This window comes from Klebsiella sp. MPUS7, assembly GCF_009905335.1.
GTDB classification, from domain to species: domain Bacteria; phylum Pseudomonadota; class Gammaproteobacteria; order Enterobacterales; family Enterobacteriaceae; genus Klebsiella; species Klebsiella grimontii.
In genome coordinates, this window is record NZ_CP047604.1 from 1663782 (window position 1) to 1721452 (window position 57671).

The following is a 57671-nucleotide window of genomic DNA, read 5'->3' on the forward strand; positions in this document are numbered from 1 at the left end:
GGCCATCAGGCTATGAATGGCCAGGTTAATCGCGCCGCCGCCGACAATCAGCCAGACGAAGAGCATCAGCGCCATCAGCAGCGGTTTGGCGCCGGCTTTTTTCAGCGCGCTGACGTGGGTGGTCAGGCCGAGGGCGGCCATCGCCATCGCCAGCAGTACGGTATCCAGCGTGACCAGCATTTCGACAACCGCTTTCGGCAGCAGGTGGAAGGAGTTAAACACCGCCACCAGAATAAACAGGATCGCAAACCATGGAATGGTGATTTTACTTTTTTCCCCGCCGTTGGCCGGGGATAATTGCTTCACGCGCGCGGCGAGGAACAGCAGGAACGGCGCCAGCATCATCACGCGCAGCATTTTTGCAATCACCGCCGCGTTTTCCGCGTCCGGACCCACCGCGTGGCCTGCCGCGACAACCTGAGCAACCTCATGCATCGTCGACCCCATATAAATGCCGTAGGCTTCCGGCGTAAACCAGTGCGCCAGGAAGGGGTAAATCGCCGGGTACAGGAAGATGGCAATGGTGCCGAAAATGACCACCGTGGCGACGGCGACCGTCACTTTGCTGGCTTCCGCTTTGACGACCGGTTCGGTCGCCAGTACCGCTGCCGCGCCGCAGATGCTGCTGCCGGCGCCAATCAGCCAACTGGTATGTTTATCCAGGCCGAAAACCTTTTGCCCAAGAAAGCAGGCGATAAAAAAGGTGCTGGAAAGCGTCAGCACGTCAATGACGATACCGCCTACGCCGACGTCGGCAATCTGGGCGAACGTCAGGCGAAAGCCGTATAAAATGATGCCGAGACGCAGCAGGTGCTGCTTGGCAAAAATCACGCCGCCGTCGCAGGGCTGCCAGATTTTCGGGTAAACCGTGTTCCCGATAACCATGCCGAATAAAATGGCCAGCGTGAGGGCGCTGAAGCCCGCGCCGGCGATAGCCGGAAAACTACCGGCCCACAGCGCTGCGCCGGTGAGCACGGCGGTCAGCGCCAGTCCAGGTGCAAAGTGCCGCAATGGGCGATGTTTAGTCGGTAAAGTGAGTGCTGTCATAACCTTCTCCTTTGTCTGGGAAAAGCATACGACCCGCTGGCTTAAATATAAAATTGATTATATATTTATAATTAATCGAAATAAGTGGTAAATACGCGGTTTCGCGGTTTGACAACGACGGGCATCAGTCTTACGCCGCGGATCGCGAGTCGTCTATAAAGGCAGGAAAAATCATGCATATCACGCTACGGCAGCTGGAAGTGTTTGCTGAAGTATTAAAAAGCGGTTCGACGACGCAGGCATCGCAAATGCTGGCGCTTTCCCAATCGGCGGTCAGCGCGGCGCTGACCGATCTCGAAGGGCAGCTGGGCGTGCAGCTATTTGACCGCGTAGGGAAAAGGCTGGTGGTCAACGAGCACGGCAGGCTGCTTTATCCGCGGGCGCTGGCGCTGCTGGAGCGGGCGCTGGAGATAGAACAGCTGTTTCGCGGCGACAACGGCGCGATCCGCGTCTACGCCAGCAGCACCATCGGCAACTATATTCTGCCGGAAATTATTGCGCGCTATCGACGCGATCTGCCGGATTTACCGCTGGAGCTGAGCGTAGGCAATAGCCAGGACGTGATCAATGCGGTGGCCGATCTGCGCGTGGATATCGGGCTGATTGAAGGCCCCTGTCACGCCGCGGATATTATTGCCGAACCCTGGCTGGAAGATGAACTGGTTGTCTTTGCCGCGCCGGATTCGCCGCTCCTCGAAGGGGAGGTGACGCTGCAACGGCTGGCGGAAGCGCCGTGGATTTTACGCGAGCACGGCTCCGGGACCCGGGAAATCGTCGACTATTTATTACTCTCACATTTACCGGCGTTTCATCTGGGGATGGAGCTGGGCAACTCGGAAGCCATTAAGCACGCGGTGCGCCATGGTTTAGGCATTAGCTGCCTGTCGCGACGCGTGGTGGCGGAGCAGCTTGACGTGGGGTCGCTGGTAGAGCTGACGATTCCGCTGCCGCGTTTAACTCGCACCTTGTGGCGCATTCATCACCGGCAGAAGCATATTTCCAAGGCATTACAGCGATTTCTGCATTATTGCGACGTGTAAAAGCGACGCAATGCGCGCTGGCGTTTCCGGGATTTCATGCTTTACTAATAATCCATGCTCGATCATGAAGCTCTCTTATAACTTTGCAATTGTATCGGATGGATCACAGACACTCTGGTACAATCTCGCCTCGTTTTTTGGATGGATAGCATTTTCACATGGTTTCGGATACTAAAACCACAGAAGCACCCGGTTTACGTCGTGAACTGAAGGCGCGCCACTTGACCATGATCGCGATTGGCGGTTCCATAGGTACAGGTCTTTTTGTTGCCTCTGGCGCAACAATTTCTCAGGCGGGCCCTGGCGGGGCCCTGCTCTCTTATATTCTCATCGGCCTGATGGTTTATTTCCTGATGACCAGCCTCGGCGAGCTGGCGGCGTTTATGCCGGTATCCGGCTCTTTTGCAACCTATGGGCAAAATTACGTTGAGGAAGGCTTTGGTTTCGCGCTGGGCTGGAACTACTGGTACAACTGGGCGGTAACCATCGCCGTTGACCTCGTTGCCGCTCAGCTGGTGATGACCTACTGGTTCCCCGATGCGCCCGGTTGGGTCTGGAGCGCGCTGTTCCTCGGCATCATGTTCCTGCTGAACTGGATCTCGGTAAAAGGCTTTGGCGAAGCGGAGTACTGGTTCTCGCTGATCAAAGTTGCCACCGTCATCATCTTTATTATTGTCGGCGTGATGATGATCTTCGGTATCTTTAAAGGCGCGCAGCCTGCGGGCTGGAGCAACTGGGTTATCGACGATGCGCCGTTTGCCGGCGGTTTTGCGGCAATGATTGGCGTAGCGATGATTGTCGGCTTCTCGTTCCAGGGAACCGAGCTTATCGGCATCGCGGCCGGCGAGTCGGAAAACCCGGAAAAGAATATTCCGCGCGCCGTACGGCAGGTGTTCTGGCGTATCCTGCTGTTCTATGTGTTCGCGATTCTGATTATCAGCCTGATCATTCCGTATACCGATCCGAGCCTGCTGCGTAACGACGTAAAAGATATTTCCGTTAGCCCGTTCACGCTGGTCTTCCAGCACGCGGGGCTGCTGTCGGCGGCGGCGATTATGAACGCGGTTATCCTGACCGCGGTGCTGTCGGCGGGTAACTCCGGGATGTACGCGTCCACCCGCATGCTCTACACCCTGGCCTGCGATGGCAAAGCGCCGCGTATTTTCTCTAAGCTGTCCAAAGGCGGCGTGCCGCGGAATGCGCTGTATGCCACCACGGTGATTGCAGGGCTGTGCTTCCTGAGCTCGATGTTCGGTAATCAGACCGTTTACCTGTGGCTGCTGAACACCTCCGGCATGACCGGCTTTATCGCCTGGCTGGGGATTGCCATCAGCCACTATCGCTTCCGTCGCGGCTACGTGCTGCAAGGGAACGATCTCAACGACCTGCCGTATCGTTCAGGCTTCTTCCCGCTGGGGCCGATCTTCGCTTTCGTGCTGTGCCTGATCATTACCCTGGGCCAGAACTACGAAGCGTTCCTCAAAGATACCATCGACTGGGGCGGCGTGGCGGCAACCTATATCGGTATTCCGCTATTCCTGGTTATCTGGTTTGGTTACAAGCTGGCGAAAGGGACGCGTTTTGTACGCTACAGCGAAATGAAGTTCCCGGAGCGCTTTAAAGGCTAAACCGCGCTGGCGCAGTCAGATAAAACCCTCTCACGCAGAGGGTTTTTTTATGCCCCCAGCCCTTACAAATTGACACATTTCTCCACAATTTTATTGATAATTGTAATCATTATCTTTATCATTTCCATCAAATTCAGGATGAAGCCAATCCCCATATCTTGCAGAGGGTCAGACTGACAAGGGGTGACCAGCCACATCTACTGTAAAAAATTGCGTGCATACGCCGTTAGAGCGCTATGCCGACAGTACCTGTGAGCAGGACCTTTTTTGTTTGTTTTGTTGTACACCTCATGGAGATATGGAATGTTCAGGCTAAACCCTTTTGTCCGGGCCGGATTATGCGCGTCCGTCGTATCCCTGGCGTTTCCGGCGCTCGCCGACGTTAACGAAGAAACGCTGGTCGTCACCGCGGCGGCAACTGAACAGAGCGTCAAAGATGCGCCCGCCAGTATTAGCGTTATCACCCAGCAGGATCTGCAGCGTAGACCGGTACAAAACCTGAAGGATGTCCTGCGGGAAGTGCCGGGCGTGCAGCTCACCAACGAAGGGGATAACCGCAAAGGGGTGAGCATTCGCGGCCTCAGCAGCGGCTATACGCTGATCCTCGTTGACGGTAAACGCGTTAACTCGCGCAACGCCGTTTTTCGCCACAACGATTTTGACCTTAACTGGATCCCGGTTGATGCCATTGAGCGTATCGAAGTCGTGCGCGGGCCGATGTCCTCACTCTATGGTTCCGACGCCCTCGGCGGCGTGGTGAATATCATCACCAAAAAAGTCGGCCAGCAGTGGACCGGCACCCTCAGCGCGGACACCACCATTCAGGAACATCGCGATCGCGGCGATACGTACAACGGTCAGTTCTTTACCAGCGGCCCGCTGATTGACGGCGTGCTGGGGATGAAGGCCTACGGTAGCCTGGCAAAGCGCGCCAAGGACGATCAGCAGGCTTCCAGCAACGCAGCGGGCGAAACGCCGCGTATTGAAGGTTTCACCAGCCGCGACGGCAACGTCGAATTCGCCTGGACGCCAACCGATAATCAGGACATGACCGCAGGCTACGGGTTTGATCGCCAGGATCGGGATTCCGACTCGCTTGATCGCAACCGCCTCGAGCGCCAGAACTACTCCCTGAGCCACAACGGCCGCTGGGATGTCGGCAATAGCGAGCTGAAATTCTACGGCGAGAAAGTGGATAATAAAAATCCGGGTCAGGCCGGGACCATCACTTCTGAGAGTAACTCGGTGGACGGCAAATACGTTCTGCCGTTGGGAATGATTAACCAGTTGCTGACCTTCGGCGGCGAATGGCGTCACGATAAGCTGAAAGACCCGGTCAATCTGAGCAGCGGCAGTCAATCCACCTCCGCCAGCCAGTACGCGCTGTTCCTTGAAGATGAATGGCGGATCATCGAACCTCTGGCCTTGACCACCGGCATTCGCATGGACGATCACCAGACCTATGGCGATCACTGGAGCCCGCGCGCTTATCTGGTGTATAACGCCACCGATACCGTGACCGTGAAGGGCGGCTGGGCGACGGCATTTAAAGCGCCATCCCTGCTGCAGCTGAACCCAGACTGGACCACCAACTCCTGCCGCGGCTCGTGCAGCATTATCGGTAACCCGGATCTGAAACCGGAAACCAGCGAAAGCTTCGAGCTGGGCCTTTACTACCGCGGCGAAGAAGGCTGGCTTGAAGGCGTGGAAGGAAGCGTCACCACCTTCCAGAACAACGTTGACGATATGATTGATATCCTGCGTACCTCCAGCGCCAGCGAAGCGCCGGGCTACCCGAACTTTGTCGGCTGGAAAACGGTGAACGGGAAACGCGTGCCGATCTTCCGCTACTTCAACGTCAATAAGGCGCGTATCAAAGGGGTAGAAACGGAATTGAAAGTGCCGTTCGGCGACGAATGGAAGCTGACGGTTAATTACACCTATAACGATGGCCGTGACCTGAGCAACGGCGGCGATAAACCGCTGCAAACGCTGCCGTTCCATACCGCTAACGGTACCCTCGACTGGAAACCGCTGGACGACTGGTCCTTCTACGTCACCGCCAACTATACCGGCGAACAGCGATCGGTCAGCGCGACGGGCAAAACGCCCGGCGGCTACACCATGTTTGATATCGGCGCGGCCTGGAACGTCACCAAAAATGTCAAGCTGCGCTCCGGAGTGCTTAACGTCGGCGATAAGGATCTAAGCCGCGACGACTATAGCTATACAGAAGAAGGTCGCCGCTACTTTATGGCCGTCGATTACCGCTTCTAACCGGGCAATAAAAGAGGGCTGGCGGGGAAACCTGCCAGCCCTCTTCTTTCTGCCTCAGCACAACGGTAAAACTCAATCCTGCCCTGAGACGAAAGCCTCAAGCGCCGCCAAAATCATACCCCCCGATGACGGAAATACACTATCTCGCTGTATGTATTAGTTTTTATGACGATTTGTTGGTGAGGTGTTTTGCGTATCAATGCGCCGGGAAGGGGCTTCACGACGCATTGAGATGATCAGGCGAAGAGGTACCGGGCGTGGAAGCGCAGGTGGTCCTCAATAAATGAGGCGATAAAGGAGTAGCTGTGATCGTAACCGGGCTGAATGCGCAGGGTTAACGGCCAGCTTTTCTGACGCGCGGTTTCCGCCAGTACCGCCGGCTGCAGCTGCTCGGCAAGAAATGCATCGCTGTCACCCTGATCAATCAGGGTTGGAATCGCGTCAGATTCGCTGCTGGCCTGCATTAACGCGCAGCTGTCCCAGGCCTGCCAGGCCGCTTCATCCGCTCCCAGATAGGCGGTAAACGCTTTTTGACCCCAGGGAACCTGGGTCGGGTTAACGATAGGCGCGAACGCGGAAACGCTGACGAAGCGGCCCGGATTCTTCAGCGCCATCACCAGCGCGCCGTGGCCGCCCATGGAGTGTCCGCTGATGGCGCAGCGACTGCTGAGAGTAAACTCGCGGGCAATCAGCTGCGGCAGCTCGTCGCGAAGGTAATCGTACATGCGGAAATGTGCGGACCACGGCGCCTGGGTGGCATTGAGGTAAAAGCCCGCGCCTTTACCCAGATCGTAAGCGCTATCGTCGGCAACATTATCACCGCGCGGGCTGGTGTCCGGCATCACCAGCGCAATGCCCAGTTCGGCGGCGACGCGCTGAGCGCCCGCTTTGGTAGTGAAGTTTTCATCATTGCAGGTCAGGCCGGAGAGCCAGTAGAGAACCGGCGGCGGCGCGTCCGCGTTGGCGGGTGGTAAAAAGATGCTGAAGGTCATTGCGCAGTTCAGCGTTGCGGAGTCGTGCCGCCAGCGTTGCTGCCGACCTTCAAAACAGCGGTGCTCTTCGAGCAGTTCCATGCAGGGCTCCTTAAGTGTCTCAGACGTAATTTTCCATAATACAGATATTTCATGGCCTCGTGAGTAACTTTCACTTCCTCCTTTTCGGAACGTATTGCATCATTAATGCAACTTTTAACCAACATGCTGACGTTGTCGTAGCGCTGGAATCGCGCTATCGGCCGGCGATTGGGTTGGTTGCGGCAAGGTGAGCAGGGCGTTGCGTGACGCATCGTAGTGCGCTGGTCTGGCGGCGTGGAACGAGAGGTGACGCCAATTTCAACAATTATCGATGCGGCTACTGGATTCTGTGCGTCACCTCACGCACAATGAATACAAACTTTGCCCTCAGAAGAGCAAAGAGCGCCACACCTGCAGGAGAACAAAAATGTCATCACTGAGTAAAGAAGCCATACTCGTTCATGAAGCGCTGGTCGCTCGTGGGCTGGAGACGCCGCTGCGTCCGCCAGTACAAGAAATTGATAATGAAACTCGCAAGCGTCTGATCGCCGGACACATGACCGAGATTATGCAGCTGTTAAACCTTGATCTAAGTGATGACAGCCTGATGGAGACTCCGCATCGCATCGCCAAAATGTACGTCGATGAGATTTTCTCCGGCCTGGACTACGCCCGGTTCCCTAAAATCACCGTCATCGAAAATAAGATGCAGGTTGATGAAATGGTGACCGTGCGCGATATCACCCTGACCAGCACCTGCGAACACCATTTCGTCACGATCGACGGCAAAGCGACGGTGGCCTATATCCCGAAAGATTCGGTGATTGGCCTGTCGAAAATTAACCGCATCGTGCAGTTCTTCTCCCAGCGCCCTCAGGTGCAGGAGCGACTGACGCAGCAGATCCTCACCGCGCTGCAAACGCTGCTGGGAACCAGCAACGTCGCGGTTTCCATCGATGCGGTACACTACTGCGTGAAAGCGCGCGGCATTCGCGATGCGACCAGCGCCACCACCACCACGTCGTTGGGCGGCCTGTTTAAATCCAGCCAGAATACCCGCCAGGAGTTCCTGCGCGCCGTACGTCACCACAACTAAAACGGAGCAGGGTACATGGAGAGAAATGTCACGCTGGACTTTGTCCGCGGCGTCGCCATCCTCGGTATCCTGCTACTGAATATCAGCGCCTTCGGTTTACCGAAGGCCGCTTACCTCAACCCCGCGTGGTCCGGGAACATTTCCGCCAGTGACGCCTGGACCTGGGCGATTCTCGATCTGCTGGCGCAGGTCAAATTCCTGACCCTCTTCGCCCTGCTGTTTGGCGCCGGACTTCAGCTGCTGCTGCCGCGCGGCAAGCGCTGGATCCAGTCGCGCCTGACGCTGCTGGCGCTGCTTGGCTTTGTTCACGGTCTGTTTTTCTGGGACGGCGATATTCTGCTGGCCTATGCGCTGGTAGGGCTGGTGGGCTGGCGAATGGTGCGCGACGCCCACGATGTCAAATCGCTGTTTAATACCGGCGTGGTGCTATACATCATCGGCGTGGCGGTCCTGCTATTGCTGGGATTGATTTCCGGCAATGCGCCCAATCGTTCGTGGCTGCCGGACGCGGCAAATTTGCAGTACGAGCAGTACTGGAAGCTAAAAGGCGGCTTTGAGGCGGTAAGCAATCGCGCAGATATGTTGTCGGATAATCTGCTGGCGCTGGGCGCGCAGTACGGCTGGCAGCTGGCCGGTATGATGCTGATGGGCGCCGCGCTGATGCGCAGCGGCTGGCTCAAAGGGCAGTTCAGCCTTCGCCACTACCGGCGTACCGGCGGGCTGCTGATTGCCGCCGGAATGGCGGTCAATTTGCCCTCTATCGTCGCCCAGTGGCATCTCGGCTGGGACTATCGCTGGTGCGCATTTTTGCTACAGGCGCCGCGCGAGCTGAGCGCGCCGCTGCAAACCATCGGCTACGCGGCGCTGGCCTGGGGCTTCTGGCCGCAGCTGTGTAAGTTTCGTCTGGTAGGGGCGATTGCCTGCGTCGGGCGTATGGCGCTGACCAACTATCTGCTGCAGACCCTGATTTGCACCACCCTGTTTTACCGCTTCGGCCTGTTTATGAAGTATGACCGCTTACAGCTGTTAGCCTTCGTGCCGCCCGTATGGGCGGTCAATCTCCTCTTCTCGTGGTTTTGGCTACGTCATTTCCGTCAAGGCCCCGTTGAGTGGCTATGGCGTCAATTAACCCTGCGTGCATCGGGGACATCATTAAAAGATACATCCAGATAACGATCTGGATCACAATCATTAACAAAATGGATGTAACCGTTTCCATCCCTGTGACCTCACTCACGTAGCGTGCGGCACGTCGCTGCCAGAATAGCCTCCTTGCTGAACACAGGAGGTGAGTGTGACGTACTGCAATGCTCTACAGGTCGGTGAGTATGATCACCATTCGTGATGTCGCCCGCCAGGCGGGTGTTTCCGTCGCGACGGTTTCGCGCGTGCTGAATAACAGCGCGCTGGTGAGCCCGGATACGCGAGAAGCGGTAATGAAGGCGGTGTCGCTGCTGGGCTATCGGCCGAACGCCAACGCGCAGGCGCTGGCGACGCAGGTCAGCGATACCATCGGCGTGGTGGTGATGGACGTGTCGGACGCCTTTTTTGGCGCGCTGGTGAAAGCGGTTGATACCGTCGCCCAGCAGCATCATAAATATGTGCTTATCGGCAATAGCTATCATGAAGCGGAAAAAGAGCGCAACGCCATCGAGGTGCTGATTCGCCAGCGCTGTTCGGCGCTGATCGTCCACTCTAAAGCGCTGAGCGACGCGGAGCTGGGGGATTTTATGGAGCATATGCCGGGAATGGTGCTGATTAACCGCATCGTGCCGGGGTACGCCCACCGCTGCGTTGGGCTGGATAACGTCAGCGGCGCGCTGATGGCGACCCGCATGCTGCTCAATCATGGCCACCAGCGCATCGGCTATCTCTCTTCCAATCACGGTATCGAAGATGATGATTTACGGCGGGAAGGGTGGTTCAGAGCGTTACATGAGCACGGCATTGTCGCTCCCGAAAGCTGGGTGGGTTCCGGGTCGCCTGATATGCAGGGCGGCGAGGCGGCGATGGTCGAGCTGCTGGGGCGCAACCTCGGTCTGACCGCGGTCTTCGCCTATAACGACAGCATGGCGGCCGGCGCGCTCACGACGCTTAAAGATAACGGCATTGCCGTACCGCAGCATCTTTCGCTGATCGGTTTTGATGATATCCCCATTTCCCGTTACACCGATCCGCAGCTGACGACGGTGCGCTACCCGATTATGTCGATGGCGAAACTGGCGACCGAGCTGGCGCTACAGGGGGCGGCGGGGAAGCTGGATCGTGAGGCCAGCCACTGTTTTATGCCGACGCTGGTGCGCCGACATTCGGTGGCGCAGAGGCAAATTGTGGGGCCGATCACTAACTAATTATCTGCCTGATGTAACCGCTTTCAATATGTGAGTGATTTCACAGTTTGTTAACATTAAGCTGACTATGATTGCTGCGTTTACAAGTCTGAACATACTATGTCACGGTGATTAATCACTTTTACAGCAGTAATCGGCGTTAAACGATGAATAAAGCCGTTTTTCAGGAGCGTTACCCTACACGGAAGACAGAATTACAGTCGTGAATGTCGCTGTGCAGTAACATTAATGTAACGCTCGCCAGCCATTTTCACACCAAAGACCCTGCATAATAAAACCGGAGATTCCATGAATAAGAAGGTGTTAACCCTGTCTGCTGTAATGGCCAGCATGTTATTCGGCGCCGCGGCGCACGCAGCAGATACGCGTATCGGCGTGACGATTTATAAATACGACGACAACTTTATGTCGGTGGTGCGCAAGGCAATTGAGAAAGACGGCAAATCGGCGCCGGATGTTCAGCTGCTCATGAATGACTCGCAAAACGACCAGTCCAAGCAGAACGATCAGATTGACGTCCTGTTGGCAAAAGGCGTGAAGGCGCTGGCGATTAACCTGGTTGACCCGGCGGCGGCGGGGACGGTCATCGATAAAGCCCGTGGCCAGAACGTGCCGGTGGTGTTCTTTAACAAAGAGCCATCCCGTAAGGCGCTGGATAGCTACGATAAAGCGTACTATGTCGGTACCGATTCAAAAGAGTCCGGCGTGATTCAGGGTGACCTGATTGCCAAACACTGGAAAGCGAACCCGAACTGGGATCTGAATAAAGACGGCCAGATTCAGTTTGTCCTGCTGAAAGGCGAACCGGGTCATCCGGATGCGGAAGCGCGTACCACCTACGTGATTAAAGAGCTGAACGACAAGGGCTTCAAAACCCAGCAGCTGGCCTTAGACACTGCCATGTGGGACACCGCACAGGCGAAAGATAAGATGGATGCCTGGCTGTCTGGCCCGAACGCCAACAAAATTGAAGTCGTGATCGCCAACAACGATGCAATGGCCATGGGCGCGGTAGAAGCGCTGAAGGCCCACAATAAGAGCAGCATCCCGGTGTTCGGCGTCGATGCGTTGCCGGAAGCGTTAGCGTTGGTTAAATCCGGCGCTATGGCGGGTACCGTGCTGAACGATGCCAACAACCAGGCGAAAGCCACCTTCGATCTGGCGAAAAATCTCGCCGATGGGAAAGAACCGGCTGCCGGCACTAACTGGAAAATTGAAAATAAGATTGTCCGCGTACCGTACGTGGGCGTTGATAAAGACAATCTGAGCGAATTTATCGGTAAGTAATAGCTTAATAAGCTGCGGGCGTGCGCGCTGTACGCCCGATTATTCCTGATACAGAACCCGTCCCTGTTCGTCGTTAATTCGTCGGCAGGGGTATGCACGCACGCAGCCAGGTATAACTATGGTCAGCAATAATAGCGAACGGTCAGGCGAATATTTGTTGGAAATGACCAACATCAACAAATCGTTTCCTGGCGTCAAGGCTCTCGATAATGTGAACCTCAAGGTTCGTCCCCACTCTATTCATGCCTTAATGGGGGAGAACGGCGCGGGCAAATCAACATTATTAAAATGCCTATTTGGGATCTATCAAAAAGATTCCGGCAGTATTCTTTTTCAGGGACAAGAGATCGATTTCCATTCGGCTAAAGAAGCCCTGGAAAACGGTATTTCAATGGTTCATCAGGAATTAAACCTGGTCTTACAGCGTTCGGTGATGGACAACATGTGGCTGGGACGTTATCCCACCAAAGGCGTGTTTGTCGATCAGGACAAAATGTATCGTGATACCAAAGCGATTTTCGATGAGCTGGATATTGATATCGACCCGCGCGCTCGCGTCGGTACGCTATCGGTATCGCAAATGCAGATGATTGAAATTGCGAAGGCATTTTCCTATAACGCCAAAATTGTCATTATGGATGAGCCGACCTCTTCGTTAACTGAAAAAGAGGTCAATCATCTGTTTAAAATTATCCGCAAGCTGAAAGAGCGCGGCTGCGGCATTGTCTATATTTCCCACAAAATGGAAGAGATCTTCCAGCTGTGCGATGAAATTACTATCCTGCGCGACGGCCAGTGGATCGCCACCCAGCCGCTGGAAGGGCTGGATATGGATAAGATCATCGCGATGATGGTAGGCCGCTCCCTCAATCAGCGCTTCCCGAACAAGGAAAATAAGCCGGGCGAGGTGATTCTTGAGGTGCGCAATTTAACCTCGCTGCGCCAGCCGTCGATTCGCGATATCTCTTTCGATCTGCACAAAGGCGAAATTCTGGGGATTGCCGGGCTGGTCGGAGCGAAACGTACCGATATCGTCGAGACGTTATTCGGCATTCGCGAGAAGGCCGGCGGGACGATCAGGCTGCACGGTAAGAAGATTAACAACCATAGCGCCAATGAAGCCATCAACCACGGCTTTGCGCTGGTGACCGAAGAGCGCCGCTCGACGGGAATTTATGCCTACCTGGATATCGGTTTTAACTCGCTGATCTCCAATATTAAAAAATACAAGAATAAGGTCGGATTGCTGGATAATTCACGCATGAAAAGCGATACCCAATGGGTGATTGATTCGATGCGCGTGAAAACCCCGGGGCAGCACACGCAAATTGGTTCGTTGTCCGGTGGCAACCAGCAGAAAGTTATTATCGGTCGCTGGCTATTAACCCAGCCGGAAATACTGATGCTCGATGAACCCACGCGTGGGATTGACGTTGGGGCGAAGTTCGAAATTTACCAGCTGATCGCCGAGCTGGCAAAAAAAGACAAAGGGATCATTATTATTTCCTCCGAGATGCCGGAGCTACTGGGTATTACTGACCGTATTCTGGTAATGAGCAATGGTCTCGTTGCCGGAATTGTTGAGACTAAAACCACCACGCAAAACGAAATTCTCCGTCTTGCGTCGTTGCACCTTTAAGATCAGGGGCTCCTCATGAGTGCGTTAAATAAAAAGAGTTTTCTCACCTATTTGAAAGAAGGTGGGATTTACGTGGTTCTTTTAGTATTACTGGCTATTATTATTTTCCAGGATCCGACTTTCTTAAGCTTGCTGAACTTAAGTAATATTCTGACCCAGTCTTCGGTGCGTATTATTATCGCGCTCGGCGTGGCCGGACTGATTGTCACTCAGGGTACCGACCTTTCAGCCGGACGTCAGGTCGGCCTCGCGGCGGTTATCGCCGCCACCATGCTGCAGGCGGTGGACAACGCCAATAAGGTCTTCCCGGAAATGGCCACGATGCCGATTCCGCTGGTTATCCTGCTGGTGTGCGCGATCGGCGCGGTGATTGGCCTTATCAACGGCATTATCATTGCTTACCTGAACGTGACGCCGTTTATCACCACCCTCGGCACGATGATCATCGTGTACGGTATCAACTCCCTGTATTACGACTTTGTGGGCGCGTCGCCGATCTCCGGCTTCGATAGCCACTTCTCGCAGTTTGCCCAGGGGTTTGTGGCGCTGGGTTCATTCCGCCTGTCGTATATCACCTTCTATGCGCTGATTGCCGTGTTCTTCGTATGGATCCTGTGGAACAAGACCCGCTTTGGCAAAAACATTTTTGCTATCGGCGGCAACCCGGAAGCGGCGAAGGTTTCCGGCGTCAACGTCGCTCTGAACCTGCTGATGATTTATGCGCTCTCCGGCGTGTTCTACGCCTTCGGCGGCCTGCTGGAAGCCGGACGCATCGGTTCGGCGACCAACAACCTTGGCTTTATGTATGAACTGGATGCGATTGCCGCCTGCGTGGTCGGCGGCGTATCGTTCAGCGGCGGGGTCGGCACCGTGTTCGGCGTGGTGACCGGGGTGATTATCTTCACCGTCATCAACTACGGTCTGACCTATATCGGCGTGAACCCGTACTGGCAGTACATTATCAAAGGGGCGATTATTATCTTCGCTGTAGCATTGGATTCGCTGAAGTACGCGCGGAAGAAGTAAGTTTCTCTCTCGGAAAAAGCTGCCTGCGGGCAGCTTTTTTTATTTGCGCGGGACGGGATCACGAAAATTAATATTGCGGTGCCAATAGCCGTTGGTTTTTTCATATCTGGAATACGTTACTATTTTTGGCAAAATGTAAACATGTGTTTATGTATTTTTCCGCAAACTAAGGATATTATGCTCATTTGCTGTTTTGATAATGGAAAGGAACCCTCGAATGTTAAAGAAAATGATAGCTGTGATAGGCTTCGGAAGCCTCGTATTATTAAGCGGTTGTGCAAAAGAATCATCCCGCTCACTCGAAGTCGCTAAGGTGACGACCTGGAATACGCCTTACCACGGCGCTCGCAGCCCAATTTCAGTGGGTAAGTTTGATAACCGCTCCAGCTATATGAATGGCGTATTCTCTGATGGCGTCGATCGTTTGGGTAATCAGTCAAAAACAATTCTCATAACACATTTGCAACAAACCGGGCGATTCAATGTTCTCGATCGGAGTAATATGGCCGAGTTGCAGAATGAAGCCAGTATAAAAGGGACCAGCCAGACGCTGAAGGGCGCTGACTACGTGGTGACGGGGGACGTGACCGAATTTGGGCGCAAGGAAGTCGGCGACCATCAATTATTTGGCATCCTGGGAAGAGGGAAGAGCCAAATTGCCTATGCCAAAGTCAATCTTAATATCGTGAATGTCCAGACATCCGAAGTCGTTTTTTCGTCGCAGGGTGCCGGGGAATTTGAGCTTTCTAACCGCGAAGTGATCGGATTCGGCGGTACCGCCAGCTATGACTCCACGCTAAACGGAAAAGTGTTGGATCTCGCTATCCGCGAAGCCGTAAATAATCTGGTTGCAGGTATCGAAAGCGGTGCGTGGACACCGGCTAAATAATCGTTCTGATTTCGACATTTCCCGTGTGCGTACGGTGAAATGTCGCTTTAAATCATAATATGGATGTTAAAAATGAATATTATCCGTTCTGTTTTAATTCTGCTCGCCGTGGCGGTGATAAGCGGTTGTGCGACAAGCCCCAAACCCCTCTATAGCTGGAATGAATATCAGCCTGTGGTTTATGAGTATTACGCGCTGGATATGGGGCCACAAGAGCAAATCGAAACATTAAAAAAAGATATTGAAAAAGCGCGGGCGCAGGCGCTTCCTGTTCCTCCGGGACTGCATGCGCATCTTGGGATGTTATATATCGATACCGGTCATCCGGAGCTGGCAAAAACAGAATTTGAACAGGAGAAACGGCTGTTTCCTGAATCCAGCCAGTTTATGGATTTTCTGTTGAAGAAAATGCAGGGAGGCAAAGCATGAAAAAGTTATATGTAATATGCGCGGGTTTATTACTGACCCTACTGTTGAGCGGTTGCGCGCCGAAAAAATCCTATGACTACACGGCATTCAGGCAGAGTAAACCGAAGAGTATTCTGGTCCTGCTGCCGAAAAACGAATCACCGGACGTTAAAGCGGGCTATGGGGTCCTTTCGCAGGTCACGCTGCCGCTTGCCGAGGCGGGATATTATGTTTTCCCTGTTGCCGTCGTTGATAACACCTTTAAACAAAATGGCGTCGTGAATGGTGAAGAAATGCACGGTGTCAGCCATCAAAAGCTAAGAGAAATTTTTGGCGCTGACGCTGTGCTCTATCTTAAGGTCACGGAATATGGGACATCGTATCAGGTTATCAACAGCGATACCCGCGTCGCCGTTTCCGGTGAGCTGGTGGATATTCGTAACGGAAAACTATTATGGAAAGGCAGCGCGGTGGCTTCCAGCAGCGAAAGTGACGGTAGCGGCGGTTCGCTTTTAGGCATGCTTATCCAGGCGGCCGTTGACCAGATAGTCAACACCATGACCGACAGAAGCTATAAGGTCGCGGGTATTGCCGATGCGCGACTGCTCACGCCTGCCGCGCCAGCAGGGATGCTGTACGGCCCTCGCTCTCCTAAATACGGTAAAGATTTGCAATAGCGTCCTCAATAGATGGCCGATGCGCGCCTTTGCATCGGCCATTTATTGCTTATCATGAACCCCTCTTTGCCAGATAACGAGGCTACTTCTCTTTTTTCTGCAGCTCCAGCAGCTGCTGGGGCGTGACCGCCGGATAGGACTGCGCGCCGTCGGGAACTTCCTGCTGCGCGGGGATGGGGATCAGCGGGCCTAAAAAGCGCGGCTCGCGTTTAAAAATATAGAGATCCGCCAGCGCGCCGAAGCGGGCGCCGAACTCGCGCAGGCGAACGCTCCACATATCCTTTGGCGATGGTACCGCGTAGCACTGCGCCTGAATCCCCATATGCAGGGCAATAAACAGCGCCCGCTCGCAGTGGAAGCGTTGGGTAATGATAATAAAGTCGTTCGTATCGAAGACCTTACGGGTGCGAACAATCGAATCGAGCGTACGAAAACCCGCATAGTCCAGCACGATATCCGCCGGATCGACGCCGGCTTTAATCAAATCGCGGCGCATGGTCATCGGCTCGTTATAGCTTTGCAGCGCGTTATCGCCGCTGAGCAGCAGATAGTTCACCTTGCCGCTGTTGTAGGCGTTCAGCGCGCCCTGAATCCGGTAACGATAATATTGGTTGATAACCCCGGTACGGTAGTACTTAGCGGTACCGAGCACGACGCCGACCTGGCGGTAGGGCAGGTCCTGCAGCTCGTCGTAAATATAGGGAGAGGTTTTCCAGCTCATCCAGCGGTCAAGACCCAGCACGGTTAACAGCAGCAAGCCGAACAGGACTAACAGGCTGTATAACACACGCTTTAACATGAACCTGGCTCAATAGTGGATGAGGGAAGCTTCAGGCTACTTTACCCGTCGGGCAAGCGCAAGAAACCGTCGTTTAATTGCGGGGATTTTCAACAGTGCGGGCCGTTTGGCCCGCAGAATGTGACTAACCTAACAGTACGCGATCGATATTATGGCAGCCCAGCGCCTTCAGCGTCGCCGCGGTGGCGTCCCACTGGATAAGCGCTGCATCGGCCTTTTCGGCCAGAATTGCGCGCTGGATATCCGGGTAATCGTATCCGTTGAGGCTCAGCAGATTCAGCGCGCCCTGCAGCGGAGGCAGCGTCGGGTTAAAGGCGGCGTTCTCGGCGTAGCTGCCGGTGAAAAGGGTGCCGTCTTTCAGCTCCAGCGCTACGCCGGAGGGCGAATTGCTGTAAGGCGTATGGCAACGGTTGGCCGCCTGAATCGCCGCCTGAGCCAGCGCGTCGCCGCTGAGCGGGAAGCCGTGGTCCTGCTCGTCCATCAGCAGGGTTTTAATGTCCAGATCTTTCGGGCCGAAAGCGTCCGGCAAATAGTGCTGCAGCGAATGCGCCTCGCGACCGGGGAGGTGGATGCGCAGCGCCAGGCCGCTGTTCAGCTCGTTCATAAACTGTCGGCAGTGGCCGCAGGGAGTATAGTTAACGGTAATCGCCCGCAGGGATTTTTCGCCGCGCAGCCAGGCATGGCTGATGGCGCTTTGTTCGGCGTGCACGGTTTGCTGCATAGTGGCGCCGAGAAATTCCATATTGCCGCCGAAGTACCAGGTACCGCTGATGCCGCGGGCAATCGCGCCGACGTTAAAATGGGAAAGATCGGCCCGCGCGCAGGCCGCCGCCAGCGGCAGCAAAGCAAAGGCCAGCGCGTCTTCATCCAGTCCCGTTGCGCTTTGCAGCGCCGCAACCTGGTCTGCATTCAGCAGGGCCGGGAAATGCCGATCGGTCAGCATCGGGGCGATGGCCGCTTGCAGGTCCGCCGCCAGTTGGGGAAGAACAGCTTGAAAACGTGGGTGCATGGCGTTGCCTCATAACAATGTAATGGAAATCTAGTGTACGGGGGGCGACAGCCTGGATATGTGATAAACATCTCATTGTTACTGCAACTAATTCGTGTTGCATTTAAAAATGTGATTAAAATCACATTTATCCAACCACCGCTAAAATAAGCGGAAATAAGAACGGCGCGACCAGCGAGGTAATTATCCCGCAAAGCACCAGCGCCAGCGAGCTGAACGCCCCTTCCTGATAGTCGAGCTCAGCGCAACGGGCGGTCCCCAGGGCGTGGGATGCGGTCCCCATCGACAGGCCGCGCGAGGCCTTGGTGCGGATGCGCATCACGTTCAGCAGGGTGTGACCAAAGACCGCGCCGAGAATGCCGACGAAAATCACGCACACCGCGCTGATCGCCGGAATCCCGCCAATGCTGCTGCTCACCGCCATGGCAATCGGCGTCGTCACCGATTTCGGCAAAATAGAGGCGGCAATCTGCGGGGTTGCGCCCATCAACAGGGCAACGGTGGTGCCGGTGACCATCGCCACTACGCTGCCGATAAAGCAGATGGTGATGATTGACTTCCAGCGGGCGCGGATTTGGTGCAGCTGCTCATACAAAGGAAAGGCCAACGCCACCACCGCCGGCTGCAGCAGATCGTTAAGAATTTTGCTGCCGAGGAAATAGCGCTCGTAGGAGATGCCGGTTATCAGCAGAAAAGGAATGAGCACCACCATCGCCACCAGCAGCGGGTTAAGCAGCGGAAATTTAAACCGCGCCGCCAGCCTGCGGGCAAGGAAAAAGACGACAAGAGTGAGCGGCAGCGACCACCAGATTTCATGGATCATTCTTCACTTCCTTTTTGTCCAACCACTTTGCGCTCACCGTGAACCAGGTGTGAACTCCAGCTGACCACTAAAAAGACCACCAGCGTGCTTATCGCGCAGGACACCACCACCGGGCCAAACTGCGCGCGCAGTAAATCCCAGTACTGCATGACGCCGACGCCGATAGGCACAAACAGCAGCGCCATATAGCGAATCAGGATGTTGCAGCCGGGGTTAACCCACTGTGGCGGCATGATCTGCAGCGCCAGCAGAAAAAACAGAATCAGCATGCCAATAATGCTGCCGGGAATGGCGATCGGCAGGAGCGAAGAGAGAAAAATGCCCGCATACAAGCAGGCGTAGATGAGCACGAAAGCGCGCAGATACTGCCAGACAATAATCAGTGATTTACTCATGGTAATAACCCTTGATGAACCGCATTCATCATACAATTAAAGCCAAAAATGTGCTACCGATCACATCATGAATTCTACGCATACCTGCAATAGAGAGGGGGAACAGCAAAACGGACGGCTATCAGAGCGTAGATTGCAGCGACAGGCAGTGCAGAAACCGGCTCAGCGCCAGCGACGGCGTTTCACTTTTTCGCCAGAACACCCCAACGCTACCTTTTTGTTCAATGCGCGGCAAATTAAGAATCGCCAGCTGGTGCTGGGCGGCGTAGCGCTGCGCCAGACGCAAGGAGAGAATTGAGACCATATCGCTGCTCTGCAGCAGGTTGCTGGTGACGTTCATCGAGGCGGACTCAATGGTGTTTTCCGGCAGCATCACGCCGTTATCCACCAGCGCGTTGTCGATGCTCAGGCGAATTGGCGTGCCGGTGGGCCAGACGATCCAGCGCCAGGGGGAGAGATCGGCCCAGCTTAACCGCGATTTTTGGGCCAGCGGGTGATCGGGACGGGCGACAAAGCAGACCGGTTCGGTGTAGAGCACCCGGTAGCTCAGCGGCAGCTCCAGCGCCCGTCCGCCGACGCGTCCGACAACCACATCCACCACGCCGGCGAGCAGATCGTTAAGCAGCGGCGTCATGACCTTCTCTTCGATATTCAGGTGCAGGGTCGGCATCTCTTTGAGCAGTTCGAGGATCGCCTGCGAGACGCAGTCGGTCGCCACCGGCGAACAGCCAATCATCAGGCTGCCCACCTGTCCGCCCTGCTTAAAACGCTCGATCTCATACTGCGAACGCGACATATCGTTAATCAGCCGCTGGGCGTGCTGAAGCAGCAGCTTCCCGCCTTCGGTCGGGCGCAGGCCTTTGCTATGGCGTTCGAACAAAACCATGCCGACTTCGTCTTCAAACTGGCTGAGCCATTTGGAGAGCGCGGGCTGAGTAATGTTCATCATTTTCGCCACCTGCGTGAGATTGCCTTGCTCCCCCAGCGCCACCAGCATCTGTAAATGGTGCAGCTTCAGTTTCTGCGTCCAGTCCGCCATTAGCGATAACCTCCAGGTTATGTCTATGCCCGAAATACCATTGTACATTTCATTGCCTGAGTTACAAACTCGCAACATAAAAGAAATAAATACAACACCTACCCCTACCTGCACTGAGGCATAACGATGACTCAACGACTTGAATTACAGAAGCTGCTCAACGCCGCGCCGGTCGGCGCCCGACAGTGGCGCGTGATTATCTGCTGTTTCCTGGTGGTGATGCTCGATGGCTTTGATACCGCCGCGATTGGTTTTATCGCGCCGGATATCCGCAGCCACTGGCAGCTCACCGCCGGCGACCTCGCGCCGTTATTTGGCGCGGGATTGCTGGGCCTGACCGCCGGGGCGCTGCTCTGCGGCCCGCTCTCCGACCGCTTTGGCCGCAAACGGGTGATTGAGTTTTGCGTCGCCCTGTTCGGCCTGTTCAGCCTGCTTTCCGCGTTTGCCCCCGATCTGCAAATGCTGGTGTTCCTGCGTTTTCTGACCGGCCTCGGCCTCGGCGGCGCAATGCCTAATACCATCACCATGACCTCGGAATATTTGCCTGCCCGGCGGCGCGGGGCGCTGGTAACCCTGATGTTTTGCGGGTTCACCCTCGGTTCCGCCTTCGGCGGCGTGGTCAGCGCACAGCTGGTGCCGCTGATCGGCTGGCACGGCATTCTGGTGCTCGGCGGCGTTTTACCGTTGATACTGGCGGTGGCGCTGGTGCCTCTGCTTCCCGAGTCTCCGCGCTGGCAGATCCGTCGCCAGCTGCCGCAGGCGACGATCGCCAGAACCGTCGGCGCCATTACCGGCGAGCGCTATAACGACACGCATTTCTGGCTTGATGAACCTGCCGCAGGGGCGAAGGGCAGTATCAGCCAGCTGTTCGCCGGGCGTCAGTTGGCCATCACCTTAATGCTATGGGTGGTGTTCTTTATGAGCCTGCTGATTATCTATCTGCTCTCCAGCTGGATGCCGACGTTGCTAAACCATCGGGGCATTGATTTACAGCACGCTTCGTGGGTCACCGCCGCCTTCCAGATTGGCGGCACCTTTGGCGCGCTGCTGCTCGGCGTGCTGATGGATCGCTTCAATCCCTATCGGGTGCTGGCGCTGAGCTACGGCCTCGGGGCGGTGTGTATCGTCATGATTGGCCTGAGCGAGAACGGCCTGTGGCTGATGGCGCTGGCGATTTTCGGCACCGGCATCGGCATCAGCGGCTCGCAGGTGGGGCTGAATGCGCTAACCGCAACGCTGTATCCCACGCAAAGCCGCGCGACCGGCGTGAGCTGGTCAAACGCGGTTGGCCGCTGCGGGGCCATCGTTGGCTCCCTTTCCGGCGGTGTGATGATGGCGATGAATTTCTCATTCGATACCCTGTTTTTTGTTATCGCCGTCCCGGCCGTTGTGAGCGCCGTGATGCTTATCCTGCTGACGCTTGCCGTCCGCAACCCGACTTCTGTACCCGCCGCGCTGCCTTCCGCAGGCATTGTGAATAAATAAGGAGAACGCTTATGTCCCAGTCCACCACGGAAGCAAATAACGGCCGTCAGCAGTTTTACCAGCATATTTCCGGGCAAAACCTGACGCCGCTTTGGGAATCGCTGCACCATCTGGTGCCGAAAACGCCGAACGCCACCTGCGCGCCGGCTTACTGGAATTATCAGGAGATTCGCCCGCTGCTGCTGGAAAGCGGCAAGCTGATTGGCGCGAAAGAGGCGATACGCCGCGTGCTGGTGCTGGAAAACCCGGCGCTGCGCGGGCAGTCGTCGATTACCTCCTCGCTGTACGCGGGTTTGCAGCTGATTATGCCCGGCGAAGTGGCGCCGAGCCATCGGCACAACCAGTCGGCGCTGCGCTTTGTCGTGGAAGGCGAAGGGGCGTTTACCGCCGTTGACGGCGAACGTACTGCCATGCGCGCCGGCGACTTTATTCTGACGCCGCAGTGGCGCTGGCACGATCACGGCAACCCCGGCAACGAACCGGTTATCTGGCTCGACGGCCTCGATCTGCCGCTGGTGAACTATCTGGGCTGCGGCTTCGCGGAGGACTATCCGCAAGATCAGCAGCCGGTGACCCGCAAAGAGGGGGATTATCTGCCGCGCTACGCCGCCAACATGCTGCCGCTGCGCCATCAGTCCGGTAACTCTTCGCCCATCTTTAACTATTGCTACGACCGCAGCCGCGAAGCGCTGCACGATCTGACGCGGATGGGCGATGCCGATGAGTGGGATGGCTATAAGATGCGCTACGTCAACCCGGTCACCGGCGGCTACCCGATGCCGTCGATGGGCGCCTTCCTGCAGCTGTTACCGAAAGGGTTTACCTCGCGAGCGGCGAAAACCACCGACAGTACCGTCTATCACGTGGTGGAAGGCAGCGGCCAGGTCACCATTGGCGAACAGACCTTCGCTTTTCAGGCAAAAGATATCTTCGTGGTGCCGACCTGGCACGCCGTCTCTTTTATCTCCGCCGAAGATAGCGTGTTATTCAGCTTTTCGGACCGTCCCGTGCAGGAAGCGCTCGGCCTGTTCCGCGAAGCGCGTTATTAAAAATTAAGAATAAGGAATCGAATCATGACTCAATACGTTTTTGCACCCCAGGCTCCGATTAGCGTTCCGGTTGTCGGCAGCGATGAGCAGTTCCCGGTGCGCCGCGTTTACTGCGTGGGCCGCAACTACGCCGCTCACGCGCGTGAAATGGGCTTTGACCCGGATCGCGAACCGCCGTTCTTCTTCTGCAAGCCTGCCGATGCGGTGGTGCCCGTCGCCGCGGGAGAAACGCTGAACCTGCCGTATCCGACGCAAACCGATAACTATCACTACGAAATTGAGCTGGTGGTGGCGATTGGCAAGCGGGGAAGCGATATCCCGCTGGAGCAGGCCCATGAGTATATCTGGGGCTATGCCACGGGGCTGGATATGACCCGCCGCGATCGCCAGATGGAGATGCGCCAGATGGGCCGTCCGTGGGAGATTGGTAAAGCTTTTGACCTTTCCGCGCCGATTGCGCCGCTGCATAAAGCGGATACGGCGGACGTGAGCCAGGCCGGAATCTGGCTGCAGGTAAACGGGGAAGATCATCAGCGCAGCGATATTCGCCACCTGATCTGGTCGGTTAACGAAACCATCAGCTATCTTTCCGGTTTCTTTGAGCTGCAGCCCGGCGATCTGATTTTCACCGGCACGCCGGAAGGCGTCGGCGCGGTGGTGAAAGGCGATGTCATCACCGGCAACGTCGATGGACTGACGCCAATCGCCGTGCGCGTGGTGTGAGGTGAATGATGAAGCTGTACAGTTTTTTTAATAGCTCAGCGTCCTACCGCGTGCGGATTGCGCTGGCGCTGAAAGGCATCGACTACCAGAGCGTCGGCGTTAACATCCGCATCGGCCAGCAGAACGCGCTGGAGTACCGGCGGCTGAACCCGGTCGGTCTGGTGCCGACGCTCATTACCGACAAAGGCGAATCTCTCGGCCAGTCGCTGGCGATTGCCGACTGGCTGGACCGGCACTATCCGCAGCCGCTGCTGCTGCCCCAGGCGGACAGCGCGCGGATGCGGGTACTGGAGATCGTTTACGCCATCGCCTGCGATATTCATCCCATTAATAACATGCGCGTTTTACGCTACCTTGGCGACGAGCTAAAGGTAAGCGAAGAGGAGAAAAAACGCTGGTATGCGCACTGGATCCAGCAGGGATTCAGCGCCGTCGAGCAGCTATTGCGCCACGCGAAATCCGGCGATTTTTGCGTGGGCGATGCGCCTACCCTGGCGGACTGCTGCCTGGTGCCGCAGTGGGCCAACGCCCTGAGGATGGGCTGCGATCTCAGCCACTATCCGCGCTGCCAGGCGGTTTATGACGCCTGTACCCGGCTGCCGGCATTTATCGCCGCCGCGCCGGAAAACCAACAAGATAAGATCCCGGCTTAGGAGGCAACATGGCAAAAGTGATGCGAGCAATTATTGTCGGCGGCGGTATTGGCGGAGCGGCCACGGCGCTCTCTCTGGCGCGCCAGGGCATCAAAGTGATGCTGCTGGAAAAGGCGCATGAAATCGGCGAAATCGGCGCCGGGATCCAGTTGGGTCCAAACGCATTCTCGGCGCTCGACAGCCTCGGCGTCGGCGAAGTCGCCCGCCAGCGCGCGGTGTTTACCGACCATATCACCATGATGGATGCGGTCAACGGCGAAGAGGTGGTGCATATTGAGACCGGACAGGCCTTCCGCGACCATTTTGGCGGACCCTATGCGGTGATCCATCGGGTGGATATCCACGCCACCGTCTGGGAGGCGGCGCTGACCCATCCGGCCGTCGAGTACCGTACTTCGACGCAGGTAGTGGATATCCGCCAGACCGCCGATGACGTGACGGTGTTTGATGATAAAGGCAACAGCTGGACGGCGGATATTCTGATCGGCTGCGACGGCGGTAAGTCGGTGGTGCGCCAAAGTCTGCTGGGCGATTCGCCGCGGGTAACCGGCCATGTCGTTTATCGCGCGGTGGTTGACGCCGCCGATATGCCGGACGATTTACGCATCAACGCGCCGGTGCTGTGGGCCGGTCCGCACTGCCACCTGGTGCATTATCCGCTGCGCGGCGGCAAGCAGTACAACCTGGTGGTGACCTTCCATAGTCGGCAGCAGGAAGAGTGGGGCGTGCGCGACGGCAGTAAAGAAGAGGTGCTCTCCTACTTTAAAGGCATCCACCCGCGTCCCCGGCAGATGCTGGACAAACCGACCTCCTGGCGTCGCTGGTCCACCGCCGACCGCGAGCCGGTAGAGAAGTGGGGCAACGACCGCATCACGCTGGTTGGCGATGCCGCGCATCCGGTGGCGCAGTATATGGCCCAGGGCGCCTGTATGGCGCTGGAAGATGCGGTGACGCTGGGTAAAGCGCTGGCGCAATGCGACGGCGACGCCGCCCGCGCTTTCGCGCTGTATGAATCGGTACGTATTCCGCGTACCGCGCGCATCGTCTGGTCGACGCGGGAAATGGGGCGGGTCTATCACGCCGCCGGCGTTGAGCGTCAGGTGCGCAATCTGCTGTGGAAAGGCAAAACCCAGAGCGAGTTTTATCGCGGCATCGAGTGGCTGTACGGCTGGAAAGAGGATAACTGCCTGGAAGCGCGTTAAGCGGCTGCGCACTTCCCGGGGCGCGGCTGGCGCCTTACCCGGGCTACCGGCCCGCAGATAGCGGTGGTCGCGTAGCCTGGCTAAACGCAGCGCCAGCCGGGAAGCAGCGCCGCCGCCGGGAAAACCGATATTGGCCCCTTTCAACCCGCATCCAGAGGCGCTAACATAGCGCCTCTTTTTTCCGGGCAATGATAAACAATATGCGTGTATTACTGGCGCCGATGGAAGGCGTGCTCGATTCGCTGGTGCGCGAGCTGCTGACCGAAGTGAATGATTACGATCTCTGCATCACCGAATTCTTGCGCGTGGTGGATCAGCTCCTGCCGGTAAAATCGTTCTACAGGCTGTGTCCGGAACTGCATAACAACAGCCTGACGCCGTCCGGCACCCGCGTGCGCGTGCAACTGCTCGGGCAGTATCCGCAGTGGCTGGCGGAAAACGCCGCTCGCGCGGTCGAGCTCGGTTCCTGGGGCGTTGACCTCAACTGCGGCTGCCCGTCAAAGCTGGTGAACGGCAGCGGCGGCGGGGCGACGCTGCTGAAAGACCCTGAGCTTATCTATCGCGGCGCGAAAGCGATGCGCGAGGCGGTTCCCACCCATCTGCCGGTCACGGTAAAAGTACGGCTTGGCTGGGACAGCGGCGAGCGGCGATTTGAAATTGCCGATGCGGTCCAGCAGGCGGGCGCCAGCGAGCTGGTGGTGCACGGCCGCACCAAAGAGGACGGCTATAAAGCGGAGCGCATCGACTGGCAGGCCATCGGCGAAATCCGTCAGCGCCTGACTATTCCGGTGGTGGCCAACGGTGAAATCTGGGACTGGCAAAGCGCCCAGGATTGCCTGGCCGCGACCGGCTGCGACTCGGTGATGATTGGCCGCGGCGCCCTGAACGTTCCAAACCTGAGCCGGGTGATAAAATATAACGAACCACGTATGCCCTGGCCGCAGGTGGTCGAACTGCTGCAAAAATATACCCGCCTGGAAAAGCAGGGCGACACCGGTCTTTATCACGTCGCGCGTATCAAACAGTGGCTGAGCTATTTGCGTAAAGAATACCTTGAGGCTGCTGAGCTGTTCAGCGCGGTGCGCACCCTACAGGATTCAACCAGCATTGCGCGCACGATTAACGACTGGCGTAGCTAAACTATCTGACCTACATCACAATTTTTGGCTTGTCCCATTGAGATTACCCGGCGGACAGTGAAATACTCACTACCGATTGTTACTGCTCCGGCAGGCAAAACCTGATTTCCTGGCATCCGTCGGGGTCAGGTTTTTTTGTTTTTGGGGTTCATATGCAAATCGCCAAAGTACTTAATAATAATGTAGTGGTGGTTGTTGATGAGCAGCAGCGTGAACAGGTAGTCATGGGCCGAGGACTTGCCTTTCAAAAACGCGTTGGTGACTCTCTTGATGAAAGTAAAATTGAAAAGGTCTTCGCGCTGCAGAGCGATGAACTGGTTGGCCGTTTAGGTGAATTACTCAGTCAGATACCGTTAGAAGTGATGACCACCTGCGATCGGATCATCGATCTGGCGCGCGGTCGTCTCGGTAAGTTACAGGATAGTTTGTACATTACCCTGACCGACCACTGCCACTTTGCGATTGAGCGGCAGAAGAAGGGCATCGCCATTCGGAATGTGCTGCTGTGGGAAATAAAGCGGCTGTATCCGAAGGAGTTTGAGTTAGGGCAGGAGGCGCGGGCGATCGTCAGCAAAAGGCTCGGGGTTGAACTGGCCGAAGATGAAGCGGGTTTTATCGCCCTGCATCTGGTCACGGCGCAGCTCAACAGCGAAATGCCGGAAGTGATGCACGTGACCCGGGTCATGCAGGAGATCCTGCAACTGGTGAAGTATCAGCTGACGCTGAACTACGACGAAGAGTCGCTGAGCTACCAGCGCTTTGTCACCCACCTCAAGTTTTTCGCCCAGCGCATGCTGACGCGAACGGTGGTCGAAGATGATGATGTGACGCTGCACAGCGCGGTAAAGGATAACTACCCTAAAGCGTGGAAGTGTGCGGAAACCGTCGCCCGGCACCTGCAAAAGAGCTACCAGCGGCCACTGACGACGGAAGAGATTATGTTTCTCGCCATTCATATTGAGCGGGTGAGAAAAGAGGGACGCTAAGCGCCGATAGGGCCTGGCGCATAGCTCCCGCGCTACAACTGGATTGTTACTGCATTACGCAGGCAAAACCTGAGCGCAACGCCTACACGGCGTTGTTCTCGGGTTTTTTTATTTTTAATACTCAGTTAACGATGCCTGCGGGCAGCGGAAGTAAGGAAAAACAGCATGGAATATAAAGCACTCGCGCAGGATATTCTCACTCGGGTAGGCGGCAGAGAGAATATTGTGAGTCTGGTTCACTGCGCTACACGGCTGCGTTTTAAGCTCAAAGATAGCAAGAAGGCGGATGCCGAAGGACTGAAGGCGAACCCTGGCGTCATTATGGTCGTCGAAAGCGGCGGCCAGTTTCAGGTGGTTATCGGTAATCACGTGCACGATGTCTGGCTGGCGGTGCGCAGCGAAGCCGGCCTGACGGATGACAGTGAGCCGGTGGCGGTAAAAGGCGAAAAAGTGTCGCTTATCGGCCAGCTTATCGACATTGTTTCCGGTATTTTCACCCCGTTTATCGGCGTCCTGGCGGCCTCGGGGATCCTCAAAGGCTTGCTGGCGCTGGCGGTGGTTTGCGGCTGGTTAACGACGCAGCAGGCGACCTATAAAATCTGGTTTGCCGCCAGCGATGCGCTGTTCTTCTTTTTCCCGCTGTTTCTCGGCTATACCGCAGGCAAGAAATTTGGCGGCAACCCCTTTATTACCATGGTGATCGGCGGCGCGTTAACTCATCCGCTGATGATTCAAGCGTTTGACGCCAGCATGGCTCCCGGCGCCGCGACGGAGTATTTCCTCGGTATTCCGGTGACCTTTATCAATTACAGCTCCTCGGTCATTCCGATTATCCTCGCCTCGTGGGTCAGCTGCTGGATTGAAAAACGCAGCAACGCGATACTGCCTTCCTCGATGAAGAACTTCTTCACGCCGGCGATTTGCCTGGCCGTCGTCGTACCGCTCACGTTTCTGATTATCGGCCCCGTAGCCACCTGGCTGAGCCAGCTGCTGGCCAATGGTTATCAGCTTATCTATCAGGTTGCGCCCTGGCTTGCCGGAGCGGCGATGGGAGCGCTGTGGCAGGTATGCGTTATCTTCGGGCTGCACTGGGGCCTGATACCGTTAATGATTAACAACCTCGCCGTGCTGGGCCATGATTCGATGATGCCGATGCTGCTGCCTGCGGTGATGGGCCAGGTGGGCGCCGCGCTGGGGATTTTCCTGCGCACTCGCGATGCGCGGCAAAAAGTGCTGGCGGGTTCTGCGGTTTCCGCCGGGATCTTTGGCGTGACCGAGCCGGCGATTTATGGTCTGAACCTGCCTTTACGCCGTCCCTTTATCTTCGGCTGCGTTGCTGGCGCCATCGGCGGCGCGATGGTTGGTTTTAGCGACAGCCACGTCTACTCTTTTGGTTTCGGTAACATTTTCACCCTGGCGCAAATGATCCCGCCGGAGGGCATTGACGCTACGGTGTGGGGCGGCGCGGCGGGGATGTTTGCCTCGTTAATCATCGCCTGCGTGCTTACCCTCGTCGCCGGGCTGCCGCGCAGCAGCGCTGAGCAGGCTGCGGTTGTCGTGGCGCCGGCCTCGGAAAACGACATCCTGGCGCCGATGACCGGCAGCGTGCTGGCGCTGGATCAGGTGCCTGACAGTACCTTCGCCAGCGGCCTGTTGGGCCAGGGCGTGGCGATTATTCCCTCAGTGGGCAAGGTTATCGCGCCGTTCTCGGGCGAAGTCGCCTCCATTTTTCAAACCAAACACGCCATCGGTCTGCTGAGCGACAGCGGCATTGAGCTGCTCATCCACGTTGGCATCGACACCGTTAAGCTCGATGGCGCGCCGTTCACCGCCCATGTAAAAGAGGGTGACAAAATCAAAGCGGGCGACCTGCTGCTGGAGTTTGACCGCCAGGCGATTCTGGACGCCGGCTATGATCTGGCGACGCCCATTATTATCAGCAACAGCGACGATTTTCGTACTCTCGACATGGTCTCCGCCAGCGCGGTGGATGCCGGTCAGCCGCTGTTGTCCGTAAGCCGTTAATCACAGGAGAGAGATGAATGAAGACATTCCCACAGGCGTTTTTATGGGGCGGCGCGACCGCGGCAAACCAGGTTGAAGGCGCTTATCTGGAAGACGGGAAGGGATTAACCACTTCTGACGTCCAGCCGCGCGGCGTATTTGGCGATGTGGTAGAACGCGTGCCCGGCGATAGCGGCATTAAGGATATCGCCATCGATTTTTACCACCGTTATCCGGAAGATATCAGCCTCTTTGCCGAGATGGGCTTTAACTGCCTGCGCGTATCGATTGCCTGGGCGCGTATTTTCCCCCACGGCGATGAGGCGCAGCCAAACGAAGCCGGGCTGGCCTTCTACGATAAGCTGTTTGATGAAATGGCGAAGCACAATATTACTCCGCTGGTAACCCTGTCCCACTATGAGATGCCGTGGGCGCTGGTGAAAAACTACGGCGGCTGGGGCAATCGCAAAGTGATTGGCTTCTTCGAGCGCTACGCCCGTACGGTGTTCGAGCGCTACCAGGCGAAGGTCAAACTGTGGCTGACCTTCAATGAAATCAATATGTCCCTGCACGCGCCGATGACCGGCGTCGGTCTGCCGGCCGACAGCAGCAAAGCGGAAGTCTACCAGGCTATTCACCATCAGCTGGTGGCGAGCGCGCTGGCGGCTAAGGCCTGCCATGACATCGTGCCTGAGGGCAAAATCGGCAATATGCTGCTCGGCGGCCTGATGTATCCGCTCAGCTGCAAACCGGACGATATTTTTGAAACCCTGCAGCAGAACCGTAGCTGGCAGTTCTTTGGCGATGTCCAGTGCCGCGGCGCTTACCCGGGCTATATGCTGCGCTATTTCCGCGACAACGGCATTAACCTCGACATCACCGATGCCGACCGCGCCGCCCTGAAAGAGACCGTCGACTTTATCTCCTTCAGCTACTATATGACCGGCTGCGTGACCGCCGACGAAGAGCTGAACAAAAAAGCGCGCGGCAATATTCTCAGCATGGTGCCGAACCCGCACCTGGCAAGCTCGGAATGGGGCTGGCAGATTGACCCGCTCGGTCTGCGCACGCTGCTGAACGTGCTGTGGGATCGCTATCAGAAGCCGCTGTTTATCGTGGAAAACGGCCTGGGCGCCAAGGATAAGGTGGAAGCCGACGGCAGCATCAACGACGATTACCGGATCAGCTATCTTAACGACCATCTGGTGCAGGTTCGTGAGGCAATCGAGGACGGCGTTGAGCTGATGGGCTACACCAGCTGGGGGCCTATTGACCTGGTGAGCGCGTCGAAGGCGGAGATGTCCAAACGCTATGGCTTTATCTATGTCGATCGCGACGATGACGGCAACGGCACCCTGGCGCGCAGTCGCAAGAAGAGCTTCTGGTGGTATAAAGAGGTCATTGCCACTAACGGCGGCAGCTTAAAAGAGTAATCGTCTGGAGGTTGCGTCGGCTAACCGCCACCCGGCAGAAATGCGCGACAGTAGCTAAAACCCTCGGCCCGGATAACCTCCGGGCCATTTTGCGTATTACGCCGGCTTACGCGCGCGCAGCAGAAAAATCATCGGCCGCTCTTTTTCTTCATCCAGCGCCGGCTGAGCGGCAATCTGCTCCGCCGTCGGTCCCCACTCATCCAGATGCTCAATGATAAAACCGGCGGCCACCAGCAGGTTTATCCAGCTGGACAGCTTGCGGTGCTGTTTTTTCACTCCGTCGGCAAACCAGTTGCTGATGCGCTCGCCCTCCTGCTGGTAGTGGCTCACCGGCCAACTTTTCTGCCCGTTCTCATCCACCTGCCAGCCCTGCTGAGGCGGGGCGGTGTAGATGGGATGTTCGGCGGAGAACAGCAGCGTGCCGCCAGGCGTCAGCGCCCGGTAAACGGTGGCGAACAGGGGCGCGACGTCGGGCAGATAGTGCAGCGCCAGCGAGCTATAGACCAGCTCGCAGCTATCGGCGGGCAGGGTAAGCGTCTGGAGATCTTCGCAGCGATAGCGAATACCTTCGCCCTCCGTCATTTCGCGGGCGCGCTCCAGCATTCGGCTGGAGAGATCCAGCCCGTCCACCTGCGCGGCGCCCTGATCCCGGGCCCAGCGGCAAAACCAGCCGTAGCCGCAGCCAAGATCGACGACGCGTAAACCGGATAACGGTGGAAGCATTTGCTGAAGGGTTGGCCACTCCGGCGCACCCTCCAGCCCTTTTACCGAACGATCGAGGGTGGCGTATCCGGCAAAAAAAGCGGGATCGTCATAGATGTTCTGACTCATTATCACTCCATGAGAAGTTTATTTTTAGCCTGCTAATAGTTACGGCACACGCTTTACTAAACGGCAATGATGCAAGTAGCTTAATATACCCGACCTTATTTAATCACCTGACCGATTTCATGAACCTGACTTTGAGCAAACGCGCGTTGGCTGGCCTGCCACTGGTTATCGCGCTGGCGGGCTGCGCGCCATCGCACGATACTGGCAAGCCGCTCCAGCAGCAGACCCCGGCATCCCACGTCGCAATGGAATTGCCCGCCGCCGTAAAAAACGGCTGGCCGCAGAGCAACTGGTGGCAGGATTACCATGACCCGCAGCTCAATAGCCTGATTCAGCGTGCCTTAGCCAATGCGCCGGACATGCAGATTGCCGAACAACGCATCAGGCTGGCGGAAGCGCAGGCGCGGATGTCGCAATCCAGCCTGGGGCCGAACCTGGATTTTTCCGCCGATATCGAACGACAGAAAATGTCCTCCGAGGGGCTGATGGGGCCGTTTGCCACCGATACCGACGGCAACACCGGGCCGTGGTACACCAACGGCACCTTCGGACTGACCGCCGGATGGGATCTGGACCTGTGGGGTAAAAACCGCGCGCTGCTGAAAGCGCGCATCGGTGAAGTCAAAGCCCAGGTCGCCGAAGAAGCCCAGACCCGCGAACTGCTGGCCGGCAGCGTCGCTCGCCTTTACTGGCAGTGGCAGACCGAAGCGGCCATTAAAAACGTGCTGACGCAGGTGAAGCGCGAACAGAATAATGTCGTTACCGTGGATACTGCGCTGTACCAGCGCGGGATCACCAACTCGGCCGAAGGGGCAGAGAACGATATTAACGTCAGTAAAACCGATCAGCAGCTCGCCGACGTAGCGGGCAATATGAAAGAGATCGAAGCGCGGCTGATGGCGCTGACCAACAGCCAGAGCCGGGCGCTGAATCTTCATCCGGCGGATTTACCCGCCGTCAGCGCGCAAATGCCCAACCAACTGGGCTATGAGCTGCTGGCGCGACGCCCGGACCTGCAGGTCGCGCACTGGTATATCGAAGCTTCATTAAGCGAAGTGGATGCCGCGAAAGCCGCGTTTTATCCGGATATCAACTTGATGGCCTTCTTGCAGCAGGATGCCCTGCATCTCAGCGATCTGTTCCGCCACTCTGCCCAGCAGATGGGCGTCACCGCCGGGCTGACCCTGCCGATCTTTGATAGCGGCCGCCTGAACGCGAATCTGGATATCGCCAGCGCGCAAAATGCCCTGTCGATAGCGAAGTACAACAAAGCGGTGGTCGATGCGGTGAATCAGGTGGCGAAAACCGCCAGCCAGATGGAAACGCTGATGGCGAAAAATCAGCAGCAGCAGCAGGTTGAAAAAGATGCTCAGCGGATGGTCGCGCTGGCCCAGGCGCGGATGAATGCCGGGATTATTTCCGGCTCGCGCGTCAGCCTGGCGAAGCTGCCGGCGCTGCAGGAGCGCGTCACCGCGCTGCGCCTGCGCGGCCAGTGGCTTGATGCCAGCATTCAGCTGACCTCCGCGCTGGGCGGCGGGTATCATCAGGCGGCGAAGTAGTCCTGTTTCCCCGGCTCGCGCTGCGCTTAGCCGGGCTACAGATTACGTGGTCTGTGGAGTTTGTAGCCCGGATATGGCGTTTACGCCGCCATCCGGGAACTCTCGTCACTCTTTCTTCTTTGCCTCGCGGTGTTTTAGCCACCAGTGCGCCGCAACCACCAGCGCCACCGCCAGAATCAGCCAGATCCAGTGTTTCAGATGCGCGTCCAGATGATGCAGCCACGGGCCGATCGCTTCGCCGCCGAGATAGCCGAGCGTGGTAAAAATTAACGCCCAGATAATCGCGCCGACAATATTCAGCGGCAGAAACACCTTCGGCGGCAGGCGGCTGGCGCCAATTAACAGCGGGCCGATAACCCGAAAGCCGTACATAAAGCGGGTACCGATGACGAACAGATAAGGACGCCGTTGGATCATCCGCTGGGCCTTCTGGATCCGTTTTTTCTGGCGCGCAAACCGCCGCAGGATCCGTCCGCCAAAGCGCCTGCCGAGCAAATAAAGCAGCTGATCGCCAATCATGCCCCCGAGGGCGACCGAAATAACCACCAGCCAGAACTTCAATAATCCCTGATGTGCCGCCACGCCGCCGAGCAGCGTGATGGTTTCGCCTTCCGCCATGCTGCCAATGACCAGCGCCGCGTAGCCGTACTGGGAAATCAGGTTATTGATATCCATATAAAGATTAACTCCATAAAACGTCAGTCCCTTAATCATACACCCTGATGCTAAAAATGCGGGGGAAGCGCATTTTTATCGCTGTACACAAAATAATCTACAAGGTGAATTATACTTGGATCAGTGCTGTACCACGCCGTGACAAGGGGGACGCTATGAACCATGTCTGGGGGCTCTTCTCTCATCCTAATCAAGAGATGAGCGTTATTAAAAGCGAAAACGAAACCGTTTCGCATCACTATACGCACCATGTGCTGGTCATGGCGGCGGTTCCGGTTATCTGCGCCTTTATTGGCACCACGCAGCTGGGCTGGAATTTCGGCGACGGCACGGTGGTAAAACTGTCGCTGATGACCGGGCTGGCCCTGGCGGTGCTGTTTTATGCCGTGATGCTCGCCGGGGTGGCGGTGATGGGGCGGGTTATCTGCTGGATGGCACGAAGCTATCCGCAGCGGCCATCGCTTAAGCGCTGTATGGTTTTCGCCGGCTATGTCGCCACGCCGCTTTTCCTTAGCGGGCTCGTGGCGCTCTATCCGCTGGTGTGGCTGTGCGCGCTGGTGGGAACCGTTGCGCTGCTTTATACCGGCTATCTGCTGTATCTCGGTATTCCGACTTTCCTTGGCATCAATAAAGAAGAGGGGCTGAGCTTCGCCAGCTCGACCCTGGCGATCGGGGTGCTGGTGCTGGAAGTGCTGCTGGCTATCACCGTCATTCTCTGGGGATACGGCTACCGACTCTTCTGATTTAACTCATTGCCGGCATAAATAGATTTTTATGTCGGCAATGCAGCATTTGTTCACGATTCTTATTAGCCAGCTCGCGTTCTGACAGGGTATGATGATTTTTGCCAGCGGTGTTATCCCCAGCGCCGCGGCGTACGTTTATAACGTGCAAAAATACTTTTCAGAATGTTCACGATGACCAAATTTCGAGTTTCTTTGCTCAGCCTGACGTTGCTGCTGGCTGTGCCTTTTGCGCCCCAGGCGATGGCTAAAACTTCCACGGCGGTGACCGCCTCCCAGCCGGATATCGCTTCCGGCAGCGCGATGATCGTCGATCTTGCCAGCAAAAAAATCATCTATGCCAGCCAGCCGGATCTGGTTCGCCCGATGGCGTCGATCACTAAGGTGATGACCGCGATGGTGGTGCTTGACGCCCATCTGCCTCTTGATGAAATGCTGACCGTTGATATCAGCCAGACGCCTGAGATGAAAGGGATCTATTCGCGCGTGCGCCTGAACAGCCAAATCAGCCGCCGCAATATGCTGCTGCTGGCGCTGATGTCGTCGGAAAACCGCGCCGCCGCCAGCCTGGCGCACCATTATCCGGGCGGCTACGACGCGTTTATCCGCGCGATGAACGCCAAGGCGCAGGCGCTGGGGATGACCCGTACCCGTTACGTCGAGCCTACCGGCCTGTCGATTCATAACGTCTCTACCGCCCGCGATCTGACTAAGCTGCTGATCGCCAGCGAACAGTATCCGCTGATTGGCCAACTGAGCACCACCAAAGAGGATATGGCGACGTTCGCCCATCCGGCCTATACGCTGCCGTTCCGCAATACCAACCATCTGGTCTACCGCGACAACTGGAATATTCAGCTGACCAAGACCGGCTTTACTAACGCGGCGGGCCACTGCCTGATTATGCGGACGGTGATTAATCAGCGCCCGGTGGCGCTGGTGGTGATGGATGCGTTTGGCAAATATACCCACTTTGCCGACGCCAGCCGTCTGAGAACGTGGATTGAAACGGGAAAAGTGATGCCGGTTCCGGCTTCCGCGCTCAGCTATAAAAAGCAGCGTGAAGCGCAGATGGCCGATGCGATGCTGAAAGGCGGCGCGCAGACCGCGCAGAACGATTAACCCCCATTTCCCCGGATTGCGGCGCGCAGAACGCTGGATACCTGTAGCCCGGCTAAGCGCAGCGCGAGCCGGGGGATTTTCCCGGAGGCGGCGCCGGCGCGCCTGTCCGGGCTACCGCTTACCCACTACGCCGAGAGGCTACTCCGGCAGCGTCCAGTCGCCATCGCCGAGCGGGCGCTGTATAATCAGGGTATCCCGCCAGTCGCCCATCTTATAGCCGACGCTGCGCAGCTGTCCCGCCACGCTAAAACCGAACTTTTTATGAATCGCAATCGACCCGGCGTTGCTATGCCCGTCGCCGATAATCGCCAGCATCTGCCGCCACGGTCCCTGTTCGCATTTCTCAATTAGCCGCGAGAGCAGGGCGCTGCCAATACCGCGTCCGCCCATTCCCGCCTCAACGTAAATCGACTCTTCAAGCGTGTAGCGATAGGCCGGACGCGGGCGGTAAAAGGTGGCGTAGCAGTAGCCGACGATGGTGCCGCGCCACAGGGCAACCAGCCACGGCAGACCGCTATCGCGCACGGTTTTGATACGTTTACGCATCTCATCGACGGTTGGCGGGATCTCTTCAAACGAGGCGCGTCCATTGAGCACGTGCCAGACGTACAGCGCAGCGATGGCGTGGGCGTCATCGGGCAGCGCTTCGCGGATCTCTAAGTCAGCGTCATGTAGCTTATCCACTGCGGACATGATGGGTGGGTTCCTTAAACGGGTTTGCCGGAGAGGAGAATTCTCCGGCGTGCAGCGTAATACAGAAGCCCCGGGGCTGAACAGTCCCCCGTGCGGATTATTGCGGGTCGGCGGCGCTTGTCGTTTTATCCGGCGCTTCGCCCCAGTATTTTTGCTTACTGGTTTTACCGATCCCCGGATTCATGCTGTTGGTGGGATCGTTTTCGCGATAAAAGCGTTTTAAGCTTTCCGGCGCTTCATACAGATGGCCGACGTTATGCTCGGCCGGATACTGAGCGCCGCGCTCCTTCAGCAGCACCAGCATTTTCTCTTTCAGTTCGTGGGCATCGACGCCTTTTTTCACGATGTAATCCTGATGGAAAACGTGGCACATAAAGTGGCCGTAATAGAGCTTATGCACCAGCTGGCTATCGATATCGGCGGGAAGATGCTCAAACCAGTCGGTATCGTTACGGCGCAGGGCGATGTCCAGCGCCAGAATATCTTCCACTTCATCGGCGTGAACCGCCTGGTAGCGGATCGCCGCGCCCGCGGCGGCAAAGCGGTGCAGAAAGGCTTTGCTGCCTTCTTCCGCGGTGCAGACGAAGAAATCGCCTTCGGCGTTCTTAAAATACTCCCCGAGCCAGGCCTGGGCTTCTTCAATGCCGTCGCCCGCCATCTTCAGCAGCAGATGGTGTTCGTATTTATCGCGCCAGGTTTTCATTCGCTCCGGCAGATGCGCCGGGAAGACGTGACCCAGCTTTTGCATAAAGCGGTCGGTGAAGTGCGGCTTAAACAGCGACACTTTCTCCAGCATCGCGTCGGTGCGGCCCTTCATGGTAAAGAAGAACGGCATTTTATCGGTGCCGAGCTTGTCGATCATCAGGAAGGTATCTTTCCCGTACTGCTCGGCGATATCGTAAATATCGCGATGCATGTACTCGCCCGCCACCGGCAGATGGTTGAATTCGGCGAGAATATGGCGGCGAATTTCGGTCAGCACTTCCGGGCGGTTGGTGCCGATGTAGAAGACCTGCTGGCGTTTTGCCGCCGGGAAGGTATCGAGGCGCACGGCGAACACCGCCAGCTTGCCGGCGCAGCCCGAGGATTCAAACAGGCGGTCCGGGTCGGCGTTGTAGCGCGCTGGGGTATCGGCATTCACGTCGCGCACGCGGGTGACGTAATCATGATCGTGGGCGTGGCGACCGTCGTGGCGGACATCTTCATCTTTAACCCGCTCGTCGTCGAGGCGGCTAAGAATTTGCTCCGGCGTCGTGCCGAGGTCGATGCCGAGGTGGTTCACCAGGCTGAGCTTGCCGTTTTCATCGATTTGCGCATACAGCGACATTTCGGTGTACGCCGGGCCGCGCTGGACCAGCGAGCCGCCGGAGTTGTTGCAGATCCCGCCGACCACCGATGCCCCGATGCAGGATGAACCAATGACCGAGTGCGGCTCGCGGCCCAGCGGCTTCAGCGCTTTTTCCAGCGAATAGAGCGTCGTGCCGGGATAAGCCAGCACCTGCTCGCCTTTATCCAGCAGATGCAGTTTATCCAGGCGCAGAGTGCTGATAATCACGATATCGCGGTCATAATCGTTGCCGTTCGGCGTTGAGCCTTCGGTCAGGCCGGTGTTGGCCGCCTGCATCAGAATGATTTTGTCGGCGTTGACGCAGGCGTTCAGCACGCGCCACAGCTCCAGCAGCGTACCGGGAAAGACCACCGCCAGCGCGTCGCCCTGGCCGGAGCGAAAGCCTTTACGGTAGCGCTGGGTTTTAGCCGGGTCGGTGAGCAGATGGGACGAGCCGACCAGACGGGTGAGTTCAGCCAGAAAAGCGTTGTTATTGGTTGTTGCAGATGACATGTTCCACTCCTTGTGGTGGTACAAAATTATCAAAAATAAGAATAGCGCTTTGTATGACAATTTGATGCATCAATGTTTCGAAAAATCAGAGAACAACGCGCGCTTTATTCAGGCGTCTCGTTTATGTTTATGGCAGACTTCGACTTTTGCTATCTTTTCGCCGATCTGGTCGACTGGAACAATGAGGGATAAAAATGAAATGGCTTTGTACTGTAGGCGTCGCTGTGAGCCTGGCGCTGCAACCCGCGCTGGCGGATGAATTGTTCGGCAATCATCCCCTAACGCCGCAGGCGCGGGATGCGTTTGTGACGGAACTGCTGACGAAAATGACGGTGGATGAAAAAATCGGTCAGCTGCGCTTAATTAGCGTCGGCCCGGATAACCCGAAAGAGGCCATCCGCGAAATGATCAAAGAAGGTCAGGTGGGGGCTATTTTTAACACCGTGACCCGCCATGATATCCGCACTATGCAGGATCAGGTGATGGAACTCAGCCGCCTGAAAATTCCGCTGTTTTTCGCCTATGACGTGCTCCACGGTCAGCGCACCGTTTTCCCGATTAGCCTTGGTCTGGCCTCCTCTTTTAACCTCGACGCGGTGAATACCGTCGGGCGAGTATCGGCGTACGAAGCGGCCGATGATGGCCTGAACATGACCTGGGCGCCGATGGTCGACGTCTCCCGTGACCCGCGCTGGGGCCGCGCCTCGGAAGGATTCGGGGAAGATACCTACCTGACTACCGAGATGGGCAGGGCGATGGTGGAGTCGATGCAGGGGAAAAGCCCGGCCGATCGCTACTCGGTGATGACCAGCGTCAAGCACTTTGCGGCCTACGGCGCGGTCGAAGGCGGCAAAGAATACAACACCGTTGATATGAGTCCGCAGCGCCTGTTCAACGACTATATGCCGCCGTACAAAGCGGGGTTGGATGCCGGCAGCGGCGCGGTCATGGTGGCCCTTAACTCGCTTAACGGCACCCCGGCGACCTCCGACGCCTGGCTGCTCAAGGACGTGCTGCGCGACCAGTGGGGCTTTAAAGGCATCACCGTCTCCGACCATGGGGCCATCAAGGAGCTGATTAAACACGGCGTGGCGTCGGACCCGGAAGACGCGGTGCGCGTGGCGCTGAAGTCCGGCATCAACATGAGCATGAGCGACGAGTACTACAGCAAGTATCTGCCCGGGCTGGTGAAGTCCGGGAAGGTGACGATGGCGGAGCTGGATGACGCGACCCGCCACGTGCTGAACGTCAAATACGATATGGGCCTGTTTAACGACCCCTACAGCCACCTGGGGCCGAAAGATTCCGACCCGCAGGATACCAATGCCGAAAGCCGCCTGCATCGCAAAGACGCGCGCGAAGTGGCGCGCGAAAGCCTGGTGCTGCTGAAAAACCGTCTCGATACGCTGCCGCTGAAAAAATCGGGCACTATCGCGGTGATCGGCGCCCTGGCCGACAGCAAGCGCGACATGATGGGCAGCTGGTCGGCGGCGGGCGTTGCCGATCAGTCGGTGACCGTGCTGACCGGTATGCAGAACGCGCTGGGCGACAAAGGCAAGATTATCTATGCCAAAGGCGCCAACGTGACCGACGATAAAGGCATCGTCGACTTCCTCAATCTGTATGAGAAAGCGGTGCAGGTTGACTCGCGCTCGCCGCAGGAGATGATTGACGAAGCGGTGGCGGCGGCGAAGCAGTCTGACGTGGTGGTTGCCGTGGTGGGTGAGGCGCAGGGCATGGCCCACGAAGCCTCCAGCCGCACCGACATCACCCTGCCGCCGAGCCAGCGCGCCCTGATTAGCGCCCTGAAAGCGACCGGCAAGCCGTTGGTGCTGGTGCTGATGAACGGCCGTCCGCTGGCGCTGGTGAAAGAAGATCAGCAGGCCGATGCGATCCTCGAAACCTGGTTTGCCGGTACCGAAGGCGGTAACGCGATTGCCGATGTGCTGTTCGGCGACTACAACCCGTCGGGCAAGCTGCCGATGTCCTTCCCGCGCTCGGTTGGGCAGATCCCCACCTACTACAGCCATCTCAACACCGGTCGTCCGTACAATGCGGATAAGCCGAACAAGTACACCTCGCGCTACTTTGACGAGGCCAACGGTCCGCTCTATCCGTTTGGCTACGGCCTCAGCTACACCACCTTTAGCGTTTCCGACGTGAAAATGTCGGCGCCGACCCTGCAACGTGACGGCAAAGTGACCGCCAGCGTGCAGGTGACCAATACCGGCAAGCGCGAAGGGGCGACGGTGATTCAGCTTTATCTGCAGGACGTTACCGCTTCCATGAGCCGTCCGGTGAAAATGCTGCGCGGCTTTAAAAAGGTGACCCTTAAGCCGGGCGAGACGCAAACCGTCAGCTTCCCGATTGACGTTGAGGCGCTGAAGTTCTGGAACCAGCAGATGAAGTACGACGCCGAGCCGGGTAAATTCAACGTCTTTATCGGCGTCGATTCCGCCCGCGTGAAGCAGAGCGAGTTTGAACTGCTGTAATGGCGATTTGTCGCCCGGGTAAGGCGCCAGTCGCAGCCCGGGAACACGCTTTCCGTTATCCTAAAGGCCGATTAATCGGCCTTTTCTTTTTCCGCTCCGCCCTAAATGAACTACGCTTTTCTCTTAAGCTCCTGTTAATGGAGCGCAAATTAAAGAGGGACGCGAGGATGATAAAGGCAAGTGTTTGGTCAGGCGCGCTGGCGCTGGCGGCCCTGATTAGCCTGCCGCTGCAGGCGGCCGAGCCGGTTAAGGTCGGCTCAAAAATTGACACCGAAGGGGCGCTGCTCGGCAATATTATTTTGCAGGTGCTGGAAAGTCATGGGGTGAAAACCGTCAATAAAATCCAGCTCGGCACCACCCCGGTGGTGCGCGGGGCGATAACCGCCGGTGAGCTGGATATTTACCCGGAATATACCGGCAACGGCGCGTTCTTCTTCAAAGAGGAGAACGACCCGGCGTGGAAAAACGCGCAGCAGGGATACGAAAAAGTCAAAAAGTTGGACGCGGAAAAGAATAAGCTCATCTGGCTCACCCCGGCTCCGGCCAACAATACCTGGACTATCGCCGTCCGTCAGGATCTGGCGGAGAAAAACCACCTCGCCTCATTAAGCGACCTCGCCGGCTATCTGCAAAAGGGCGGCGACTTTAAGCTGGCCGCCTCGGCGGAGTTTATTGAACGCCCGGACGCGCTGCCGGCGTTTGAAAAAGCCTACGGCTTTACGCTCAAGCAAGATCAACTGCTGTCGCTGGCGGGCGGCGATACGGCGGTCACCATCAAAGCGGCGGCGCAGCAAACCTCCGGCGTGAATGCGGCGATGGCCTACGGTACCGATGGCCCGGTCGCCGCGCTGGGTCTGCAAACCCTGAGCGACCCGAAGGGCGTGCAGCCGATTTATGCGCCCACCCCGGTAGTGCGTGAAGCGGTGTTAAAAGCCTATCCGCAGATAGCCGACTGGCTACAGCCGGTATTTGCCAGCCTGGATGAAAAGACGCTGCAAAAGCTGAACGCCAGCATTGCGGTAGAGGGGCTGGATGCGAAGAAAGTCGCCGCCGACTATCTGCAACAAAAAGGGCTGCTGAAGTAGCGCGCGCGTGACGATTCGTTGCGGTAACCGGGTTGCGCTGCTGCTGGCGTTGCTACTGCTGCTGGCGATGGCGCTGCCGTTTATCAATTATGCCCCTAACCGGCTGTTATCCGGCGAGGGGCGTTGGCTATGGCAGGTCTGGCCGTGGCTGGCGGGGGGGCAGGCGGCGGTCGCGCTGCTGATAGCGCTGCTGAGCTGGCGTTCAGGGCGCCTCCCGCTGCTGCTTATCTTCCTGCTAGCGGATCTGCTGCTGCCTTTATTGCTGTGGGGGGCCGGCAGGGCGGCGGTGCAGCTGGCCCAGAGCGGTTCTCTTTTAGCCCGCACCTCGCCGGGCAGCGGTCTGTGGCTGGCGCTGGCGCTTTGCCTGCTTATTGCCAGCGATGCGGTTCGTCGCCTGACCTCCCGCGCCCTGTGGCGCTGGCTGCTAAATGCGCAAATCTGGCTGCTGCCCGCGCTGCTGCTGGGACTCGGCGCGCTCAATGACCTCTCTTTGCTGAAAGAGTATTTCAATCGCCGCGATGTTTTTGACGATGCCCTGTCTCAGCATCTGCTCCTGCTGTTCGGCACCCTGCTGCCGGGGCTGCTGATTGGGCTACCCGTTGGCGTTTGGCTCTGGCGGTATCCCCGCTGGCAATCGCCGGTTTTTGCGGTTCTCAACGTGATTCAGACCGTTCCATCCGTCGCGTTATTTGGCCTGCTTATCGCGCCGCTGGCCGGGCTGGCGCGGGAGTTTCCCTCGCTGGCGCAGATCGGCGTTTCCGGGACCGGCATGACGCCAGCGCTGATCGCACTAGTGCTGTATGCGCTATTGCCGCTGGTGCGCGGGGTGACGACCGGCCTGCAGCAGGTGCCGCGTGAAGCGCTGGAGAGCGCGGCGGCGATGGGGATGAGCGGCGGGCAGCGCTTTCGCCAGATACAGCTACCGCTGGCCTTGCCCGTACTGTTGCGCAGCCTGCGGGTGGTTAGCGTGCAAACCGTCGGTATGGCGGTGGTGGCGGCTCTGATCGGCGCGGGCGGTTTCGGCGCGCTGGTTTTCCAGGGGCTGCTCAGCAGCGCGCTGGATCTGGTGCTGCTGGGGGTAATCCCGACCATCGCGCTGGCGGTGGTGGTGGATGCGTTATTCGCGCTGTGGGGCGCATTACTGAAAGGAGAGGCCGGTGATTGAGTTTGACGGCGTCAATAAAGCCTTTGCCGGACAGCCTGCGGTGAAAGACCTCAATCTGCATCTGCGCGAGGGGGCATTTTCGGTGCTGATCGGCACCTCCGGTTCGGGGAAGTCGACCACGCTGAAGATGATTAATCGTCTGGTGGAGCACGATAGCGGGACGATCCGTTTCGCCGGGCAGGATATCCGCCAGCAGCCGGTGCTCGAACTGCGCCGCAAAATGGGCTACGCCATCCAGTCCATCGGCCTGTTTCCCCACTGGACGGTGGCGCAGAACATTGCCACCGTCCCGCAGCTGCTGAAGTGGTCGCGACAGAAAACCCAGGCGCGAATCGATGAACTGATGGCCTTGCTGGGGCTGGAGCCCGGCCTGCGCGAACGCTACCCGCATCAGCTTTCCGGCGGGCAGCAGCAGCGCGTCGGCGTGGCGCGCGCGCTGGCGGCCAACCCGGAAGTGCTGCTGATGGATGAGCCCTTCGGCGCGCTCGATCCGGTGACGCGCGAAGCCTTGCAGCAGGAGATGATCCGCATTCATCGCCTGCTGGGTCGCACGATAGTGCTGGTAACCCACGATATCGATGAGGCGCTGCGGCTGGCGGACCATCTGGTGTTGATGAATGGCGGCGAAGTGGTACAGCAGGGGGAGCCGCTGCAGATGCTGCTTGAGCCGAAAAATGCGTTTGTGCAGACCTTCTTTGGCCGCAGCGAACTGGGCGTGCGCCTGCTATCGCTGCGCGGCGTCGGCGATTATCTGCGCCGCGACGAGCGCCTGGCGGGGGATGCGTTAAACGTGGCGATGACCCTGCGCGAGGCGCTGTCGCAGTTCGTTGCCCATCGCCGCGAGGTGCTGCCGGTGGTCGATGAGCAGGGAGAGGCCTGCGGGACGCTGCATTTTGCCGACCTGCTGCGCGAGGAGGCCCGGCGTGAAGGCGCTGCGTGATCCGCTGCTGTGGCTCAGCGCCATGTTTATCGCGCTGCTGCTGGCGTTGCCCTACAGCGCGCCGCTGTTCAGCGCACTGTTTCCCGAGCTGCCGCGTCCGGTTTATCAGCAGGAGAGTTTTGTCTCTCTCACCCTGGCGCACTTTTGGCTGGTGGCGCTCTCCAGCCTGGCGGCGACGATCGTGGGCGTCGGGGCCGGGATTGCGGTCACCCGTCCAGGAGGACATGAGTTTCGTCCGCTGGTAGAGACCATCGCCGCAATGGGGCAGACGTTTCCGCCGGTCGCGGTGCTGGCGATTGCGGTTCCGGTGATGGGATTTGGCTGGCAGCCCGCGCTGATCGCGCTGGCGCTGTATGGCATATTACCGGTTTTGCAGGGCACGCTGGCCGGAATTGGGGCGGTACCGTCCGGGGTATTAACCATCGCTCAGGGGATGGGGATGAGCGGCTGGCAGAGACTGATGAAGGTTGAGCTGCCGCTGGCGGCGCCGGTGATGCTCGCCGGAATTCGTACCTCGACTATCGTCAATATCGGTACGGCGACCATTGCTTCAACCGTTGGCGCGAATACGCTCGGTACGCCGATTGTTATCGGCCTCAGCGGATTTAATACCGCTTATGTCATTCAGGGGGCGCTGCTGGTGGCGCTGGCGGCGATTATCGTCGACCGCGGTTTTGAACGGCTGAACCGGCGAATCAGCCGACACCGCCGCGAACAATAAACGAATAACCGGCCAGCATCACGCCGCCGATGCCGCTGATGGCCATAAATAAGAACAGGGTAATCACCGCAATTTTCGCTGGCTTCATAATAGGCTCCTGATGTTAACGCAGGGATTATACGGTGAAGCGCAGGTGTTAATAAAACATTAATTGCTTTTTAGCGACGACAATATCCCCGGCTCGCGCTGCGCTTAGCCGGGCTACGGACCCACAGCAATCTGCGATCCGGTAGCCCGGACAGGCGCCTCAGGCGCCGCCTCCGGGAGACGCGGCGGTGGCGTGATTGAGCCAGATAATCTGCCCCTGCTGCTCCCAGAGACGCATTTGGTTGACCTGGGCGCTGCAGGGCGTCTCTCCGCACCAGACCATCAACGTACTCTCGGGGAAAAGTTCCGGCCGGAGCTGGTTTAGCGAATGGGCGAGAATATCCACCCGCCAGCCCTGCTCACTGGCTATCCATCCCTCCAGCCATAGCCGGGTAATATCGCTAACGTTCCAGCCCACAACCAGCGCATGGTTACCGGGATATTTTGCCGTGGATGACAGACTGCGGGCGATATGATTAATCAAAATACCGTCAAGGATGCCACGCAGCGCCAGCAACGTCGGCTGCGGGCTAAGCAGGCGCTGGCGTAAAGGGTTAATCAGGTGCTTGACCAGAATTTGCGCAGAGTCGCTGTGGTTGCGCTCCTTAAGCCACATGCGCAGGCGATGATAGCTACCGGTTTGCAAATAGTCGAGCAGGATCTCCTGCTGAGCGCGCCAGCCGTCGGCCACCTCCTGCTCGTTATCCATCAGCAGCGTTTTCACTTTCCCGACCTGCACGCCGGACTCAATCCAGCGCTTAATTTCGCGAATGCGGTCTATTTCATATTCGTTGAACAGGCGATGACCGCCGTCGGTACGCTGGGGTTTCAGTAATCCGTAGCGCCGCTGCCAGGCGCGTAACGTCACGGGATTGATATCGCAAAGCTGGGCAACTTCGCCGATTGTATAAAGCGCCATTTTCTCCTCCCGCTGTGTTCTCCTCCATTAACTGTAGAAGCTGTTTGCCGAAGCGGGAATTTTTGTCTGTTTTTTGTACAAAAATGGACCGTCGAGACGCGGAGAAGTGTGATCTTAACCATGAATTATCATTTTCATGTATTGCTTCAAAGAAAGTTATAAGCAAGCAGTGTATGTTACGCGCTTTCAAATGAAGTGTGGTCTGCGGGTATGTACGAGTTCGATCTGGTGTTGCTGCTGCTTCAGCAGATGTGCGTGTTTTTGGTCATCGCGTGGCTGATGAGCAAAACGCGGCTGTTCATCCCGTTAATGCAGGTCACCGTCCGATTACCGCACAAGCTGCTGTGCTACGTGACCTTTTCCATTTTCTGCATCCTCGGCACATACTTCGGCCTGCATATCGAAGACTCGATCGCCAATACGCGGGCCATCGGCGCGGTAATGGGCGGCCTGCTGGGCGGCCCGGTAGTCGGCGGTCTGGTGGGGCTGACCGGCGGCCTTCACCGCTACTCGCTGGGCGGCATGACGGCGCTGAGCTGCATGGTGTCCACCATCGTCGAGGGTCTACTCGGCGGCCTGGTGCACAGCATTCTGGTCAAACGCGGGCGGCCGGATAAAGTCTTTAGCCCGCTTACCGCCGGCGCGATCACCTTTTTCGCCGAAATGGTGCAGATGCTGATTATTCTACTTATCGCTCGCCCGTTCGAAGATGCGCTGCATCTGGTACAGAGCATCGCCGCGCCCATGATGGTTACCAACACAGTCGGGGCGGCGCTGTTTATGCGCATCCTGCTGGATAAGCGGGCGATGTTTGAAAAATATACCTCGGCTTTCTCAGCCACGGCGCTGAAGGTTGCCGCGTCGACGGAAGGGATCCTGCGTCAGGGATTTAACGAAGAGAACAGCATGAAGGTCGCGCAGGTGCTGATCCAGGAGCTGGATATCGGCGCGGTGGCGATAACCGATCGCGATAAGCTGCTGGCGTTTACCGGGATCGGCGACGATCACCACCTTCCCGGTAAACCCATCTCTTCGCTGTATACCCAAAAGGCGATAGATTCCGGCGAAGTCGTTTACGCCGACGGCAACGAAGTGCCTTACCGCTGCTCGATTCATCCCAACTGTAAGCTAGGATCGACGCTGGTTATCCCGCTGCGCGGCGAAAATCAGCGGGTGATCGGCACCATTAAGCTCTATGAAGCGAAAAACCGCCTGTTCAGCTCGATCAACCGTACGCTGGGAGAGGGGATTGCGCAGCTGCTGTCGGCGCAGATCCTGGCCGGTCAGTATGAACGGCAAAAAGCGCTGCTGACGCAATCGGAAATCAAACTGCTGCACGCCCAGGTGAACCCGCATTTCCTGTTCAACGCGCTGAATACGCTAAAAGCGGTGATTCGCCGCGATAGCGACCAGGCCGGACAGCTGGTGCAGTATCTGTCGACCTTTTTTCGCAAAAACCTGAAGCGGCCTGCGGAAATCGTCACCCTGGCGGATGAAATTGAGCATGTGAACGCCTATCTGCAGATTGAGAAAGCGCGTTTTCAGGCCAATTTACAGATTCAGATGCTGGTGCCCGAAGCGCTGGGACAGCATCAGCTTCCGGCGTTTACCCTGCAGCCAATCGTCGAAAACGCCATTAAACACGGGACTTCGCAGCACCTCGGGGTGGGCGAGATCACCATCCGCGCCAGTCAACACGAACGCTGGCTGCAGCTGGATATTGAAGATAATGCCGGGCTGTACCAGGACAAACCCAGCGCCAGCGGGCTGGGCATGAACCTGGTCGACCGCCGGCTGCGGGCGCGCTTCGGCGCCGACTGCGGGATCACCGTAACCTGCGAGCCGGAATGTTTTACCCGCGTTACGCTGAGACTGCCTGTGGAGGACAACGCATGTTAAAAGTATTAATTGTCGACGACGAGCCGCTGGCGCGTGAAAACCTGCGTATTTTGCTGGAGGCCCAGCCTGATATTGAGATCGTCGGCGAATGCGGGAATGCCGTCGAAGCGATTGGCGCGGTGCACAAGCTGCGCCCGGACGTGCTGTTTCTGGATATCCAGATGCCGCGCATCAGCGGCCTGGAGATGGTCGGCATGCTCGATCCCGAGCATCGCCCCTATATCGTCTTCCTCACCGCGTTTGACGAGTACGCGGTGAAGGCCTTTGAAGAGCACGCGTTTGATTATTTACTGAAGCCGATTGAATCCGCCCGGCTGGAAAAAACGCTGGTTCGTCTGCGCCAGGAGCGCAGCCTGCAGGATATGACCGTCCTCGACGATACTCAGCAGGCGCTGAAGTACATTCCCTGCACCGGACACAGCCGGATCTGGCTGCTGCAGATGGAAGACGTGGCCTTCGTCAGCAGCCGGATGAGCGGGATTTACGTCACCGACTGCGAAGGAAAGGAGGGCTTTACCGAGCTGACCCTGCGCACCCTGGAGAGCCGCACGCCGCTGCTGCGCTGCCATCGCCAGTACCTGGTCAACATGTCCCATCTCAAGGAGATCCGCTTTGAGGAGAACGGCCAGGCGGAGCTGCTGATGCGCGCCGGGCAAACGGTACCGGTCAGCCGCCGCTATCTGAAGAGCCTGAAAGAGGCGATTGGGCTGTAAAATGGCGGAATCGTGATAGACTGAGCGGCAGAATTTTTCATCATGAAGGCAATATGATCAGTAACGATATCTTACGTAGCCTGCGCTACACCCTGAAAACCAACAACAACGGCCTGGTAAGTATTTTTGCGCTGGCGGATGCGCCGGTGAGCGCGGAACAGCTGGTTCCCTGGCTGAAAAAAGAAGACGAAGAGGGGTTTGCGCGCTGCCCGGATATTGTGCTGTCCAATTTCCTTAACGGCCTGATTTACGCGAAGCGCGGTAAAGATGAATCCGCGCCGCCGCTCGCTGTCGAGCGCCGGGTCAACAACAACATCGTGCTGAAAAAGCTGCGAATCGCCTTCTCCCTGAAGACGGATGATATTCTCGCTATCCTCACCCAGCAGAAATTCCGCGTCTCCATGCCGGAAATCACCGCCATGATGCGCGCCCCGGAGCATAAAAACTTCCGCGAATGCGGCGACCAGTTCCTGCGCTACTTCCTGCGCGGGCTGACCGAGCGTGAACACGAGAAATCCTGATATGCCTCCCCCGGCTTGCGGCGTAAACGCCTGAACCGGGCTACCCGAAGGCACGGCCCCGTAACCCGGCTTGCGTAGCGCCAGCCGGGAATTCTCCAGACCAGGCAAGGCTATTTCACTTCTTTAAAACCCTGCGATTTCAGCAATTTCTCCGACTCGCTCAGCGAAATAAACTTTTGTGAACAGTCGGAAAAGCTGGCCCCCGGCAGGTGACATAGCTCGCTGATTTTAGCCTGATTAAAGTCGATGGAGAGGTGTTCCTGCGCGACGTTCTCTTTATAGTCGACGCTGTGGGTGACGCCTTTGATTTTGCTGTAGGCCGCGCCGATGGGGTCGATGACCTTGCGCGCCTGCTCTTCGTTGCTCACGCCGAGCGATTTATAGGGGATAGTGTTATCCGCGTCCTGGCGGGTAACGACATCGTCTTTGTAGTGATAGGTGTAGGTCAGGTCAACGCCGTTGATCGTGTTGTTGAACGTTTTGACCTCATCTTTGTTGTTATCGCAGCCGACAAGCGTGGCCATCAATAGCGTTGCGCCCAGAGCGACGGTGATCCTGCGGTTAAATTTCATTATCATTCCTTGTTAATCAATCATCATCTCTAATTGTATACAGAGTTGCGCGATGGCGCTGAGCGTATCCTCGGCGGTGGCCGTTTCGCTCTCGCCCAGTTGCTGAAGCAGACGCGCAAGATGGCTAAAACCCTGGTTCGTCGACTCGCCGCCCAGCGTGGCGGCCTCGCGAAACAGGCTCTTTTGCTGATAGCGCAGGCCGTTGTGCGCTATCTGGATCAGTAGCGTCCGGGCGCGCTGCAACAGGCTCAGGGCCGGCGAGCGCGGCGGCAGTACATCGCCAACAGGCAACGGCGCGACGGGAAGCGGCTCGGCGTTCAGCGCCCAGGCGCGGGTACGGGTCATCATGACCAGCGGCTCCAGGCTAAGCTGCCCGTGATGAAAGCTGACCAACCCGGAAACCATCACCACCGGATCGTCCTCTTGTCTGAGCAGCGCCGCCATCCGCTCAACGGCATACGGCGCGCTGGCGGAGGCGGGAAGGGACAAGTACAAAACGTTGTTTTCCCCCTCGCCGCTGAGGACCTGCGCATCCAACGTTTGCCGGGCGGCGTCCCATCCGACGGCAAGGCAGGCCTCCACCGGCAGAATAAACAGGTTATCAACCTGATTGAGCGGGCGCACCCAGGCCGGGGGGCGCTGGCGCAGATACTCACGCAGGGCCGCGGCGCCCGGCTGCCGCAGCGGCGCGCTGAGCAAAAGCCAGGCATCTTCGGTGAGCGGAAGGCTGCTGCTCAGACGCTGACGGGCGCCCAGCAGCAGCTCGCCGCCGGCTGTGCGGCGCGCTGACCGGGTAATGATTTGCCCGCCCGCCAGTATGCCGGCCTGAAAGGTAAACAGGCGGCGCTGCCATAGCGGATTTTGCGCCCGTTCAGCCAGCGGCCAGCTGTGCGACAGATGCAAAATGCTGCCGGTATCCGGATCGCTAAACCAGAGACGTAAGCCGTACTGCTGGTTATCCTGCCAGCCGCGCATGCCAAGGGAAATCAGCCGCAGATGATCGAGCTGCGCTTCACCGGCAATACCCTGACCGACGACGGTGCGCCACGGCAGGGGCGGCGTCTGGCCGGCATCGGCAAGCTGCGCCATTCGGTCGGCGCTCTCAAGACGGGCATTAAGGCCCGCGAGCTGGGCCAGCAGTTGCTCAGGCACGTAGTGGCTGGCGCGCTGCTGGCAGGCATCGACGCCTTCGCGCAGCTCGGCAAGCGCGCCGATGACCCAGCGCCAGTTGGCCGCATGCGCTGCGCGCTGCGCGCGGGTGAACGCGGCTTCGAAGCTGATTGGCGGCTGGCTGACGCCGTTTTGCCACAGCAGTTGGCTTAGCTGACGGAGGCTTTGTCGACAGGCTTCGCCCTCGGGCGTAGCACAAGGTCCGCCGCGGGCGGCGACCCTGCGGCTGTGGGTTTGCCAGACCAGATGCGTAAAGCCCGGCTGTTGGGCTTCGGCGTCGTTAAAGGCCTGCACCGCCAGCGCGATATGCTCGCACAGGGAGCCTTCGATGCAGTCGCAGCGGGCAAAGCGGATACTGCTGCGGGAATAAAAACGCACATCGCTCATCGGCAGCTTTGCCGACGGCGTTTCGTTGGGTCGGCAGAACAATTCCACCGTCAGCCCTTTATCCGCCAGCTGCTGCGCCCGCTTGAGAATCGACTCGGGCAGGGTGGCCAGCTCCTCCTGCCACAGGCCGGGATGCCAGCGCTCGTCAGCGTTTGGCTCCCCTTCAGGAGCCGCGTGACCGGCGTTGGCGCGCTGATAGCTCAGGATAAGCATCACGCGATGGCGGCACATGCCGCTAGCGCCGCAGGTACAGCTGGACTCTTTGAGGGCCCGATCTTTTTCCAGCCGGGTACGGGTACCATCGCGAAAAACGGCGGTCAGCGTACCGGCCTCATCCTGCTCCAGCGCGGGGATATTGCCGTTATCCAGCTCTTTTTGAGCGCGTTTCACAAACCCGGCGTTGCTCAGCGCGGTGAGCGCCTGCGGCGTGAGCTCCAGTAATTCAGGGCGTAAAGGCATCATGATTGTAAATTCTCCGCCAGCCAGGAGGCGAGCTCGCCGGGCGTCATGGCGGCGATTTGCGCCCCGACGTTGACCAGCGACTGGGCCATTTCATGGTCATAACAGGGGGATGCCGCGTCGTCCAGCGCCGCCAGGCCGAGGACTTTGATGCCGCTTTGTACGCTCTGCTTGACCTGGTTAATCAACAGCGAGTTCGCTCCGCCTTCAAAAAAGTCGCTCACCAGCACAATCACGCTCTTGTGCGGTTGCTCAATCAGCTGCCGCGCATACTCTACGGCCTGGGCGATATGGGTGCCGCCGCCGAGCTGAACTTTCATCAGCAGCTCGACCGGGTCGGCGACATCCGCCGTGAGATCCACCACGCTGGTGTCGAACGCCACGAGGTGCGTGCGAATGCCGGGCAGCTGCCATAAGCAGGCCGCCATGACCGCGGAATGAATCACGGAATCCACCATTGAACCGCTCTGATCGACCAGCAAAATCAGCTGCCATTTTTCGCTGTGGCGCTTCACGCGGCTGATAAACTTTGGCGATTCAATGTACAGCTTGCCGCGCTGCGGGTCCCAGTGCTGGAGGTTGGCGCGCAGGGTGCCTTTGAAATCAAAGTTGCGCGCCAGCGGGATGCGCGAAGGCCGCTGCCGGTCGCGCGCGCCGGAAAACGCCTGACGAACCTCTTTTGCCAGCTGGGCCATAATTTGCTCCACCACCTGGCGCACCAGCTGTCGGGCGGCGTTCAGCACGTCAGGATTCATCAGATGTTTGGTATGCAGCACCGCGCGCAGCAGGCTTTCGGAGGGTTGAATTCGTTCCAGCACTTCCAGATTCGTCACCACCTCGTCAATGCCGTAGCGCAGCACCGCATCGCTCTCCAGCCGCTCGATAACCGGCTGCGGAAACAGCGTATGAATGGCGTTGATCCACTCCGGCGTCGTCAGGTCGGACTCTTCCAGCCCGCCCAGCCGTTCGCCCCGCTGCAGCCGTTGCGGATCGCGGCCGTAAAGCCACTCCAGGGCCCGGTCTACCTGGCGGGCACGCTCGTCGAGACCGCCGAGGCTATTGTCGGCGGCCGGGCCCAGAATCAGCCGCCAGCGCTGGAGTTCACGGGTTGTCAAAATATCGGATAGCGGATGCATTAGCGTCCTCCCCAGTGGCGAAGCGCCGCCAGCGCCTGCTGCTCCAACAGCTGGTGATGGATTAACCGCTGCGGCGAGCAGGAAACCGGCGCCTGTAGCGCATGGGTCGGCAGCATGGTCATGTGATAGTGATCGAGCACCTGGCGGGCCAGCGCGCCGCGTTCGCGGGGCGGCAGCCAGGCCATCGCCGCGCGTAAATCCGGCAGCGCGAGAATAAACTCCTCTTCCGCCAGACGGGTGAGACGCTCGCTGAAGCCAGCGATAAAGGCGGGCTGACAGGCAAGCTGATGGCGGGCCAACGCCAGCATGCCATGTACCGCCTCTCCCAGACGCTGCGCGGGCAGCCGCGTCAGCAGGGCCAGCGCCGTTTCAGCGGTAGCGGCGGGGTGCTCGAGACGCATCAGCGCGCCAAGCGCCGCGCCGCGGTCGAGCGGTGCGGCATCGGCTGCGTGAATTCGCCGTTCAAGCAGCGCGAGAGCGGCGCTGAGCGAAACGCCCGGTAAAACGCTGCCGCTGTGGAGATCGCGCAGGATGTGGCACAGGGTCTGCCAGCTATGCAGATGGGCGTGAAACTGCTTCTCGTCGGCGACGCCGCTGGATTCGCAGAGCCACAGCGTCCGGTCAAGCGCCGCGCTGAGCGTGATTTCCAGCACGGCGGCGTTCTGCATGCCGCCGATGTCATCCCGCTGCCAGAGGGCATACAGCACCTCCAGCGCCGGCCCCATTTCGGCAAACTGGCTCTCTTCGGCAATCAGCTGCGCCAGCTGTTCCAGCATCTGCTGGCTAAAGGTGGCGAGCCCCGCCAGCGCCGCCTGATTGAGGCTGGCGGCGAGGCTTTTGATGCCAAAGGAGGAGAGAATATTCCCTTCCAGCCGCCGTCGCGCGGCATCCGCGAGGGAGGCGCCGTAGCGGGCGGATTCAATCAGGACGGCATGCTGTTCCATGGTGCGAAACACTCCCCAGCGCTCTTCGCCATCGCCGGAAAGGGCTACCGCGCTGCCGGTTCGCTGCTGGAACCCGGGGATCTCAAGAATGGCCAGCCGGTGTAATACCTGACTTTTCGCTAATCCGTCGGGCGCAAAGCGGTTGAGGTTCAGATTCGCCGGCGGGGCAATCCCGACGCGCGCCAGCTCGCGTTCGACGTCCTGCGGCAGCGGCGGCAGCGGCGTTCCCGGCGCGAGCTTGCCGAAATCCGCCCCCGCCAGCGCATCCACGATGGTCAGCAGAATAGGATCGGTTTGCGGATGGATGGCGCCGCGATAGCTCCACGGCAGCGGGGCGTTTAGCGCTTCTTTGATTAACGAGCCCGCCAGCGCGTCAAGCCAGTCGCAGCGCAGGGGCTGGGTATGGCCGCGCATCCGGGCCAGCGCCATGGCGCGCAGATGGGCGGCTGCCAAATCGGCGGTTGAGGCCGGAAGGCGATGCTGACGCAGGCGGGCGAGCAGGGTTTTCAGCAGCTGTTCCCCGGCCTGCCGCTGACCGAGCTGCCAGCACCAGCGCTGCCAGACCGGCGCCGGCATCCCGGAAAGATAGCCCGCCAGTACGTCCAGCCGCTTTTCGCTGTACGGCGTCAGATAGCAGCCGGTGACGGCATCGGGCGTCGGCGGAGGCGGTAATGCCGGCTCCTGCTCCTGCGCCGGGCAGTTCCGCCACAGGGTAGCCAGCGCCGGAGCGTGCCAGCCGCCGCAGACCACCACCACCGGGCCGTTATTTTGCCGCATCGCCCATGCCAGCCAGCGGGCCATATAAGCTTCCCGTCGCCGGCTGTTTTCGCCGCCGCCGCTGTCGCCGCGTAGCTGGACAAACCAGGTCTCCAGCGCCTGTTTCAGCCCGGCGCGCTGGTTTTCATCTTCGAACAGATGGTCCCACAGCGCGTCGGTATTCTCCATGCCGCTGACCTCGAGCAGGCGCTGATGGTCATCGGCGCGGCGGGCGTCAGAGGGATCGCTGTCGTTGTCGTCCTGCGCCCAGACGGGTAAATCGATAAAGCGGATATGCGCCCCCGTTGCCCGCGCGGCCAGCAGCGCCTGCCACTCCGGCGAGAATTCGGCGAACGGCGTCCAGGCGCTGCGTCCTGCCGCGCCGCCATGCTGCTGCTGGCAGTAGCTGTAGACGGCGATGGGCAGCTGATGGGGTAAAAAAAGCTCGTCCAGGCGATGGTTAAAATCCGCCGGACCTTCAATCAGAACGTAGCGCGGGCACACGCGTTCTATTCGTTCTTTCACCAGGCTGGCGCAGGCCGGGCTGTGGTGACGAACGCCGATGATTAACGGCTGTTCTGGCATGCGTGTTCCCTCACGGCAGGCGGTGGCGGGCCTGATAATAGGCCTGCCAGTGGGCTTCTTTATGCGTGCCGACGCGTTGTTCAAAATAGCGGCGCAGGCGGGCGCGGTCATCTTCATTGTCTTTCACGATGGTACCGGCGATGCAGTCTACCAGGTCGGCGGGTTCGCCGGCGCGACCGGCGAGGAACCATGCCCGCACGCCGACGGCGTGGGCGACGTTGACCGCTTCGGCGGTGGACATCACCGCGCTGAGGGTATCCATCGCGGTTTTCTTACCCCCGTCGGCGCGCAGATCGCGGAAGGTCTGGATCAGCAGTTCCAGTACGACATCGGGGACTTTATGCGGGATGCCGCTATGCTCCAGCAGGCGGGCCGACGCGTTAGCCACCAGTTCCAGCTCCTGCTGAAAATCCATAATCGGAAAGACGGTTTCGAAGTCGAAGCGGCGTTTTAGCGCCGCGCTCATTTCGTTAACCCCGCGATCGCGGGTATTGGCGGTGGCAATAATATTAAATCCGGCGCGGGCATAGAGCTGGCTATCGTCGCCGGTTAGCTCCGGGATCGCCATGACGCGGTCGGATAGCATCCCCAGCAGGCAGTCCTGAACCTCCAGCGGCGTGCGGGTAATCTCTTCAAAGCGGACGATTTTACCGTCACGCATGCCCTGATACAGCGGGGCGGGCACCAGCGCCTGCGTCGACGGGCCTTGGTTTATCAGCAGCGCATAGTTCCAGGCATATTTGATTTGATCTTCGGTAATCGCCGCGCCGCCCTGAATGGTGAGCCCGGCGTCGCCGCAGATGGCGGTGGCCAGCAGCTCCGAGAGCAGCGATTTAGCCGTACCCGGCTCGCCGACCAGCATCAGGCCGCGCCCGGTCGCCAGCGTGACCAGCATCCGCTCGACGGCGGCCGGACTCATGACCACCTTGCGGCTAATGTCGCGAGCGCTATCGCCAAGGATAAACGCGCGCGCCGCAGGCAGGCTTAGCTGCCAGCCGGGCGGGCAGGGGAAACAGTCGTTCTGCTGCAGCCGGGCGAGCTCATCGGCGTAAAGTATGGCGGCAGGGGGGCGCTGAAGATGTGGTTCCTGTTGTATCATCGTTTCTTCCTTAAAGAGACCGCGGTAATGGGAGCATTTTTATCCTATGTGCAGCGAATAGCGTAAACGCGCTTTGCTTATCCACGGAAAATGACCTCAATCGTGCTTAGCGCCTCGCTGAGATCCTGTGGATCGAGCTGTGAGAACGCAGCGGGCCGTTCGCCATCATAGAGTCTGATGGCGGCAAACCGCTGAGGAGCCTTCGCATCCATGTTGTAGTGCACGAACCCTGGCGTGATTTCCAGAATCAGTCGATGCCGCCCGACATCGTAGCAGAAACGGTTTTCAGCGCCCTGCCACCAGCCGCGACTGCGGATGCCCAATAATTGCCCGCAGGTTGTTGATTTTCCCTGCCAGCGCGTAAGCTCGCTGCGGGCGGTTTCTTCCGCCAGCAGCTGCACCGTCTGGCGCGTCAGCTGGCGGAACGGTGGCAATAGCTGATAATCGGCAAAAATTTGGCTAAATGCTGCCCGCGTCGCGTCATCCATTTCCAGCGGATGAACAAGGCCGAACAGCGCCTCTTCCGGTAGAGCGATAGGGTCATCCTGGCCATCGCAGAATTCCTCTTCCGCGGCGACGCGAAAGGCGTTGAGCAGGCGACGGGGTTCACTGGCGGCGTAGATTCCCCATACCAGGCGCCGGGTAAGATTGTTGGTTAGCGGATGATCGACAAACAGCGATTGAAACTCCGTTCGCGTCCAGCGCCGCGCCAGCCGCAGGGCATTTTCCAGATGCGGCAGCAGGCGTTTGGCCACCTGGGCTGCGTCTTTTTTCAGGCCTTTCAGCCTGGCCAGCGCTTCCGCGGCTTTTACCTGGTCATCTTCGGCGCGCAGGCGCGGCAGGCTCTTTTGCCGCGCTCCCTGCTGGTCGTAAATCACCGGCAGCAGATTTTCATCAAAACGGACATAAAAGCCGCGGGAACCAAAATCAAAAGCCAGCGTTTGGGGATCGTCCTGCCCCAGCGTAGGCGTTAGCCGATCCTGCAGCTGCTCTTCGCTGAGATCGCGGGCTTCGGCGACCTCTTTAAGAGACTGCCTGGCGCTTTCGCGCAGCGGGCGGGATTTGGCGCCCTGCGCGATGTGGTGCAGCTGCAGCAGCGCCATATCGCTGCCGATGCGGGTGAGAAGATGCAGCCCGCTGGCGGCGCGGGCGGATTTCCCTTCCTGCGGCCAGGCCAGGATAAGCTGGGTTAAATCACGCACTGTCGCTTCATCGCCAAAAATCCCCAGCGCCTGAAACGCCCAGTTATCTTTGGCTGGGGCTCCGGCAGTCTGCCATGCGTTAAATAAATCCCAGACGAAAGCGGCCAGCGATTGGGGCTGGCAGGCGGCTTTGGCTAAATCCAGCCCGCCGTAATGATGGCCGCCCTGGGCGAAGCGCAGCATTTCGCCAAAGATCTCCAGCGCATCGTCGGTCAACGGCTGGTCGGTGCCGATAAGCC

At 58.2% G+C, this 57671-nt stretch carries 50 protein-coding genes and 1 pseudogene (2 of these 51 cut by a window edge); 32 read left to right on the top strand and 19 right to left on the bottom strand.

Translation table 11 applies throughout. The annotated features are described in order from the left end of the window. Positions 1-1047, bottom strand: the 5' portion of a protein-coding gene (locus GUC22_RS07920; RefSeq protein ID WP_049088492.1) for a YeiH family protein. It extends 3 nt beyond the left edge of the window; the window shows 1047 of its 1050 coding nt (coding positions 1-1047); the start codon lies at positions 1045-1047; its stop codon lies off the left edge, out of view. A 173-nt stretch (positions 1048-1220) separates the two neighbouring features. On the opposite strand from GUC22_RS07920, the gene yieE reads away from it, so the two are divergent. The 3 genes from yieE to cirA all read left to right on the top strand — a co-directional run bounded on the left by yieE (position 1221) and on the right by cirA (position 5992). Further along, positions 1221-2087, top strand: a complete 867-nt coding sequence (yieE, locus tag GUC22_RS07925; protein ID WP_154932308.1) for a DNA-binding transcriptional regulator YeiE — start codon at positions 1221-1223, stop codon at positions 2085-2087. 158 nt (positions 2088-2245) lie between these two features. Further along, positions 2246-3715 (top strand): amino acid permease, encoded by a 1470-nt coding sequence (locus GUC22_RS07930; RefSeq protein ID WP_004870384.1) that lies wholly within the window; start codon positions 2246-2248, stop codon positions 3713-3715. Between the two features lie 303 nt (positions 3716-4018). Further along, positions 4019-5992 (top strand): catecholate siderophore receptor CirA, encoded by a 1974-nt coding sequence (gene cirA / locus GUC22_RS07935; RefSeq protein WP_004870389.1) that lies wholly within the window; start codon positions 4019-4021, stop codon positions 5990-5992. 236 nt (positions 5993-6228) lie between these two features. Here cirA and fghA read toward each other — a convergent pair whose 3' ends face one another. Beyond that, a complete protein-coding gene (gene fghA / locus GUC22_RS07940) occupies positions 6229-7065 on the bottom strand; it encodes an S-formylglutathione hydrolase (RefSeq protein WP_049131234.1) in 837 nt (278 codons plus the stop codon). Positions 7066-7432: 367 nt separating this feature from the next. Here fghA and folE point away from each other — a divergent pair, with 367 nt between their 5' ends. From folE to GUC22_RS07985, 9 genes are all read left to right on the top strand, one after another. Continuing rightward, positions 7433-8101 (top strand): GTP cyclohydrolase I FolE, encoded by a 669-nt coding sequence (gene folE, locus GUC22_RS07945; RefSeq protein ID WP_004103895.1) that lies wholly within the window; start codon positions 7433-7435, stop codon positions 8099-8101. A gap of 15 nt (positions 8102-8116) precedes the next feature. Continuing rightward, complete coding sequence (gene yeiB / locus GUC22_RS07950; RefSeq protein ID WP_024359209.1) at positions 8117-9274, top strand: DUF418 domain-containing protein YeiB; 1158 nt, start codon at positions 8117-8119, stop codon at positions 9272-9274. A gap of 155 nt (positions 9275-9429) precedes the next feature. After that, on the top strand, positions 9430-10452 hold the full coding sequence (gene galS, locus GUC22_RS07955) for an HTH-type transcriptional regulator GalS (RefSeq protein ID WP_004870397.1): 1023 nt from the start codon (positions 9430-9432) through the stop codon (positions 10450-10452). Positions 10453-10740: 288 nt separating this feature from the next. After that, positions 10741-11739, top strand: a complete 999-nt coding sequence (gene mglB, locus GUC22_RS07960; protein ID WP_004852665.1) for a galactose/glucose ABC transporter substrate-binding protein MglB — start codon at positions 10741-10743, stop codon at positions 11737-11739. A gap of 118 nt (positions 11740-11857) precedes the next feature. After that, positions 11858-13378: a galactose/methyl galactoside ABC transporter ATP-binding protein MglA gene (gene mglA / locus GUC22_RS07965; protein ID WP_004870402.1), complete on the top strand. Its 1521-nt coding sequence runs from the start codon at positions 11858-11860 to the stop codon at positions 13376-13378. A 15-nt stretch (positions 13379-13393) separates the two neighbouring features. Beyond that, on the top strand, positions 13394-14404 hold the full coding sequence (gene mglC / locus GUC22_RS07970) for a galactose/methyl galactoside ABC transporter permease MglC (RefSeq protein ID WP_004122861.1): 1011 nt from the start codon (positions 13394-13396) through the stop codon (positions 14402-14404). 217 nt (positions 14405-14621) lie between these two features. After that, positions 14622-15293 carry a CsgG/HfaB family protein gene (locus GUC22_RS07975; protein ID WP_024359208.1) on the top strand — a complete coding sequence of 224 codons (672 nt, stop codon included), beginning with the start codon at positions 14622-14624 and terminating at the stop codon, positions 15291-15293. A 72-nt stretch (positions 15294-15365) separates the two neighbouring features. Then, complete coding sequence (locus GUC22_RS07980; protein WP_004870406.1) at positions 15366-15722, top strand: DUF4810 domain-containing protein; 357 nt, start codon at positions 15366-15368, stop codon at positions 15720-15722. Beyond that, a complete protein-coding gene (locus GUC22_RS07985) occupies positions 15719-16378 on the top strand; it encodes a DUF799 domain-containing protein (protein ID WP_024359207.1) in 660 nt (219 codons plus the stop codon). Before GUC22_RS07980 ends, GUC22_RS07985 begins: the two co-directional genes overlap by 4 nt. An 82-nt stretch (positions 16379-16460) precedes the next feature. Here the strand turns inward: GUC22_RS07985 and sanA are convergent, their stop codons facing one another. From sanA to GUC22_RS08010, 5 genes are all read right to left on the bottom strand, one after another. After that, positions 16461-17177: an outer membrane permeability protein SanA gene (gene sanA / locus GUC22_RS07990; protein WP_004122854.1), complete on the bottom strand. Its 717-nt coding sequence runs from the start codon at positions 17175-17177 to the stop codon at positions 16461-16463. A 124-nt stretch (positions 17178-17301) separates the two neighbouring features. Beyond that, positions 17302-18186: a cytidine deaminase gene (gene cdd / locus GUC22_RS07995; protein ID WP_024359206.1), complete on the bottom strand. Its 885-nt coding sequence runs from the start codon at positions 18184-18186 to the stop codon at positions 17302-17304. 127 nt (positions 18187-18313) lie between these two features. After that, complete coding sequence (locus GUC22_RS08000) at positions 18314-19009, bottom strand: CidB/LrgB family autolysis modulator (protein WP_024359205.1); 696 nt, start codon at positions 19007-19009, stop codon at positions 18314-18316. Beyond that, positions 19006-19404, bottom strand: a complete 399-nt coding sequence (locus GUC22_RS08005; protein WP_004122849.1) for a CidA/LrgA family protein — start codon at positions 19402-19404, stop codon at positions 19006-19008. The genes GUC22_RS08000 and GUC22_RS08005 overlap by 4 nt, the downstream gene beginning before the upstream one ends. Before the next feature lie 121 nt (positions 19405-19525). After that, positions 19526-20443, bottom strand: a complete 918-nt coding sequence (locus GUC22_RS08010) for a LysR family transcriptional regulator (protein ID WP_049085467.1) — start codon at positions 20441-20443, stop codon at positions 19526-19528. A gap of 126 nt (positions 20444-20569) precedes the next feature. On the opposite strand from GUC22_RS08010, the gene GUC22_RS08015 reads away from it, so the two are divergent. The 9 genes and pseudogenes from GUC22_RS08015 to GUC22_RS08055 all read left to right on the top strand — a co-directional run bounded on the left by GUC22_RS08015 (position 20570) and on the right by GUC22_RS08055 (position 31117). Continuing rightward, complete coding sequence (locus tag GUC22_RS08015; RefSeq protein WP_004870412.1) at positions 20570-21928, top strand: MFS transporter; 1359 nt, start codon at positions 20570-20572, stop codon at positions 21926-21928. Positions 21929-21939: 11 nt separating this feature from the next. Continuing rightward, the gene (gene gtdA, locus GUC22_RS08020; RefSeq protein ID WP_154933424.1) at positions 21940-22977 is read left to right on the top strand and encodes a gentisate 1,2-dioxygenase; all 1038 of its coding nucleotides are present in this window, start codon (positions 21940-21942) and stop codon (positions 22975-22977) included. A 24-nt stretch (positions 22978-23001) separates the two neighbouring features. Beyond that, a complete protein-coding gene (locus GUC22_RS08025; RefSeq protein ID WP_004870417.1) occupies positions 23002-23700 on the top strand; it encodes a fumarylacetoacetate hydrolase family protein in 699 nt (232 codons plus the stop codon). Between the two features lie 8 nt (positions 23701-23708). Further along, complete coding sequence (gene maiA / locus GUC22_RS08030) at positions 23709-24353, top strand: maleylacetoacetate isomerase (protein ID WP_004870419.1); 645 nt, start codon at positions 23709-23711, stop codon at positions 24351-24353. Positions 24354-24361: 8 nt separating this feature from the next. Continuing rightward, a complete protein-coding gene (locus tag GUC22_RS08035; protein WP_024359203.1) occupies positions 24362-25555 on the top strand; it encodes a 3-hydroxybenzoate 6-monooxygenase in 1194 nt (397 codons plus the stop codon). A gap of 200 nt (positions 25556-25755) precedes the next feature. After that, the gene (dusC, locus tag GUC22_RS08040; RefSeq protein ID WP_004138551.1) at positions 25756-26694 is read left to right on the top strand and encodes a tRNA dihydrouridine(16) synthase DusC; all 939 of its coding nucleotides are present in this window, start codon (positions 25756-25758) and stop codon (positions 26692-26694) included. A 152-nt stretch (positions 26695-26846) separates the two neighbouring features. Next, complete coding sequence (bglG, locus tag GUC22_RS08045) at positions 26847-27680, top strand: transcriptional antiterminator BglG (protein ID WP_004122830.1); 834 nt, start codon at positions 26847-26849, stop codon at positions 27678-27680. A 53-nt stretch (positions 27681-27733) separates the two neighbouring features. Further along, positions 27734-29705 (top strand): annotated as a pseudogene (bglF, locus tag GUC22_RS08050) (PTS beta-glucoside transporter subunit IIABC). Between the two features lie 17 nt (positions 29706-29722). Further along, a complete protein-coding gene (locus tag GUC22_RS08055; protein ID WP_004138567.1) occupies positions 29723-31117 on the top strand; it encodes a glycoside hydrolase family 1 protein in 1395 nt (464 codons plus the stop codon). Between the two features lie 96 nt (positions 31118-31213). On the opposite strand, the gene GUC22_RS08060 is transcribed toward GUC22_RS08055, so the two are convergent. Next, positions 31214-31948 (bottom strand): class I SAM-dependent methyltransferase, encoded by a 735-nt coding sequence (locus GUC22_RS08060; RefSeq protein ID WP_004138568.1) that lies wholly within the window; start codon positions 31946-31948, stop codon positions 31214-31216. 119 nt (positions 31949-32067) lie between these two features. On the opposite strand from GUC22_RS08060, the gene mdtQ reads away from it, so the two are divergent. After that, entirely contained in the window at positions 32068-33507 is a 1440-nt protein-coding gene (mdtQ, locus tag GUC22_RS08065; RefSeq protein ID WP_064342995.1) for a multidrug resistance outer membrane protein MdtQ, read from the top strand. A gap of 105 nt (positions 33508-33612) precedes the next feature. Here mdtQ and GUC22_RS08070 read toward each other — a convergent pair whose 3' ends face one another. Next, on the bottom strand, positions 33613-34182 hold the full coding sequence (locus tag GUC22_RS08070) for a DedA family protein (RefSeq protein WP_004138572.1): 570 nt from the start codon (positions 34180-34182) through the stop codon (positions 33613-33615). A gap of 155 nt (positions 34183-34337) precedes the next feature. Between GUC22_RS08070 and GUC22_RS08075 the strand changes: the two genes are divergently transcribed. Beyond that, a complete protein-coding gene (locus GUC22_RS08075) occupies positions 34338-34925 on the top strand; it encodes a Yip1 family protein (RefSeq protein ID WP_160183458.1) in 588 nt (195 codons plus the stop codon). 174 nt (positions 34926-35099) lie between these two features. Next, positions 35100-36047 (top strand): D-alanyl-D-alanine endopeptidase, encoded by a 948-nt coding sequence (gene pbpG, locus GUC22_RS08080; RefSeq protein WP_004138574.1) that lies wholly within the window; start codon positions 35100-35102, stop codon positions 36045-36047. A gap of 138 nt (positions 36048-36185) precedes the next feature. Here pbpG and GUC22_RS08085 read toward each other — a convergent pair whose 3' ends face one another. Both GUC22_RS08085 and dld read right to left on the bottom strand, forming a co-directional pair. Next, a complete protein-coding gene (locus GUC22_RS08085; RefSeq protein ID WP_160183459.1) occupies positions 36186-36740 on the bottom strand; it encodes a GNAT family N-acetyltransferase in 555 nt (184 codons plus the stop codon). A gap of 97 nt (positions 36741-36837) precedes the next feature. After that, positions 36838-38580, bottom strand: coding sequence for a D-lactate dehydrogenase (dld, locus tag GUC22_RS08090; protein ID WP_004138578.1), 1743 nt, complete (start codon positions 38578-38580; stop codon positions 36838-36840). 194 nt (positions 38581-38774) lie between these two features. Between dld and bglX the strand changes: the two genes are divergently transcribed. The 5 genes from bglX (at position 38775) to GUC22_RS08115 (ending at position 44983) form a co-directional block, all read left to right on the top strand. Continuing rightward, positions 38775-41072, top strand: a complete 2298-nt coding sequence (gene bglX, locus GUC22_RS08095) for a beta-glucosidase BglX (protein WP_064342994.1) — start codon at positions 38775-38777, stop codon at positions 41070-41072. 167 nt (positions 41073-41239) lie between these two features. Continuing rightward, entirely contained in the window at positions 41240-42157 is a 918-nt protein-coding gene (locus GUC22_RS08100) for an ABC transporter substrate-binding protein (protein WP_024359196.1), read from the top strand. Positions 42158-42164: 7 nt separating this feature from the next. Then, positions 42165-43322, top strand: a complete 1158-nt coding sequence (locus tag GUC22_RS08105) for an ABC transporter permease (RefSeq protein ID WP_160183460.1) — start codon at positions 42165-42167, stop codon at positions 43320-43322. Continuing rightward, positions 43315-44262 (top strand): ABC transporter ATP-binding protein, encoded by a 948-nt coding sequence (locus tag GUC22_RS08110; protein ID WP_004138591.1) that lies wholly within the window; start codon positions 43315-43317, stop codon positions 44260-44262. Before GUC22_RS08105 ends, GUC22_RS08110 begins: the two co-directional genes overlap by 8 nt. Next, positions 44246-44983, top strand: coding sequence for an ABC transporter permease (locus GUC22_RS08115; RefSeq protein ID WP_024359193.1), 738 nt, complete (start codon positions 44246-44248; stop codon positions 44981-44983). The genes GUC22_RS08110 and GUC22_RS08115 overlap by 17 nt, the downstream gene beginning before the upstream one ends. On the opposite strand, the gene GUC22_RS08120 is transcribed toward GUC22_RS08115, so the two are convergent. Together GUC22_RS08120 and GUC22_RS08125 are read right to left on the bottom strand one after the other, a co-directional pair. Continuing rightward, a complete protein-coding gene (locus tag GUC22_RS08120; RefSeq protein ID WP_004103838.1) occupies positions 44958-45071 on the bottom strand; it encodes a protein YohO in 114 nt (37 codons plus the stop codon). The two genes, GUC22_RS08115 and GUC22_RS08120, sit on opposite strands and share 26 nt — an antisense overlap. Before the next feature lie 159 nt (positions 45072-45230). Then, on the bottom strand, positions 45231-45989 hold the full coding sequence (locus GUC22_RS08125) for a MerR family transcriptional regulator (protein WP_049086417.1): 759 nt from the start codon (positions 45987-45989) through the stop codon (positions 45231-45233). Positions 45990-46199: 210 nt separating this feature from the next. Here GUC22_RS08125 and GUC22_RS08130 point away from each other — a divergent pair, with 210 nt between their 5' ends. Genes GUC22_RS08130 through GUC22_RS08140 form a run of 3 tightly spaced genes read left to right on the top strand, consistent with a single transcriptional unit; the run spans position 46200 to position 49122 of the window. After that, a complete protein-coding gene (locus tag GUC22_RS08130) occupies positions 46200-47888 on the top strand; it encodes a sensor histidine kinase (protein ID WP_004138597.1) in 1689 nt (562 codons plus the stop codon). Further along, positions 47882-48601, top strand: a complete 720-nt coding sequence (gene btsR / locus GUC22_RS08135) for a two-component system response regulator BtsR (RefSeq protein ID WP_049086416.1) — start codon at positions 47882-47884, stop codon at positions 48599-48601. Before GUC22_RS08130 ends, btsR begins: the two co-directional genes overlap by 7 nt. A 53-nt stretch (positions 48602-48654) precedes the next feature. Next, positions 48655-49122, top strand: coding sequence for a DUF1456 family protein (locus tag GUC22_RS08140; protein WP_160183461.1), 468 nt, complete (start codon positions 48655-48657; stop codon positions 49120-49122). A gap of 110 nt (positions 49123-49232) precedes the next feature. Here the strand turns inward: GUC22_RS08140 and GUC22_RS08145 are convergent, their stop codons facing one another. The 6 genes from GUC22_RS08145 to GUC22_RS08170 form a co-directional block, all read right to left on the bottom strand. Further along, positions 49233-49694 carry a YehR family lipoprotein gene (locus tag GUC22_RS08145; protein WP_004138602.1) on the bottom strand — a complete coding sequence of 154 codons (462 nt, stop codon included), beginning with the start codon at positions 49692-49694 and terminating at the stop codon, positions 49233-49235. Positions 49695-49706: 12 nt separating this feature from the next. Then, entirely contained in the window at positions 49707-51713 is a 2007-nt protein-coding gene (locus GUC22_RS08150) for an SWIM zinc finger family protein (RefSeq protein WP_160183462.1), read from the bottom strand. After that, complete coding sequence (locus GUC22_RS08155; protein WP_160183463.1) at positions 51710-52846, bottom strand: vWA domain-containing protein; 1137 nt, start codon at positions 52844-52846, stop codon at positions 51710-51712. The genes GUC22_RS08150 and GUC22_RS08155 overlap by 4 nt, the downstream gene beginning before the upstream one ends. Continuing rightward, entirely contained in the window at positions 52846-55131 is a 2286-nt protein-coding gene (locus GUC22_RS08160; protein ID WP_160183464.1) for a DUF5682 family protein, read from the bottom strand. Before GUC22_RS08160 ends, GUC22_RS08155 begins: the two co-directional genes overlap by 1 nt. A gap of 10 nt (positions 55132-55141) precedes the next feature. Next, positions 55142-56230, bottom strand: a complete 1089-nt coding sequence (locus tag GUC22_RS08165) for an ATP-binding protein (protein ID WP_004138609.1) — start codon at positions 56228-56230, stop codon at positions 55142-55144. A 77-nt stretch (positions 56231-56307) separates the two neighbouring features. Continuing rightward, positions 56308-57671, bottom strand: partial view of a DUF4132 domain-containing protein gene (locus GUC22_RS08170; protein ID WP_160183465.1) — the final stretch only. 2233 nt of this gene lie beyond the right edge of the window; 1364 of the gene's 3597 nt are visible here — the last part of the coding sequence; its start codon lies beyond the right edge, outside the window — the gene reads right to left on this strand; its stop codon occupies positions 56308-56310.

Coding starts and splice junctions, on each gene's coding strand:
- yieE (WP_154932308.1), top strand. CDS start 1,221: ATGCATATCACGCTACGGCAGCTGGAAGTGTTTGCTGAAGTATTAAAA.
- GUC22_RS07930 (WP_004870384.1), top strand. CDS start 2,246: ATGGTTTCGGATACTAAAACCACAGAAGCACCCGGTTTACGTCGTGAA.
- cirA (WP_004870389.1), top strand. CDS start 4,019: ATGTTCAGGCTAAACCCTTTTGTCCGGGCCGGATTATGCGCGTCCGTC.
- fghA (WP_049131234.1), bottom strand. CDS start 7,065: ATGGAACTGCTCGAAGAGCACCGCTGTTTTGAAGGTCGGCAGCAACGC.
- folE (WP_004103895.1), top strand. CDS start 7,433: ATGTCATCACTGAGTAAAGAAGCCATACTCGTTCATGAAGCGCTGGTC.
- yeiB (WP_024359209.1), top strand. CDS start 8,117: ATGGAGAGAAATGTCACGCTGGACTTTGTCCGCGGCGTCGCCATCCTC.
- galS (WP_004870397.1), top strand. CDS start 9,430: ATGATCACCATTCGTGATGTCGCCCGCCAGGCGGGTGTTTCCGTCGCG.
- mglB (WP_004852665.1), top strand. CDS start 10,741: ATGAATAAGAAGGTGTTAACCCTGTCTGCTGTAATGGCCAGCATGTTA.
- mglA (WP_004870402.1), top strand. CDS start 11,858: ATGGTCAGCAATAATAGCGAACGGTCAGGCGAATATTTGTTGGAAATG.
- mglC (WP_004122861.1), top strand. CDS start 13,394: ATGAGTGCGTTAAATAAAAAGAGTTTTCTCACCTATTTGAAAGAAGGT.
- GUC22_RS07975 (WP_024359208.1), top strand. CDS start 14,622: ATGTTAAAGAAAATGATAGCTGTGATAGGCTTCGGAAGCCTCGTATTA.
- GUC22_RS07980 (WP_004870406.1), top strand. CDS start 15,366: ATGAATATTATCCGTTCTGTTTTAATTCTGCTCGCCGTGGCGGTGATA.
- GUC22_RS07985 (WP_024359207.1), top strand. CDS start 15,719: ATGAAAAAGTTATATGTAATATGCGCGGGTTTATTACTGACCCTACTG.
- sanA (WP_004122854.1), bottom strand. CDS start 17,177: ATGTTAAAGCGTGTGTTATACAGCCTGTTAGTCCTGTTCGGCTTGCTG.
- cdd (WP_024359206.1), bottom strand. CDS start 18,186: ATGCACCCACGTTTTCAAGCTGTTCTTCCCCAACTGGCGGCGGACCTG.
- GUC22_RS08000 (WP_024359205.1), bottom strand. CDS start 19,009: ATGATCCATGAAATCTGGTGGTCGCTGCCGCTCACTCTTGTCGTCTTT.
- GUC22_RS08005 (WP_004122849.1), bottom strand. CDS start 19,404: ATGAGTAAATCACTGATTATTGTCTGGCAGTATCTGCGCGCTTTCGTG.
- GUC22_RS08010 (WP_049085467.1), bottom strand. CDS start 20,443: ATGGCGGACTGGACGCAGAAACTGAAGCTGCACCATTTACAGATGCTG.
- GUC22_RS08015 (WP_004870412.1), top strand. CDS start 20,570: ATGACTCAACGACTTGAATTACAGAAGCTGCTCAACGCCGCGCCGGTC.
- gtdA (WP_154933424.1), top strand. CDS start 21,940: ATGTCCCAGTCCACCACGGAAGCAAATAACGGCCGTCAGCAGTTTTAC.
- GUC22_RS08025 (WP_004870417.1), top strand. CDS start 23,002: ATGACTCAATACGTTTTTGCACCCCAGGCTCCGATTAGCGTTCCGGTT.
- maiA (WP_004870419.1), top strand. CDS start 23,709: ATGAAGCTGTACAGTTTTTTTAATAGCTCAGCGTCCTACCGCGTGCGG.
- GUC22_RS08035 (WP_024359203.1), top strand. CDS start 24,362: ATGGCAAAAGTGATGCGAGCAATTATTGTCGGCGGCGGTATTGGCGGA.
- dusC (WP_004138551.1), top strand. CDS start 25,756: ATGCGTGTATTACTGGCGCCGATGGAAGGCGTGCTCGATTCGCTGGTG.
- bglG (WP_004122830.1), top strand. CDS start 26,847: ATGCAAATCGCCAAAGTACTTAATAATAATGTAGTGGTGGTTGTTGAT.
- GUC22_RS08055 (WP_004138567.1), top strand. CDS start 29,723: ATGAAGACATTCCCACAGGCGTTTTTATGGGGCGGCGCGACCGCGGCA.
- GUC22_RS08060 (WP_004138568.1), bottom strand. CDS start 31,948: ATGAGTCAGAACATCTATGACGATCCCGCTTTTTTTGCCGGATACGCC.
- mdtQ (WP_064342995.1), top strand. CDS start 32,068: ATGAACCTGACTTTGAGCAAACGCGCGTTGGCTGGCCTGCCACTGGTT.
- GUC22_RS08070 (WP_004138572.1), bottom strand. CDS start 34,182: ATGGATATCAATAACCTGATTTCCCAGTACGGCTACGCGGCGCTGGTC.
- GUC22_RS08075 (WP_160183458.1), top strand. CDS start 34,338: ATGAACCATGTCTGGGGGCTCTTCTCTCATCCTAATCAAGAGATGAGC.
- pbpG (WP_004138574.1), top strand. CDS start 35,100: ATGACCAAATTTCGAGTTTCTTTGCTCAGCCTGACGTTGCTGCTGGCT.
- GUC22_RS08085 (WP_160183459.1), bottom strand. CDS start 36,740: ATGTCCGCAGTGGATAAGCTACATGACGCTGACTTAGAGATCCGCGAA.
- dld (WP_004138578.1), bottom strand. CDS start 38,580: ATGTCATCTGCAACAACCAATAACAACGCTTTTCTGGCTGAACTCACC.
- bglX (WP_064342994.1), top strand. CDS start 38,775: ATGAAATGGCTTTGTACTGTAGGCGTCGCTGTGAGCCTGGCGCTGCAA.
- GUC22_RS08100 (WP_024359196.1), top strand. CDS start 41,240: ATGATAAAGGCAAGTGTTTGGTCAGGCGCGCTGGCGCTGGCGGCCCTG.
- GUC22_RS08120 (WP_004103838.1), bottom strand. CDS start 45,071: ATGAAGCCAGCGAAAATTGCGGTGATTACCCTGTTCTTATTTATGGCC.
- GUC22_RS08125 (WP_049086417.1), bottom strand. CDS start 45,989: ATGGCGCTTTATACAATCGGCGAAGTTGCCCAGCTTTGCGATATCAAT.
- GUC22_RS08130 (WP_004138597.1), top strand. CDS start 46,200: ATGTACGAGTTCGATCTGGTGTTGCTGCTGCTTCAGCAGATGTGCGTG.
- btsR (WP_049086416.1), top strand. CDS start 47,882: ATGTTAAAAGTATTAATTGTCGACGACGAGCCGCTGGCGCGTGAAAAC.
- GUC22_RS08140 (WP_160183461.1), top strand. CDS start 48,655: ATGATCAGTAACGATATCTTACGTAGCCTGCGCTACACCCTGAAAACC.
- GUC22_RS08145 (WP_004138602.1), bottom strand. CDS start 49,694: ATGAAATTTAACCGCAGGATCACCGTCGCTCTGGGCGCAACGCTATTG.
- GUC22_RS08150 (WP_160183462.1), bottom strand. CDS start 51,713: ATGATGCCTTTACGCCCTGAATTACTGGAGCTCACGCCGCAGGCGCTC.
- GUC22_RS08155 (WP_160183463.1), bottom strand. CDS start 52,846: ATGCATCCGCTATCCGATATTTTGACAACCCGTGAACTCCAGCGCTGG.
- GUC22_RS08160 (WP_160183464.1), bottom strand. CDS start 55,131: ATGCCAGAACAGCCGTTAATCATCGGCGTTCGTCACCACAGCCCGGCC.
- GUC22_RS08165 (WP_004138609.1), bottom strand. CDS start 56,230: ATGATACAACAGGAACCACATCTTCAGCGCCCCCCTGCCGCCATACTT.